This window comes from Hymenobacter sp. ISL-91 (assembly GCF_018613725.1).
In the GTDB taxonomy this organism is placed as follows: Bacteria; Bacteroidota; Bacteroidia; order Cytophagales; family Hymenobacteraceae; genus Hymenobacter.
This window is the reverse complement of the sequence record NZ_JAGGPS010000005.1, coordinates 78,509-125,714: the sequence shown is the minus strand read 5'-3', so window position 1 is coordinate 125,714 and position 47,206 is coordinate 78,509. Positions and strand designations below refer to the sequence as shown.

Here is a 47,206-nt window from a genome sequence, read left to right as displayed (position 1 = left end):
CCCAAAGATACGCCCATACGTACCACCCGTTTACTTATGCAACACTACTTAAACTGCCACACCTTCGTTGATGAGCTGGCTATGGTGCGTGGGCGACAGGCTGTGCTGCACCAGCACATGGGCCAGTTCGTGGCCGCGGGTCTGGTTCTGGCGGGCATTCACCAGCAGGTATTCGGGCACGGCAAACCCCAGGTTGCGCTGCACAACCGGCCTCGAATCGGCCGTGTTGTTCCAGACGTAAAAGTCGATTTTCTTGGCTGCGGGCACCGGAAAGGTAGCTTCAATACTCTGGTAGGCCCGCTCGCGGTCGGCTGCATACTGGGCCAGGGCCGGCACCTGTTCCGGCGACTGGAAATGAAGCCGCAGGTGAGCTGTTTCCACCACTTTCCATTCGGCGAAAAAAGGAGTTAGCTGGTAGGCCTGCAACCGCCGTTGCGCGTACCGGGTAGCGTTTGGGGTGCTGTTGAGGGCTACGCACGCTGCCAGGGCGGTGCGGGCCTGATCGGGGTGGTCGGTATAGTAGTAGGCCAAGCCCAGGTAGCCCAGGCTCCAGGCGCGCACGCCATCGGGGCCGGGCGGCACCTGACTGCTTTTCTCCAGATGCGGAACCGCCTTATTAAACCGGTGTTGGTCGGCATAAGCGCGGCCGACCAACAGGTGCAGAATCGGCTGCTCGTCGTTTTGCCGCAGCGAGGTTTCGCCCTGCGCAATGAGTTGGTCGAGTTGGCCGCTCAGGTACAGGGCGCTGGCTTCCTCAGTCGTCTGGGCCCGAGCCCAGCCAGCCACTGCCACCAGAGCGGCCACCAGTATCCTTCGGGCTAAAGAGAGTGTACGCGAAGTTCGATGGCGCATTTTCTGGATGGCTGAAGACCTGGGCAAAAGCCGCCCGACGGCTAAAATATGATATCTGTGGCATTGGCAAAATAGGCGCTCAAAATCATTCGCAAACACCCAGGTAACCGGAGGCCGTTGTTTTGCGGTTCAAAACGTCCGGAGGGTCAGGCAGAGTGCTGGCCCGGCGCTACTGCTCTGGCTATTAATATTAAGCTAGCTCGATGCGCTTAGGGGCCATTTCTTCGGCGTAATCCTGGATAACTTGCCGTAGTAGCTGCATGTCACGGGGGCACTGTTGGGCGAAATCCTGCCAGTTGGTGAGCGTGAGCACCGGTGGCATCTCCACGATGGCGATGATAGAATCCCAGAAGGCGTCCCAGCTCGGGCCGTACCAGTCTTCAAAGCCCAACTGCTCCTTGAACAGCTGGTGAATTGCGGTTTTGCTGGTAATACCTGTGAGGTCGAGGGTCATGGGGACTTATAAAGCGGTAGTAGCGCGAACTTTGTAGTTCGCGACCCGGAACGACTCGGCAGCAGGTAGCAGGAATTCGATTTTGCCCGGTGCCGGTCGTTCGGGGCCGCGAACTACAAAGTTCGCGCTACTATCGCTCTATTAGCCCGGTGTCGGTTGTTCGTCGGCGCTTACAAAGTTCACGCTGCTGTCCTATCTTAACCGTATGAGACAGCTGCTGTATTATGAGCGCAACCTGCCGCACCGTCTGCCACCGGGCTCTGATCTGTTCTTGACGTTCCGCCTGGCTGGCTCTCTGCCCAGCAGCGTAGTAGCCCGATTGCAGAATCAGTTTCGGAGCAGCGAAGCAGATAGCGCCGAGCTGACTTACGCCCAGCAGCGCCGCTATTTCGGCCGCTTCGATACGCTATTGGACGGCGCAGCCCAGGGGCCGGTGTGGCTACGCGAGCCAGCCGTAGCCGAAGTAGTAGCTGCTTCGCTACGCCATTTTCATGGGAAAGCATACCACCTGGTCTGCTACTGCATTATGCCTAACCACGTGCATGCTGTCGTTTCCTTGGCAGAAGATGCGCCTTTGCTGGCTGATACGCTGCAACGCCTCAAGGGCTACACGGCGCTGCAAGCCAATAAGCTGCTGAATCGAACCGGGCAGTTCTGGCAGCGCGAAACCTACGACCATATCGTGCGCAGCGGTGAAGAGATGCAACGCGTGGTTGCCTACGTGGTGAATAACCCGGTGAAAGCCGGCCTGGCCGAAAGCTGGGAACAATGGCCCTACACATACTGGCCGGATACGTTAGGGTAGTAACGCGAACTTTGTAGTTCGCGGCTATGAACAACCCGATAGCATGAATCCATTTTTCGCGCCGCTCGCTTATTGTTGCCGTTCCGGGTCGCGAACTACAAAGTTCGCGTTACTGCCCGGCTACCCCGCAGTGTCGCCCAGCTCGTCGCCGTCGTCGACCAGCACGCGGGCCAGCTTTTCGATGTTGAGGCTGCGGGCGGAAGCGTCGAAGATCTCGCGGTAGGTGCCGCGCTGGTCGTAGAGCTGCTCGTGGGTGCCGCTTTCCACCATGCGGCCCTGCTTCATTACGTAGATGCAGTCGGCATCCACAATCTGGGCCAGGCTGTGGGAGATGATGACCACCGTGCGGCCCTGCTTGATGGCGTCGAGCGAGTTCTTGATTTGCTCGGTGGCAATAGCGTCGAGCGAGGCGGTGGGTTCGTCGAGAAAGATGATGGGCGGGTCTTTCAGGAACAGCCGGGCAATGGCGATACGCTGCTGCTGCCCGCCCGAGAGCTGCTGGGCGTCACTCTGGTAGCCTTTGGGCAGCTCCATAATCTGCTCGTGCAGGTAGGCCTGGCGGGCGGCGTGCTCCACCTGGGCCAGTGTAGCATCCATCACGCCGTAGCGGATATTCTCCTCGATGGTGCCCTTGAAAATGTGGTTCTTCTGCAGCACCAGCCCAATTTGTCGGCGCAGCGCGTGGGTGTCGTAGTCGGCCAGCGGGCGGCCGTCGAGCAGCATCCGGCCGCGGTCGGGGGCGTAGAACTTGCAGAGCAGGTTGATGATGGTACTCTTGCCGGCCCCACTCAGGCCCACCAGGGCGGTGGTTTTGCCGGCCTCAATCGTCAGGCAGACGTCGTGCAGGGCTTGGGTGCCGCTGGGGTAGGTGAAATCGACGTGGCAGATGTCGAAGGTGCCGTGCAGGTGCGGCGGTTGCAGGCGGCCGGTGGGCTCCACGGCGTTCTGGGCATCCAGAATATCGAAGAAGCCCTCGGAGTAAGTGAGGGCGTCGTTCATCTCGTCGTAGATGCGGTGCAGCTGCCGGATGGGCGCCGACACGTTGTTGAACAGCAGAATGTGGAACATGATGGCCCCGATGCTTATTTGCCCGTCGAGCACGAGGTAGGCCGTGAGCACGATGATGAGCACCACGCCAATCTGCTCGGTGAAGGTTTTCAGGCCGTCGTAGCGGAAGCTGATGCGGCGCGTCTGGAGCTGGGCGGCCTGGAGCTCGTCCTGCAGCTGGTTCTGCTTGGTGGCCTCGTAGTCTTCGCGCACGAAACTCTTGATGACGATGGCCGAATCAATCAGGTTGACCAGGCCCTGACTGCGGGCCTCGCGCAGGCCGCGCAACGCCCGGCGGGTGCCATTGAGGCGGTCGGCCTGCCGGAAGCTCAGCCAGAAGTACACCGGCAGCACCGCCACCGCCACCAGCCCCACGTACAGGTTGGCCGCAAACATCACCACCAGCGCCACCACCGAGTTGGCAAACAGCGGCAGAATGTCGATAAAGAAGTTCTGTACCAGCTTCATCAAACTCTCCACGCCCCGGTCGATGCGGGTCTGGAGCTTGCCGGTCTGGTTGCCGGTGTCGGCATAGAAGCCCAGCTGGTAGCCCACCACGCGCTGCACCGCCTCGTGCATCAGGCGGCCCGACACGCTGATGCGGATTTTTTCGCCGAAATACCGCTGCCCGAACTGGATGAAGGTGTAGATGATTTCCTTGCCCAGCAGCAGCCCGCTCACCAGCAGCAGCAAGTCCATGCCCTGCGCCAAGCCCTTGTTCTGGTTGAGTAGCCCCTGCACCGTATCCACGGTGTAGCGCAGCACGAACGGGTTGACCTGCGCCGCCAGCGAGCCAACCAGCGTGAGCAGCAGCGTGCCCAGCACCAGCCCGCGGTAGGGCCGCACGTACGGGAACAGGCGTTGAATAATCTGCCAGAGGCTCATTTAGTCGGGCTTAAGTGTGGAACCGGTTAGAAGACGGATAGGGCGGGGGGAGGTTTGTAGTATGGGCCCGAAACGACGGTGGCAAGTATAGGCCAAATCCTGGCCCGCTCATCAGGTTCGATGCAACCGCCGGTTTGTTTCCGGGTTTTTGGACTTCTCCCTCACTTATATTCCTGCGTATGCTGCACACTTTCCGCTTCCTCGTGCTGGCCGGCTCGCTGGCCGCCGCCACCCCTGCACTGGCCCAGTCGGGCGGCACCAAGGCCGACCCGGCCATGCTCGCCAAGATTAAAGATGAAGGCCTGAACCGCTCCAAAGTGATGGAAACAGCCTTTTACCTGACCGACGTGAGCGGCCCGCGCCTGGCCGGCTCCGAGGGCCTGGCCCGCGCCAACGAGTGGAGCCGCAAGCAACTCGCCGACTGGGGCCTGACCAAGGCCAACATCGAGCCCTGGGGCACGTTCGGCCGCGGCTGGAATATTGACAAGTCGTACCTGGCCATGACGGCGCCCTACTACCACGCCCTCATCGGAGCCCCCAAAGCTTGGACGCCCGGCACCAACGGCGCGCTCAAAAAGCGGGTAATGGTGGTAAAAGCCGTTTCCGAAGCCGACCTCGACAAGTACAAGGGCCAGCTGCGCGACAAAATTGTGCTGCTCGATGTGGCCAACCCGCCCAAGCCGTCCTTCGAGCCCGATGCCCGCCGCCACACCGACGAGGCGCTGCAGAAAATGGCCGAATACAAGCCGGAAGCCCCCACCGCCACGCCCAAGCCCGCCGACCCTAAAGCCGATGAGCAGCTGAAAAACCGTCGCGCTATGTTCGCTCTGCGCGGCAAGCTGCTCGACATGGTGCAGGCCGAGGGCGCCGCTGCCATCCTGAGTTCGCGCGGTGGTTCCGACGGCACGTTCTTCACCTCCAACGGCGCGCCCTACGCCGCCGATGCCAAGCCCGTGCTGCCCGAAATAGAAATGGCCCCCGAAGATCTGCTGCGCCTGATTCGCCTTTCGGAAGCCGGCCTGCCGGTGGAAGTGGAAATGGAAACCCGCACCCGCTTTCAGGACCAGGACCTGAAGGGCTACAACGTGGTAGCCGAAATTGCCGGCACCGACCGCAAGCTTAAGAGCGAAGTAGTGATGCTGGGTGCCCACATCGACTCGTGGCACGCCGCCACCGGGGCTACCGATAATGCCGCCGGCGTGGCCGTGATGATGGAGGCCGTGCGCCTGCTGAAGGCCGCCGGCGTGCAGCCGCGCCGCACCATTCGCATCGCGCTCTGGGGAGAAGAGGAGCAGGGCCTGTTCGGCTCGCGGGGCTACGTGAAAAACCACTTCGCCGACCCCGCTACCATGAAGCTGCTACCCGCCCACGAGAAGCTGGCTGCCTATTTCAACCTCGACAACGGCGCCGGTAAAATCCGGGGCATCTACGCCCAGGGCAACGAGGCCGCCGCCCCCATTTTCCGCGAGTGGATTGCCCCAATGGCCGACATGGGCGCTACCACCGTTACGCTGCGCAACACCGGTGGCACCGACCACCTGGCCTTCGACGCCGTGGGCCTGCCGGGCTTCCAGTTCATCCAGGACCCGCTCGATTACGGCACCCGCACCCACCACACCAACATGGATACCTACGAGCGCCTGCCCGCCGACGACCTCAAGCAGGCCGCCGTGGTGGTAGCCTCGTTTGTGTACCAGGCCGCCATGCGCGACCAGAAACTGCCCCGCAAGCCGCTGCCGGTAGCCAAAGCCGATAACCGCTAAGTTGCCTGGCGTACTGTAGCTTTCAGCCAGACAGAAAGCCGGCCCATCAGGGTCGGCTTTTTCGTTGGTGGTACTTCCTACTTTACAGGCGCACTACTGCTGTGCTCCTCACGAAGTGAAATGCAAAAACGCAGTAGATAGCAGGGAAAGGCCCCGTACCCCATTGCGAGAAGAGCATATCGACGAATTCAGGTGAAGGGCTCCTTATACCTCCCGTAAAACTCGTTTAGCAGAGCACCGTTTCTGTTCCCAGAATCGAGTTGACCTAACGGCGCGGGGCTAGCCAGTCCACCACATACAGGCCCGCCAGCAAGCTGCTTAGGGAGTTGAAGGGAAAGCCGCCGTGCGCCAACCTGTACAGATACGAGTAGTTGCAATTGCCAGGTAATGCCGGCTTGTGCTACGCCGCCAAGAAGGGCTCCAGGGCATTCAGCGTTTCAATCGGGGCGCTCAGGTGCGGGCAGTGCCCACTTACAGGCAGGGTGATGAGCCGGGCCGTGGGGAAGCGGGCCAACAGAAAAGCGCCGACTTCCGGAGGCGCTATCAGGTCGTGGGCGCACTGCACCAGCAGGCAGGGCGTGTGGCAGTGGCCAACGTCGGGGCGGTTGTCGGCCAAAAAAGTAACCCGGGCAAAGCGCTTGGCAATAACCGGGTCGCTTTGGCAAAAGCTGTGCAGCAATTCCGCCGAGAGCAGGGGCCGGTCGGGGTTGCCCATGATAAAAGGTGCAAATTCATCGGCCCAGCCCACAAAGTCCTGGTCCATGAATGCGAGCATATCGTAAATGTCCTGCCGCTCGAAACCGCCATGGTAGCTGTTTTCGTTGAGATAATGGGGAGAAGGACAAAGCAGTAGCAACTTCTCAAACCACGCGGGCTCCCGGATGGCCGCCAGCATCCCAATCATGGCGCCCACCGAATGGCCCACCAGCGTTACAGCGCGCAGCTCCAGCTCCCGGCAGATGTCGAGCACGTCCTCCGCATAGCCTTCCAGCGAGTTGTACTTGACCGGGTCATAGGCCGTCAGGTCGGAGAGGCCCGCGCCCACGTGGTCGAACATAACCAGCCGGTACTGGCCCGACAGAGCAGGCGTGATGAAGCGCCAGATAGTCTGGTCGCAGCCGAAGCCGTTAACAAACAGCAGGATCTTTTCCCCGCCGCCCAGAATGCGCACATTATTGCGCTTGAGAATAGCAGACATACGCGAACTAGCTAAATGATAAGTAAGCTGCGAAACTGTTTGCAAATATCCGAAACCGCTAAAAACGTCCTGCTTCCTGTAGGGTCGGCTTAGATGTATAGTCCCAGCGTGAGGTGGGTCGGGTCCTGCGTAAAGTTAACGGGGTTTTTCTGCCACTCGGCACAGACAAATTCATGTGGCGTGAGGCCGCGTAAAGTCTTGAGCCGCTTGGCGTGGTTATAGGCCAGCAAAAAGGCTTGCAGGTGCTCGTTGAGCTCTTGCGTCGTCTGATAGTGAAAGCGCTGGACGGTGGCCTCTTTCAGCGTGCGATTCATCCGTTCGACCTGGCCATTGGTCCAAGGGTGAGCGGGCTTGGTCAGGCGATGCTCCACGCCGTATTCGCGGCAAACGCGGTCAAAACTGTGCCCGCCTGGTAGTACTTGATGCGGCTGCGCCGTGAACTGGACGCCGTTATCGGTCAATACCTTGTGTACTTTGTAAGGCAGTTTGTCGAGCACGCGCCGTAGGAATTCTGCTGCTACCACCCGCTTCGCGCGCGGATGAAGTTCGGCAAAGGCGACCTTGCTGGTGCGGTCAATGGCCACAAACAGGTACTGCTTGCCTTCCTCGGTGTGCACTTCGGCAAAATCGACGTGCAGAAAGCCGATAGGGTAGTCCTTGAATTTCTTTTTCGGCGGGCTTTGGCCCTCTTCGCTTAGCGGCAAGCGGCTGATGCCGTGCCGTTGCAGACAGCGGTGCAGCGCCGAGCGTGAGAGGTGGGGGATGGTGGCCTGCAAAGCATACAGGCAATCATCGAGCGGCAGCAAGGTGTGCTTTCTAAAGGCCACGATAATGGCCTCCTGCGCGACGGTCAGCACCGTGGAAACCGGTGTCGGTCCCATCGCGGCATCCGTTGTCGTCGTGCGTTTGCGCCACTTAGCCACCGTTTTGGGGTTGATGCCGTGGCGGGCAGCTAGCGTTTGTAGGCTTTCCTGACTACGTTGGATAGCGGCCCGTATTGCCGAAGTTGTGCGGGCGCTGCCGTGGAGTATTTGTCCCATAGGTGTGTGCGAAATTCCAGGCCGAAAAATACACCATCTCTCTCTGGGACTATACATCTAGGGAAGCAGGGGATTACCGGAGGTTTAAATTAACTTCTCGTACAGGTTCGGAATTCAACTACCGTAAGGCAGCTACCTTGATTAAAAAGAAAGATATGCATGAATAGAAATACGTTGGAAATCCGCTTCGGTAGAAGCTCCAATGCTAAATTCGATTGGTCCGAAGCAACCGTTCGGTAGAAAAAGGGGAAAATACGCTGTTCATTTCTCCTGGATATTCCCCTGTGGAAGGCGTTTGGGGAGGAGCTGAGCTGCTTTCCACTGACTGCAACTACTCCTGTTCGCTTCGGCTCGGCGGCGCATAAGCTCCGGTTGGCAGATGCGTGTCACCACAACCCGCACGACCATAGCGCGCTCCGCGTATGGGTTGCGCGGCAAGAACCAGACCCCAGCCGAAGCAGATGCGCGTTTTCAATTCCGGCCGAAGTCGTTTCCTTCAACCAACTTGGGCACCTGTTAGCCAACTGGCTTCTCCCAAATATGTCTCTACGCCAATGGCAGGCCCAACTCAGCTAACGAAACCCCGCCTGCACGCCCTGTGCCTGGCCTACGTGCACGACCGAATGGCCGCCATCCAGGCGGCCGTAGCGGCGGCCCAGGAATCGGCCAACTCCGAAACCAAGAGCAGCGCCGGCGACAAGTACGAAACCGGCCGCGCCATGGCCCAGAATGAGCGCGACCGAAACCTGGTACAGCTCCAGCAGGCCCGCCAGCTTCTGGCCGAGCTCCAGCGCATCAACCCCGACCTGCCCTGCGACGCGGTGCGTCCCGGCGCGCTGGTGCACACGTCGTTGGGCTGGTTCTACCTCGGCATCAGCGCCGGCAAGCTCGTGCTGGAGGGCACCGACTACTTCGCCGTATCGGCGGCCGCACCGGTGGCCGCTGCCCTGGCCGGCAAGCGCCCGGGCGAAGCGGTGAGCTTCAACGGAAAATCAGTACAGGTTTTAGCGGTTAGCTGAATGACGTTCAGAGCAAAGTGTAGAATCTCGCGTGCTATTGTTGGGACTACTAACTCAACGTCAGCACGCGAGATTCTTCGCTTCGCTCTGAATGACGTTCACTAAATTCCCTTCAGCAGCCCCGCTACGCCTCTGATGTTCAGGCGGATGAAGTTGCGGACCCGTTCAAAGCGGCCCCGGGCTTCGTCCAGCTCCTCATCGGGTTCCAGCTGGCTGGGGCGGTGGGTGTCGAGCAGGGAGAAAACGGTTTCGGCCAGATCGAAGTAGCCCAGCAGCATGAGCAGCAGCAGCTTCTTATCGTCTTCGGCGTAGCCTTTAGTCCGGATGGCCTTTACCAGCGTGTCGAGCTGGGAAGTTTCATCTACAAACAGGTCACGGAGTACGGCCCGCTGGTGCTGGTAGTCGAGCAGCTGTTGGGACGTGGCAGCCGAGGCCGGAAACGGGAACGTGTCGGTGAAGCGCGTGGCGGCGCGGTAGTCGGTTTCGGCGGCGTAGATGGTGGCCAGGTGTTTTTGCAGGCTGGCCCAAAGGCCGGTGCGGGCTTTATCGAAGGCGGCAGAATCGGGAGGGGCGGGAGTGCTCACGGCGGAAGAAAGGGAGGCTGGTGGAGGCCCAAAGTACGCGGTTTTGGGCCGGTGGGGTTGGCAAGACGGTTGGTAAACGGTGGAAACCGTAGTTTTGCTGAGCCCGCCTGTCATTCTGAGCTTGCGAAGGACCTTATCACGTTACGATAAGTCGTTCGGACGTAATAAGGTCCTTCGCAAGCTCAGAATGACAGGCGGGCCAATCGAACCCAACCCCGCCCCATGCCCCCCAAAACTCCCAAGCGCGTTGCCTTACTCGGCTCTACCGGCTCCATTGGTACCCAGGCCCTCGACGTACTACGCGCTCAGCCCGGCCGGTTCACGCTCACAGCCCTCTCGGCCCAGTCCAATGCCGATTTGCTGGTGGCTCAGGCCCGCGAGTTTCGGCCCGCTGCTGTAGTTATCGGCGACGAAAGCAAGTACGCTCAGGTGCGTGAGGCGCTGGCCAGCCAGCCCGAAACCGAGGTGCTGGCCGGCGCCGATGCCTTAGTTGAGGTAGCTGGCCGGCCCGACACCGACGTGGTGCTGACGGCCATGGTGGGCTACGCCGGCTTGCTGCCCACGGTGGCGGCCATTAAAGCCGGCCACGATATTGCTTTGGCCAACAAGGAAACCCTGGTAGTGGCCGGCCAGCTGATAACCGAGCTGGTGCGCGAGCACGGCGTTAAGCTGCTGCCCGTCGATTCGGAGCACTCGGCCATTTTTCAGTGCCTGGTGGGGGAGGAGCAAAACCCCATCGAGAAAATCATCCTCACGGCTTCGGGCGGGCCGTTCAGGGGCCGTAGCCGGGCAGATCTGGCCCAGGTTACCCGCGCTCAGGCCCTCAAACATCCCAACTGGGACATGGGCGCCAAAATCACCATCGACTCGGCCTCGCTCATGAACAAGGGCCTCGAAGTAATCGAGGCCAAGTGGCTGTTTGGCCTCCGCAACGAGCAAGTGGAAGTTATTGTGCATCCGCAGAGCATTATCCACTCGCTGGTGCAGTTTGAAGACGGTTCGTTGAAGGCTCAGCTGGGCCTGCCCGACATGAAGCTGCCCATTCAGTACGCGCTGGGCTACCCGCAGCGGCTGGCCAACCAATTCCCGCGCTTCAGCTTCCTCGATTACCCGCAGCTAACGTTTGAGCCGGCCGATACCGCCGCTTTCCGCAACCTGGGGCTGGCTTTTGAAGCCATGCGCCGCGGCGGCAACGCACCCTGCATCCTCAATGCGGCCAACGAAATAGCCGTGGCCGCCTTCCTGCGCGACGAAATTGGGTTTCTGGAGATGTCAGACGTGGTAGAAACCAGCCTCGCACGGGTTTCGTACCTTGCCGCACCAACACTCGACGATTACGTGGCCACCGACCAGGAAGCGCGCCGCGTGGCTGCCGACCTGATCGGCGCCCGCGCCTGACACGCTGTCTGGAACCTGGCGAACCACGGGCCGCGGCGCGTTGTTTGTTGGGTTGTAAGAAGAGTAAAGAAAGCTCGTCATGCTTCGACTGCGCCTTCGCTCAGCATGACAGTCGGCTTCTTCACCCTCCCGCCCCATCACCTTTCCCCTTATCACCTCATTACCCTGCTCTTTTGGAAGGATTAATCATGGCCGGCAACCTGCTGCTGGGCCTTTCGCTGCTAGTTGGCCTGCACGAGTTCGGACACTTCGCGGCCGCCAAATACTTTAAAATCCGGGTCGATAAGTTTTACATCTTCTTCGACTTCCTGTTTCCGTTGCCCGGGGTGATGAATTTCGCCCTGTTCAAAAAGAAAATTGGCGAGACGGAGTACGGCCTCGGCTGGTTCCCGTTGGGCGGCTATGTGGCCATCCACGGCATGATCGACGAGACGCAGGATGCTGAGAGTCTCGCCGCCGAGCCGGCGCCCGACGAGTTCCGCTCGAAGCCGGCCTGGCAGCGCCTGATTGTGATGCTGGGCGGTATTATCATGAACGTGATTACCGGTATCGTTATCTTCACGCTGCTCACGTTCAGCTATGGCCAGAGTTATCTGCCGGCCTCGGAGGTGCGCTACGGCATTGTGCCAAGCGAGTTGGGCCAGGAAATGGGCTTCCGCGAGGGCGACAAAATCGTGAAAATCAACGGCCGGCCCTTCAATGATTTCAGCGACGTGTACAGTCCCGATGTCATTCTGGGCTCCAGTGCCTATTATACCGTCGACCGCGCCGGCCAGTTGGTAGATGTACCGGTGCCTCTCAACTTCATGGACCGCCTCGCCGACGAGGGCGAGCAGCGTTTCGTGCAGCCCCTCGACCCGTTTGTGGTAGACCAGGTGGTGCCCGGCAGCCCGGCCGCCAAAGCCGGCCTGCTGCCCCAGGACCGCATCCTGACCGTTGGCAGCGCCTCCATCCGGTTCTTCCCCGAGCTGCAAAAGGCGCTCAAGGACCAAGCCGGCAAGCCGGTGGCCGTGCGCGTAGAGCGTGCCGGCCAACCCGTAGCCCTGAATGTAAAAGTGGACGAGGACGGCAAAATTGGCTTCCTGCCGAAGTCGCTGCTCAAATTTGAAACCCGCGAGTATGGGCTGATCGAGGCCATTCCGGTAGGTACCAAGCAGGCCTTCGGCGTCGTGACCACCCAAATGAAGGCGTTTGGTAAGATTTTCCGGGGCGAAGCTTCCTTCCGCAAATCGGTGGGTGGCCCAATTGAAATTGCCCAGCAGTACGGTGGTACCTGGGACTGGCTGCGGTTCTGGACACTGACGGGCCTGCTCTCTATGGTACTGGCCTTTATGAACCTGCTGCCCATCCCGGCCCTCGACGGCGGCCATGTGGTGTTCCTGCTCTACGAAATGGTGGCCGGCCGCAAGCCTTCCGATGCCTTCATGGAAAACGCCCAGAAGGTAGGCATGATGATTATTCTGGGCCTGATGGCCTTTACGCTCATTATTAATCCGCTCATTAAGACCTTCGGAGAATAAGATTGCCTCATTGAATGGAAAAGCCGTGTTGCTCGTTGGGGTGGCACGGCTTTTTCTTGCGCTGTATCTTTCCCGCGCTTCTTTGTGGGAAATCCCTCTAGAAAAAATGCCCAAGCTCCTCCGAATTCTACCGTTGCTCCTGTTGCTCAGCCTCGCGGCCTGGGCGCACACCTACCACGCCAGTCTGATGGAGCTGCGCGTCAACCCCGACAAGCAGCGGCTCGAAATTGCCCTCAAAGTCTTCACCGACGACCTGGAAAACGCGCTTTCGCAGGGCCAGCCAAACCCCTACACCATCGACCGGCTTTCCCGTGCCCAACTCGACCCGCTGCTGCTGAATCTGCTGCGGCGGGAGGTGCAGCTTAGCGCCCAGCCCGGCCGGCTGCTGCCGCTCACGCTGGTAGGGCTCCAAAAGGAAACCGACTCGCACTGGCTTTTCTTTACTGCTCCGCTGCCGGCCACGGCCACCAGCGTTACGCTTCGTCAAAGCCTGTTGCTCACCATCTTCCCAGACCAGATGAACCTCGTCAACCTCACCGCGGGCAAGCAGAAGGAGAGTTTCCTGTTCCGCAGCGGCAACGAGGAGCAGGAGCTGAAGTGGTGAATCTACCCGTCATTGCGAGAAGGCACGACGAAGCAATCCGTGGGAGCAAGGCGCAAAACCCTTTAAGCACAAAGCCTCTGACTTGAGCATGTCGGAGGCTTTGTGCTTATAGAGGTGAACTGCTGTGTACGAGCGGATTGCTTCGCGTTGCCCGCAATGACAGAACATTCATCTACCGCTACCACCCATCATCCCCACCGGCTGGTTTGGGTGCGGGCTGGCCGGTTGGGGTGGGGTCGGCTTTAAACTGCTCGTCGCCGGCTGGCTTAATGACGCGGAACTCCACGCGGCGGTTGGTACGGGCATCTTCGCGCGTTCTTTCCTCTTTTAAAGGCTTTTCGCTGCCGTAACCCATGCTTTCCACGCGGTTGGGGGGCAGCTTACCTTTCTGCTCGATATAGCGGCGGATGGCCTCGGCACGGTCCTGCGACAGTTTCAGGTTGAAGTCAATGTCGCCGCGGCTGTCGGTGTGGCCCGCAATGTTGAGTCGGAACGTGGGGTGGTCGACGAGGAAAGTGGCAATCCGGTCGAGGGTGGGGTACATGGTCGGCCGGATGTTGGCCTTGTCCTGGTCGAACTCGATGTTTTGAAACACCATGGGCAGCTGATAGTCGATGGCGTTGGTCATCAGCTGAAACACCGTGTCGTTCTTCAGCGCAAAGCTCTTCTCAACACTGAAAAAGTCGGGACTCTGAATGAGCATCACGTAGTGCGAGCCTTCCATGAGGTCGAAATCGAAGGAACCGTCGTCGCGCAGATACTTGCTAGCCACTTCAATCCCGTTGTCGGTATCGATAATGCTGACCAGGCCGTTGAGCGGCTTGCGGCTTACCGAATCGATGAGCGAGCCCTCGATGTGCGTGGTGGCGGTGGGCTGGGCCTCCATCGGCAGTGGGAAGGAGTAAAGGTCCAGGTTCTTCATATCGGCCTGCTCGGAACGGGCGTAATAGAGGTCTTTCGAGTCGGCGTCGATGGTGAAGTAATACTCCGAGCCCTTGCCGTTCACCAGCGGCCCAATGTTGATGGGTTCCTGCCAGCGCCCCCGGGTGCGGTAGGTTTTATAGATATCGAAGTCGCCGAAATTGAGCAGCTGCCCCCGCGAGCTGAAGTAGAGTACGTGGTAGAGCGGGTGGTAAAACGGGCTCACCTCACTCTCGCGGGTGTTGACTACCGGCCCCATATTCTGGGCCGGCGTCCACTGCCCGGCCTTGTTCTTCACGGTAAACCAGATGTCCGATAGGCCGAAGCCGCCGAGCCGGTCGGAGGCAAAGTACAGCGTGTCCTCACCCGGCGACAGGGTCGGCTGCGAGTCCCAGGCTGGCGAGTTTACGTTGGCCCCCAGGCTTTTGGGCATGCTCCATTTGCCATCCTGGAAAGTAGCCTCGTACAGGTCGCAGTTGCCCTGGCAGGTAGGGCACTCGCAACGGGCAAAGTACAGCGTTTTGCCGTCTTTGCTGATGCAGGCCGAACCCTCGTTATAGGCCGAATTAATGGGTTTGGGCAATGGTTCGGCTTCGGTCCAGAGGCCGTTTTCGCGGCGCGACTGGTAAATGTCTTCATCGGAAACCTCCTGCAGCCGGCCGCGGGTTTTGCGCTTCGAAGTGAAATACAGCAGGTTGGCATCGGTGTTGAGCGTGGGGCCATAATCCTCCTTTTTTGAGTTGATGGCCTCGCCCATGCTGGTGTACACGCCTTTGGGCGGCCGGAACGTGGCAATGCTCTTGCGGTACTCTACCAGCTCGTAGTACTTTTGGAGGGGCACGTACAGCTCAGTTTCCTTCTGTTCGAGCGAATCGTAGTACTGTTGCACCTTCGTCAGGCTGTGGCGGCGGTGCTTGAGGGCGAGCCGGAAATAGGCGCGGGCCCGCTGCTCGTCGCCGGCCTTGTCCCAGAGCTGGCCCAGCCGCCACAGCAGTTGCGTGTCGCGGTAAAAGTTTTCGGTGCCAAACTGGCCCACGTAGGTTTCGAGCAGGTTGCGGGCTGCCGGCCAGTTCTTGCGCTTTTCGGCCTGCTGAATGGCGCGCAGGGCTTTTTTGTCGCGGAAGTACGCCAGCCGATTCACGTTCGGAAACAGCGGCGTGGCGTCGGGCCGGGCCCGCAGCTGGCGGATAACTTTGGCCGACAACGGCCGCTGGGCATAGGTCGGGGCTTTCTGCTGACCAACTGCCGGCACTGCCGCTCCGAAGCCCAGCAGCATCCCGCCGACAAATAGTAAAATGACGAATCGAAGCATAAACAGCGCGGCACCGGCAGTAAGCAGCGGGCCGGCGTCAAAAATAGGAAAATTTCGATGTGGTTGGTGGCGCCGCGCGGGATTATAAGGACAGTCATGCTGAGCGAAGGTGGAGCCGAAGTCGAAGCATCTCTACCGCAATGGTAAATTTTGGTAGCAGAAGTACTTTGGCGGTAGAGATGCTTCGACTTCGGCTTTGGCTCCGCCTTCGCTCGGCATGACGGTCTCCTCATTCATGCACCCGCCTGCCTGCCGATGTGGCAAAGCCTGGCCGTGGCACGGCGCTTGCCGAGCCTGTACCTGCAGTGTTGCTCCGCCGTAAAGGAGCACTCGTCTGGGGGGCTGACCTGCCATTGTGGCACCCCACCCCCTTCTTTGCCCGTCTTTTCGCCTCGTATGAGCTATTCCTTCCCGCCTAACGCTTCGCTATCCTCGTTACTGCTGATGACCGACGACTCCACCGAGATGGTGTCCATTGTGGCCGCCGACCCCGACCAGCCCATGACCCCCGGCGAGCAGCCCGAGGTGCTGCCGCTGCTGCCGGTACGCAATACGGTGCTGTTTCCGGGCGTGGTGCTGCCGGTTACCGTAACGCGCAAAAAGAGCATTCGGCTGGTGCGTAAGGCCTACAAGGGCAACAAGCTGATTGGCGTGGTGGCCCAGAAAAACGGCGAGTCCGATGACCCCGCGCTGGCCGATATGTACCAGGTGGGCACGCTGGCCCGCATCCTGAAGATGCTGGTGCTGCCTGATGGCAATACCACCATTATCATCCAGGGCCAGTCGCGCTTCCGCATTGAGGAACAGGTGCAGGAAACGCCTTATATAACGGCCCGCGTCAGCTACGCGCCGGAGGCTTTCCCAGGCAAAAGCTCCCGCAGCCTCAAGGCGCTGGTGTCGTCGCTCAAGGAGGCGGCTTCCCGCATGCTTAAGCTCAACCCTGAAATCCCGCAGGAAGCCCAGGTGGCCCTCGATAACATCGAGTCGCCGGCCTTCCTGACGCATTTTCTGTCGTCCAACCTCAATGTGGAGGTGAGTGTGAAACAGCAGCTGCTCGAAACCAACGACGGCGTGGAGCGCGGCACCAAGCTGCTGGAGCTGATGCTCAAGGAGATTCAACACCTGGAAATCAAGCGCGAAATCCACACCAAGGTCCACACCGACATCGACCAGCAGCAGCGCGACTACTTCCTGCGCCAGCAGATAAAAGTGCTCCAGGACGAGCTGGGCTTCGATGGACCCGAGCAGGATGCCGACAAACTGCGCCAGCGGGCCAAGGGCAAAAAGTGGCCCGAAGCCGTGGCCAAGCACTTCGAGAAGGAGCTCGACAAGCTCACGCGCCTCAACCCCCAGGCCGCCGAGTACCCCATCAGCGTGAATTACGTGGAGTACCTGCTCGATTTGCCCTGGGGCGAGTACACCAAGGACAATTTCAACCTCAAGCGCACACAGCGTATCCTCGACCAAGACCACTACGGCATGGAAAAGGTGAAGGCGCGCATTATAGAGTACCTGGCGGTGCTCAAGCTGAAAAACGACCTGAAAGCGCCGATTCTGTGCCTTTACGGCCCCCCTGGCGTGGGTAAAACTAGTTTGGGCCGCTCCATTGCCAAGGCGCTGGGCCGCAAGTACGCCCGGCTGAGCCTGGGCGGCGTGCGCGACGAGGCCGAAATCAGGGGACACCGCAAAACCTACGTGGGCGCCATGCCCGGCCGCATTATCGCCCAGATCAAGAAGGCCGGCGCCGCCAACCCGGTTATCGTGCTCGATGAAATCGACAAGCTGGCCTCCGACTTCCGCGGCGACCCCAGCTCGGCGCTGCTCGAAGTGCTCGACCCCGAGCAGAATTCGACCTTCACCGACAATTACCTGGAGGTGGAGTACGACTTGAGCCGGGTGCTGTTCATTGCCACCGCCAACTCGCTCGACACCATTCAGCCCGCCCTGCGCGACCGGATGGAAATAATTGACCTGACCGGCTACACGCTGGAGGAGAAAAGCCAGATTGCCAAAAAGCACCTCTGGCCCAAGCTGCTCGAAGAGCACGGCCTCGGCCCCAAAGATGCCGCCGTGAGCACGGCGGCCCTGCAACGCGTGATTGATGACTACACCCGCGAAAGCGGCGTGCGGAGCCTGGAGCGCAAGCTCGGCGGCCTGGTGCGCAATGTGGCCAAAAGCAAGGCCCTCGACGAAAGTTACCCCGCCACGCTGCAGCCCGCCGATGTGAAGCGCATCCTCGGCGCGCCCATTTTCGACCGCGACCAGTACCAGGACAACGAAACGGCCGGCGTGGTAACGGGCCTGGCCTGGACCAGCGTCGGCGGTGATATTCTGTTCATTGAAAGCCTGCTGAGCCGGGGCCGGGGCAAGCTCACGCTCTCGGGCCAGCTCGGCGATGTGATGAAGGAATCGGCCGTGACGGCGCTGAGCTACCTGCGCAGCCGCGCCGACGAGCTGGGCATCGACTACCGCCTCTTCGACCAGTACGACCTGCACATTCACTTCCCCGAGGGCGCGGTACCCAAGGACGGGCCCAGCGCCGGCATTGCCATCTTCACCAGCATTGCCTCGGTGTTCACCCAGCGCAAAATCCGCAGCCATCTGGCCATGACGGGCGAAATAACCCTGCGCGGCAAGGTGCTGCCGGTGGGCGGCATCAAGGAGAAAATCCTGGCCGCCCGCCGCGCCGGCATCAAGGACATCATCCTCTGCCCCAAAAACCGCAAAGACATCGAGGAAATAGCGCCGCATTACCTGCAGGGCCTCAGCATCCATTACGCCGACCGCGTGGACGATGTGTTGCGCGTGGCTCTGCTGGATGAGCAGGTAGCGCACCCCATGAAGCTGGTGGTGCGCGACGAGACGCCCGCGCCGCTGGGGCCGAGCGTGGAAGTGCAGTAGGGGAGTAGTAGGCCCAAAAGAACGGTTATGCTTCGGCAAACTCAGCATGGCCATTCTTCCAGTACCGAGTTACGCACACCGCACAATAAATACGGCCGCCGCAACGTCCTGTCCGGGAACTGCTTTATCTTACCGTTGATGAACCAACTCCTACGCCGCACCGCCGTTGCTTTTGCCGTTTCGGGCCTTACGCTGGGCGCCGCACAAGCCCAGATTGGGGGGCAGCGGGCCTTCTCGTTTCTGAACCTGCCCACCAGCGCTAAACTGGCCGGTCTGGGCGGCGTCAATACCTCGTCGCGCGATGCCGATGGCACCATGCTCTACGCCAACCCGGCCCTGCTTAACGCCGATATGGACGGTCGGCTGGCCTTGGGGTTCGTCGATTACTTGGCCGACATCAAGCAGAGCACGGCCGTATATGTGTTCAATACGGCTAAAGCTGGCCGGATAGGCGTGGGGCTGACCTACCTTAACTACGGCGAGTTCGAGCAGTTCGACCCGGCCCGCAACTCGCTGGGCAAGTTTTCGGTGAACGAGTACGCGCTGAGCTTGTCCGATTCCTACACGTCGGGCGTGTTCACGCTGGGCGGTACGCTCAAGCTGGCCGGCTCGGGCATTGCCGGCAACCACTCGTATGCCGTGCTGGCCGATGTAGGTGGCCTGTTCAAGCACCCCACGGCCGATTTTACGGTGGGCCTGGTGGTGCGCAACGCCGGGGTGCAGCTTAAGGCCTACGATGGGGCCGAGCGCGAGCCAATGCCATTCGATGTGCAGCTGGGTGCGTCTATCAAGCCCGAGCACCTCCCGTTCCGGTTTTCCCTCACGGCCCATCACCTCCAGCAGCTCGACATTGTATACCTCGACCCCAGCCAGCGCGGCCAGATTGACGAGAACGGCAACGAAGTGAAGCCCCAAAAGAGCCTGGGCGACAAGATTGCGCGCCACTTCGCCGTGGGTGGCGAACTACTGCTAAGCAAAAACCTGAACGTCCGCGTCGGCTACAACCACCTCCAGCGCCGCGAGTTGCGCCTCGATAATACTGCGGGTGGGGCCGGCTTTTCGTTTGGGGTAATGTTGCGCATCAGCCAGTTTCAGCTCGATTACACGCACGCTGGCTACCATGCCTCGGGCGGCGCCAATTACTTTACCGTAGCCCGCAACCTCGACTCGCTGTTCAAAAAACAACCTTGACTTGCATGTGCTAAATGTGAAGAATGTGTGAAATGTGGCTGTTCAAAGGTTATGGTCATTACAGTTTGCAAACTTATTCGGCTCCCGCGCCTTCTCACATTTTACACATTCCGCACATTACCCACATTCTCCTTATGCTTGAATCAGCAGATTTTCTGACCCCGGCCCAGATTGTGGCCGAACTCGATAAATACATCATCGGTCAGCACGAGGCCAAGCGCCACGTAGCCATTGCCCTGCGCAACCGCTGGCGCCGCCTGCGGGCTGCCCCCGAAATGCGCGAAGAAATAGTGCCCAACAACATCCTCATGATTGGCTCGACCGGCGTGGGAAAAACCGAAATTGCTCGTCGGCTGGCGGGTATTTCCGGCTCACCCTTCGTGAAGGTGGAAGCCTCCAAGTTCACGGAAGTCGGCTACGTAGGGCGCGACGTGGAGAGCATGGTGCGCGACCTAGTGGAGCAGTCGGTGAACATGGTCAAAACCCGCCGCAAGGAGGAAGTAAAGGGGAAGGCCGCCGAGCTGGTGGAAGAGGCCATCCTCGACATTTTGATTCCGCCTGTAACCGGCGCGCCCGGCGCAATGCCCAAGCCAGCCCTAGGCTGCCCTACTTCCGCCGGCGAGGTGCCCGACTCCGACCAGGAGCTGAATGAGCGTACCCGGGAGCGTTTTCGCGAGAAAATCCGCAATGGCGAACTGGACGACCGCAAAATTGAGATTCAGGTGCAGCAGGGCGGCGGCGGCATTAGTGTGCTGGGCGGCGCCCCCGGTGGCATGGACGAGGCCAGCATGGCCGGCATCCAGGATATGCTGGGTTCGATGATGCCCAAGAAAACCCGCAAGCGCAAGGTAACCGTGGCCGAAGCCCGCAAGCTGCTCTTCGACGAGGAAGCCGCCAAGCTCATCGACATGGATGAGGTGAAGGATGAGGCTGTGCGGCACGCCGAAAACTCAGGCATCATCTTCATTGACGAAATAGATAAGGTAGCCAGTAAGAGCAGCAAGGGCGGTGGTGGCGGCCCCGATGTAAGCCGCGAAGGCGTGCAGCGCGACTTGCTGCCCATCGTCGAGGGGTCGGCCGTGAGTACCAAGTATGGCATTGTCCACACCGACCACATCTTGTTCATTGCTGCCGGGGCCTTCCATGTAGCCAAGCCCTCCGACCTCATCCCCGAGCTGCAGGGCCGCTTCCCCATTCGCGTTGAGTTGCAGAGCCTGACCAAGGACGACTTCTACCAGATTCTAAAAGACCCTAAGAATGCCCTCACCAAGCAATACGAGGCGCTTTTGAAGGCGGAGGACGTAGAACTGACATTTGAGGATTCCGCCCTGGAGCGCTTGGCCGAAATTGCCTTCGAAGTAAACAGCGAAGTCGAAAATATCGGCGCCCGCCGCCTGCACACCGTTATGAGCCGCTTGCTCAACGACATTCTCTTCGACGTGCCCGACAAAATCGGAGCCCACGCCCGTATCCTCATCGACCGCGCCTTGGTGGAGGAGCGCCTGACCGATATGGTTCGCAACCGCGACCTGAGCCAGTACATTCTGTAAGTCAAAGAGAATAAGTCAAAGAGAATAAGTCAAAGAGAATAAGTCAAAAAGTCAAAGCCCGCTTTATTCGAAGCAGGCGGGGAGAAGTAGTATAGCGGAACGATTCGTGAGTACGGTCGTACCAGTTGTACAGTCTTCCTGCAATACTCCGAGTAAGGCGGGCTTTGACTTTTTGAATTTTTCTCTTTGACTTCAACGCAAATGCACTATTACCTCATTACTGGGGCCAGCCGGGGCCTGGGCCGCGCACTGGCCGAAGCCGCTCTGGCCCGACCCAATACCACCGTTATCGGCATCAGTCGCCACGCCACCATTCAGCACGAGCGGTACCAGCATCAGCCCCTCGACCTCTCCGATCTGGCGGCCGTGCAGCACAACCTGCACAAAGTATTCGCCCGTTTTCCCGATGCCAGCAGCCTCACGCTTATCAACAATGCCGCTGTGTTGGGTGAAATCGGATACGTGGGCGAGCAACCCAACGAGCACTTCGAATTTGTGTTTGATATAAATCTGCTGGCCCCGGCCATGCTGATGAACACCTTTCTGAGTGCCTACCAAGGCCGTGAGTTGCCGCGCACCATCCTCAACATCAGCAGCGGTGCTGCCCAGCGTCCCGTCGATGGTTGGGGCGCTTATTCAGCTTCCAAGGCCGCTCTCGATGCCCTCTCGCGCACGGCCCAGCACGAGCAGGAGCTACGCAGCAGCGGCATCCGTATCCGTAGCCTCTCGCCCGGTATCCTCGATACACCTATGCAGGAGCACATTCGCTCGGCCGATGCCCGCCATTTTAGCGAAGCCGCCAAATTCGCCGATTTTCATCAACAGGGCCAGTTGCGCCCGCCCGCCGAAGTAGCCGGCCGCATTATGACATGGCTGCAACAGCCTGATCTGGGGCCGGAGGTAGTGCTGCGGGTGGATGAGTTGTAGATTATACTTGTCGCGAAGTAGTTTGCGAAACTTGTCAGTCAAAAGTACTACTCTTACGGCATGAACGTGCAGTTGACCGACGCCCAACGCCAGCACTTGCGGCAGCTGTAACGCCAGCGGCGCAACGACGAGGGCTACGTACAGGTGACCGTGCTGCTGCTGCTCGACAAGGGCCGCTCGCCGGCCAGCGTGGCCGAAGACCTAGGTCTGGATCAAGTCACGGTCTACCGCTACGCCGCCGCCTTCGCTGCGCTGGGCCTAGACAAGTACCTGCTACATGAGCAGCCCGGCTACTGGGGCCTGCTCACCAGCGCGCAGTTGGCCCACCTCTGCCACCAAGTCAATTCAACCCTTTATAGGACTGCGCCGCGCTGCTGAGGTGGGTGCAAGCGACTTTCCAGGTCAGTTTCTCCCGCTCCGGGCTGACGGACCTGTTGCACCGGCTGGGCTTTACAAACTGACCACGCCCGTGCCCTGTGCGGCCAATGCGGCCGCGCAACAGGCCTTTTTGACCGACCTGGCCGTGCTGGAGGCCCAGGTCGAGGCCGGTGGGGCCGTACTTTACTACGCCGACGCGGCCCACCCTACCCACAACACGCGCTCTACCCGAGCCTGGTGCCAGGTCGGAGAAGAGCGGCCGCTGCTCACCGTCAGCGGCAGCGAGCGGGTGAACCTGAACGCAGCCGTCAATGCCTACCAGCCCACGCAGTTGCTGCTGGATGAAACCAGCCGGGTCGATGCGCAGAGTACACGCCGCCTCTACGAGCGGCTATTAGCGGCCCACCCCACAGCGGGCACGATCTACGTCATCTGCGACAAAGCGCGCTACTACAAAAACAAAGAGCTGACGCAGTGGCTGCAAGGCAAGCCGATCGTGCAGGTGTTCTTGCCGCCCTACTCGCCCAACCTGGACCTGATCGAGCGGTTGTGGAAGTATCTGCGCCAGAAGATTATCAACACCACCTTCTACCGCACCAAGGGCCAGTTTCGGCAGGCCGTGCTCAACTTCTTCACTCGACTCCCGGAGTTCGAGCACGACCTCGTGTCCTTGCTAACTCGAAAATATCATATCCTCGATTCGCAACTCACTTCCTGACGAGTATAACTATCTCGTGTAGATGGTATTTCTTTACCAGATCGAGCATTAAGGGTTATTTTCTAGGTGAGTAAAATAATAATCCATAAAAAATGCCCCGATATAAATCGGGGCATTTTTTATATTCAATACTAAATATTTGACCTTGATTCCGGTTTTTAATAACCAGGGTTCTGAACCAGCTTGGGGTTCAACAGAACATCACGGTTGGGAATTGGGAAGATCAACTTATCATCACCGTAAGCAATAGCTGGGATACCGTCGTGAGCAGGTACGCCATTTTTGTAGCGCAACAGATCATATAAGCGGAAGCCCTCGAATGCCAATTCTAAACGGCGCTCGGTCAAAATGGCATCAATTAATGCCTGCTTATTGGCAAAGTTTGCAATAGTGTATGACACCTGAGTAGCTCCTTTCGACCGGTCACGGACTTGGTTAAGCAAGCTTACTGCCTCTGTCGTTACGCCTGCAGTTTGGGCTAGTGCTTCAGCACGAGTCAGCAATACTTCGGGGTAGCGAACAATTGGAGTCCAGTTTTCGACTGCGTTGAACTTGTTAGTGAAAGGTGTACCTGTTGCGTTTCTAACAATCAATGACCGACGCTTGTCATCAGCCGGGAAAATAGTGGCTGAAATATCAGCGAAAGGCTTGATAGCAATATCACCCCGACGCGAGACGCCATAATGTTGGCCAATAGCGTTGTTGGTGTTCGGGTTATCCTGAAGGTTATGCGCCACCGAGAAGATGGACTCGGCAGTGGTGTAGTTGGAGAAAGCCGTACCTGGATCAGCATTGAGCCTGAAATTACCGGAGTCAATGATCTGCTTAGACACGAGAGCCGCGTTGGCATAGTCGCCTTTATAGAGGTATACCCGGGCTAACAAACCCTGAGCAGCACCTTTGGTAGCACGACCTACGCGCGAAAACGCATCTGGGTACGTGCTGGGCAAAGCAGGAATAATTTCGGTCAGGTCTTGAATAAGCTGATCGTATACCTCCTTAACTGAGGAACGCGGCAATAAAGCAGCTGCGTCAAAGGCTTCAGCGCCGCTCTTGGGGGCCGTTAGCTGGATAACTACACCCGGATGCGAAGCATCTGGCGTGAAGTTGTAGGGCTGCGCAAACAGATTTACCAAGTGAAAGAGCGTCAACGAGCGCACAAACTTGGCTTCGGCAGTGTACTGGGCAGCTACCTCGGCCGAAACCTTGCTTTGATTAGCCGTCAGGTTCTGCATGAAGGAGTTAGCCGAGAAAATAGTCCGGTAGCCTCCAGCCCAAGCATTGGTCGCATAGACATCAGTGGAAAGCTGCTGGAACAGCGGCACGTTGCCGAAATAAGTGGTGTTCTGGCTGGTCTCACCCGAGCGAATGTCGGAATAGATCAGTGCCCGGCCTCCCAGAAACTCAGCATCCTGCAGACCATCATAGACACCAAACAGCGACTGTTCGATGCGGGTAGGGTTTGCAAACGTCTCATCAATAGTGAAAGCGGTTGGCGGATCCTGTGTGAGAACATCGCAACTCGAAGCCATTGCCGTGAAGACAAGACCTAAAGCGAACTTGTTGAAAGTTGAACGAAACATGTTAAACTAAATTAAGGCTAGAAGCTGAGGTTTAGGCCAAGCGTGTAAGCTCGGGTCTGGGGTACCGAACGGTTGTCAATACCGTAAGCGATGTTAGTGTTGTTACGGTTGGAGTTTACCTCCGGGTCACCAACACTATACTTGGTAAATACAAAGGCATTCTGTACCTGCGCATAAATCCGGGCCCGGCCAATGCCATAGCGTTCCGTCATAGTCTCGGGAAGATTGTAGCCCAAGTTAATCTGGCGAACACGCAGGAAGTCGCCATCCTCCAGCCAACGGGTCGAAGCTTGGGTCGACACCGCATCCTGTAGCACCAGCTTTGGGATATCCGTGTTCTGGCCGGCAGTCGTCCAGCGGTCCTTGATTTCATCCAAGTTGTTAGCGAACGAGGTGGTCAGCAAGCTAGCGCGAGTACCGTTGTAGATTTTGTTGCCACCACTGAACTGCAGGAAGATGCCAAGCTCGATGCCTTTGTAAGAGATAGTGTTGTCAAAACCACCATAGTAGGTGGGGTATCCCGTGCGGTCAGTGTAAACGGCGTCAGCCTGCGTGATGGCTGAGGTAGCATCACCGCTCTCAGTGAGCCACTTACGAGCAACAGCATCATACTGCTTAACAGTTCCTGCGGCGTCTAAAAATTGAGCATTACCATTAGCGGGGTTTACTCCGGCCCAACGGATGAGCTGATATACTCCCAATGGCCGGCCTATACTGGCACGGTTTACGCCCGAGTTGATATCGGTTGGTGAGCTAAGCTCCTTCACTTCGTTCTTCAGTGTTGTGAAGTTGATGTTCGACGACCAGCGGAAGCCGCCCTCAGTATTTACGTTTACTGTTCCCAGATTGGCTTCGAAACCCTTATTGACCATCCGGCCAATATTACGAGCCACCGAGCTACCGGGTACGCCCAACGTAAAGGCTGTAGGCGCATTCAGCAACAGTCCATCAATGTCGTTGTTGAAGTAATCGAGAGTAACCGTAATCCGGTCTGAAAGCAGTGTGGCGTCCAGACCAATGTCCAGTTTCTTCGAAGACTCCCAGCGCAGATCGTCGTTGCCGAGCTGGGTGATGCCGAATCCGTTTAGGTCGACGTAACGACCACCACCGGCCAATGTACGGGAAGCGTACGAGCCAATACCGTTGGAGTTACCTACTTTACCGTAGCTGGCGCGTAGCTTAAGGTCACTCAAAACAGGCTTAAGACCCTGCATGAATGATTCTTCTGAAATGCGCCAGCCGATCGAACCGCCAGGGAAGAAGCCTGACTGGTTGTTGGCACCAAACTGCGAACTAGCGTCAGACCGGGCAGTGAAGGTGAGATAATAGCGGTTGTCAAACGAATAGGCTACGTTGCCGTAATACGAGCGGAAGCCACGGCCGAACTCCGTACCACCATTGAAGGGGTCACCTGAAGAAAGGCCATCGTAAATTTTATTGAACTTTGGGTCAGCTAGTTGGCTTGCACCCACATACAGCTGAGTTTCGTTGAAATTCTGGAATTCAACACCTACAGTGCCGCTTACCTCATGCTTGCCAGCCAGTAGCGTGTTGTAGTTAATAAAGTTCTGCCAGTTGTACTGGTAGCTGTCCAGGCGGTTGTTCTGAATCAAGCCACCGAAGGAACGACCCAAGCCCGACAAACGCACGTCGCTATATTGGTCCTCAAAGTTGTCTAGGTAGTCAAGGCCATACTTGGTTGTCAAGTTCAGCCCTTTGATGGGCGTTACCGTCAGATAACCGTTGCCCAGCAGACGACGCGACGTGTTTTCGTTACGCTGCAGATCGAGAACGGCACGTGGGTTTGAGAAGGCAAAGAGATAGTTGGTGCCGGCATTTCTACCATCACCCAGGTTGCCCAGCGAGTTCAGGTAATACGTGCCATCAGGGTTGTACACTGGTACGTTGGGCGGCGCGCTGTAGCCCGAAACTGTGGCACCAGCCAAATAACGGTCGGTCAGCACACCTTTGTTGAGAGCCTGCGAGTAACCCAAGCTAACGCCACCTTTCAACCACGTTTTAGGAGTTACATCGAGGTTCATGCGAGCCGAAGCCCGACGAAGACGATTCTGAGAAACAACGCCTTTCTGGTCGCTATAGTCAACAGAACCATAATAAGTGGCTTTATCGTTGCCACCGGAAAGAGCCAGCTGGTAGTTCTGCGAGAAGCCATTGCGGAATACTTCCTTCAGCCAGTCGGTACGATCAGGTTGACCGTCGCCGTCGACATCTATATCATTGGCTAATGGCGTGGTGCGGCCGGCGTTGGTACCTTTCTCATTCTGAATGGCAGCGAATTCATCACCGTTTAGTAGATCTGGCAGACGAGTAGCCTGGAAGATACCTACGTAAGAGTTAATCGACAGCTGGTTTTTGCCGTTTTTGCCTCGCTTGGTGGTAATCAGGATTACACCGTTAGCAGCCCGCGAACCGTAGATAGCAGCGGCTGAGGCATCCTTCAACACCTGTACCGATTCAATGTCATTAGGGTTAATATCAGCCAGCGGATTGTAGCGTGTGCCGTCACCGCCATTGAATACGTTGGCATTCTCACGCCCGCTAATGGGCACACCGTCAATAACGTACAGAGGCTGTGAGCTGCCCGAAATCGAGTTAGCGCCACGGATACGAACCGACGTTGCGTCACCCAATGCACCACCCGTGTTCGTTACCTGTACCCCCGATAAGCGGCCAGTCAGCGACTGCTCAAAGCTTTGCACTGGCTGCGTCAGTAAAGCCTTTTCTTGTACTTGAGCTACCGAACCGGTCAGGTCCTTTACTTCCTGGCGAATACCGTAACCGGTTACCACCACTTCGCTTAGTTGCTTGCTATCTGCCGACAGACCAATGTTAATCTGGTTGTCAGTGCCAATGGTCTTCTCAGTTGAAACGAAGCCAATAGAGCTGAATGTTAGCACTCCTCCCGTAGCAGGTACGGTAAGTGTATAACTACCATCCGAGTTGGTAGAGACTCCGTTGTTGCTGCCTTTCAACAGCACAGTTACACCGGGCATTCCTTCACCAGTTGAGCGGTCAGTTACCCGACCCGAAACAGTGCGAGTCTGAGCCATTACTTGCGTAGCCGACAGGGCTACAAGCGGTAATGCAGTGAGAAAAATTTTTTTCATGAAAAGTGTTATTAGAAAAGAAACCGTGGGTGTATCCCTCATACTTTACTGCTAAAGTAGGTACAAGTATGGGCATATTTATGCAGTAATGCTAAAAAGGCATCAAAATCTGTCAATTTTTTCCGCTAGGCATGTATTGAATTTTCAAGTACGCTAGTTCAAGCTATGCCCTTGAGGGCAAGACTACTCTGCCCTAATAAACTTTGAGGGCTAAAACGGGGCGGTCGACCCTTGGGGTTCCTACACCTTCATCCAGCCGTTCCGCCCCGTGAAGCAACGCCTCAAGGCCAAACTTACGATCCTTTTGCAACAGGTGCCGATTGTGCGCCATCTGTCCCGCCAAAAGTTTATTGCCCAGTTCGTTATCGGACTCATTAAGAGCCGCAACGTGCAGTTTGGCGAAGTCGCCCAGCACCTCACGACCAGATTAAAGTGGCCTCCAACGAGACCCGCATTCAGGACTTTTTCCGCGAGGTGCCGCTCGATTATGGCCTGCTAGCGCACTTGCTACTGAGCCTGTTGCCCGCCACCGGCAAGCTGCGCCTACGGCGGCTGGACCGCATGGAGTGGGCCTTTGGGCAGTATCAGGTCAATATCCTGCTCATTACCGTCGGCCAGGGCGCGTTTCAGGTGCCTTTGTACTGGGAGTTGCTCGACAATCGCATCGGTAATTCCAGTGCAGCCGACCGCATTGCCTTGCTGCAAACCTGCGTGCACGTGCTGGGTAAGCACCGCATTGGGCTCGTGCTGAGCGACCGGGAGTTTGTGGGCCACGTGTGGCTAAAATGGCTCAAAGACAACGGGTTGAATTTTGTCATGCGCCTGCCCTACATGGACCAGCTCTATGCTAGGCGGTGGACGATTGAGCAATGCTTCCAAAACCTGAAAGGGCAGGGCTTTATCCTGGAGGTCAGTCATTTGTGTTGTCGCCACAAGTTGTGCAAGCTCGTCGCCCTGGTCAGCTTAGCCTATGCCTTGTGCCTAAGTGTGGGCACAGTGGCCCACGTCAAATGCGCCCCGATTGCCCGCAAAAACCATGGCTACTATGCCACCAGCCTAAGCCGCCACGGCCTCAATATCTTGCGCCAAATCACCCGCCCCGCCACCAGCCCGCACGAACCCATGGCCCAGATGGTAGACGCCCTGCTGCGGTGGATCAGCTGTAAAATCGCTCGCTATCAGCCCACTAAAATAGTAGGGTAGAGTAGTTCTCGCGTTTCTAATTGTTAATCAAAATTTAAGAAGCAAAATACTTGCAGCCAATCGGTTACCCGCGGAGCTGCTTCTGGAACAGTGCCAAGGTTCGGCCCCAAGCTTGGGCTGCCGCTTGGGCATTGTAGCGGGCGGGTGAGGTATCGTTGTTGAAAGCGTGGTTTACGCCCTCGTATACAAATTGCTCGTACTTGGTGCCCGCCGCCTGCAATGCGGCCTGCCAGGCATCTTTGCCAGCATTAACCCGTTCGTCGAGGCCGGCGTAGTGTAGCAGCAGGTGTCCTTTTATAGCAGCGGCTTCTGCGGCGGGCGGTTGCGTGCCGTAGTAAGCCACGGCCGCATTTAGCTGAGTGTCGTGCACGGCGAGGCGGTTAGCTAGGGCTCCGCCCCAGCAGAAACCCACGCAGCCAGTGCGGCCGTTACCGTTGGGGTGCTGGCGTAGGTAGGCCAGGGCGGCCAGGTAGTTAGCCAGTGTCTGCTCTTTATCGAGCTTGCCAATGAGGGTGCGGCCTTCATCCTCGTTGGCCGGGGTGCCGCCGAATTCCGAAAGTCCATCGACGCCCAGTGCCAGATAGCCTGCCTCAGCTACGCGCCGGGTTATATCCTTGATGTGCGGCGTAAGGCCCCGGTTTTCGTGGATGATGACTACAGCGCCGCGCTTTTTCCGGCCTTTGGGGTGAACTAGGTACCCCTTCATGGTAACGCCAGCAGCACCTGGCCAGCTTACGGTTTCTTCGCGCAGGCCGGCGGCCGCGGCCGATGCCGTGGCGGCGCTGGCGTAGCCTGGTTCCAGCACGGCCAGCGCAGCGGCCGCCAGAGCCGTGCTACCGGCAAGCTTGTGAAGCCGGTCCAGGAAGTCGCGGCGACCGAGCGGGGCGTGGGTGTACTCGTTGAAGAGCGTGATGATACGTTGATCCATGAGTTGGGGTGGGGATAGATGGGAAAGGAAAAGTAACGAATTCGAGGGCAGCTTTCAACTATTCACGGTCGGCTTTCCGGCACTCGCCCGATTTTTCCGGCACTCACGCGAAAAGGCCTGCTTCCGACCCTGCCGGCCTGCACCTTTGGCTCATCATCAACCCAAAGCCCTACTACCATGGACACTCAGAAACTAGCCCGCGACGTGAAATTCCTGAAAGCCTACGCCCTGGGCGCTACCCTGCTGCCGGCGGTAGCGCTGCTATGCGCCTTTGGCAAACCCGACAAGCCCGTGCGCTTCGGCGAAATCAATGTGGAACGCATTAATCTGGTGGAGCGCGACGGTACCGTGAAGATGATTATGAGTAACAAGGAGCGGTTTCCGCAGGGCGTTACTATTGATGGGCAGCATATCGACTACGCTCGTACCAACCCCGGCATGCTCTTCTATAATGAGAAGGGCGAGGAGTGCGGCGGCCTCATCTTCGGCGGCAAGAAAGACAAGGACGGAAAAGTATCGGCCGGTGGCCACCTATCGTTCGACCGGTTCGGGCAGGATCAGGTAATTGCCCTCAATTACCAGCAGCAGGGCAGCAACTACCAGGCGGGCCTCACCTTTAGTGATGCCCCTGAGGAGTCGATGGCGGTGACGGAGGCAAAGTACAAGGATGCCACGCCCGAGGAGAAAAAGCAGGCGCAACGCGAAGGCAAACTGGGCCTGCAGCGCCGTATGTTTGTGGGCACCACCATGGGCCGCTCGTCGGCGCTGGTAATGGCCGACCAGCGCGGCGAAACCCGCCTGATGCTGGTGGCCAACACCGACCAGTCGCTGCTCGACTTCAAGGACAGCCAGGGTCGCACCCGCCTTAGTATTGGGGTTGATAAAAACAACCAGCCGGTGCTACGCTTTCTCGATGAGCAGGGCCAGGAAGTAAAGCAGCAGGTGGCGGGTAAGTAGCGGCGCGGGGTGTATCTTTTCGGCTGGTTATGCGCAAGTCCATCTGGTTTTACGGGTTTCTGCTGGGGCTGGCTACGCTGCTGGCGCTGTTCACGCGCCTAACGCTGGCCACCGAGGCCGCCGACTTTCACCTGTACCCCGACGCGCCCTTCTGGCTGTTTCTGCAAACGCTGCTTATTGTATATCTGCTCGATAAGCTCGACCAGCGGGCCCGGCAGCGCCAGCAGGCGGTAGTGGAAGGTGGCGGGTACTATGTGCGGCTGCTGCTGGGCGGCGGGTTGCTATATGCGCTGCTGATTCAGGTCCTGACCCTGGCAATCAGTTTCGGCTTTAGCTGGATGCCGACGGGCCGGCCCTTTGGGTGGGACTGGTACCGGCTGGGACGGGGGCTGTTTCTGGATCTGTTTTTTTACCTGCTGGTAGGTGGCATCTACCTGCCGTTTCTATACCAGCAGCACGCGGCCCGGCTGCGGCTGGAGCTGGAGCAGCTGGAAAAAGAGGCCACCCAGGCCCGGCTGCGGGCCCTGCAGCAGCACGTCGATCCACACTTCCTGTTCAACAACCTCAACATTCTGGCTGCCCTCATCGAGCCGGCCAATACAGCTGCCCACGACTACGTGACGCACCTGGCCAGCCTCTACCGCTACCTGGTGCGCACCCGCCAGCTCGATGCTGTGCCCCTGACTGAAGAACTGGCCTTTCTTCGCGACTACCAGTTTTTGCTGCAGCGCCGGTTTGGGGCCGCGTATGTATTCGAGGAAGATATACAGGTGTCTGCTGCCGAGCTGGAAAACCTGCTGATTCCGCCCGGAGTGGGGCAGGAGCTGCTCACCAATGCCCTTAAGCACAACCTGGGTAGCCGCGCCCGGCCCCTACGCGTGCAGCTAATTATAAAGGCTACCAGCCTGGAAGTGCGCAACGCCCGCCAGCCCCGGCCGGTGCCCGCGCCGGGCGAAGGCAGCGGCTTGGCTGGGCTGCGCGCCCGCCTAGCGCTATTGCACGATGTACCGGTGCGGGTGGCGGAGTCGGTGGAATGGTTTAGCGTAGAACTTCCGCTGAGCCAGCTGGCCCCGGCTCCGGCGTAAAGGCCACTTTTCAACCTGAAACCTTGCCACTTCCTATGCTCCGTCTGCTACTCATCGAAGACGAGGAACCCGCCCTCGACCAGCTCCGTCGCTTTGCCCTGCGCTATAACCCGGCGGCTACCATCGTGGGCGAGTGCCAGCAGGTGAGCGAGGTCGCCGACTTCCTGCGGCAGCACCCGGCCCCCGACCTTATTCTGTCGGATATTGAGCTGCTTGACGGCAATGTGTTTCAGCTGTTTGGGCAGGTGGCCGTCAGCAGCCCGATCATCTTCATCACGGCCTACGACTCGTTTCTGGTGCAGGCTTTCGAGCAAAACGGCATTGCCTACGTGCTCAAGCCAGTGCAGTACGCCCAGTTTGCGGCCGCCATGCAGAAGTTCGAACGGCTGCGCCAGTCGTTTCAGGGGGCGGCGCTGCAGCAACTGGCTGCTACGCTAGGCGGGGCGGCCTCGGTGGCAGCCCCGGCTTATAAGCAGCGGCTCGTGAGCAAAACCCGCCAGGGACTGTACTTATTGGATGTGGCCGGGCTGCACTACTTCCAGCTGCGCAACGGCGTAACGCACGCCTTCGATGCGCAGGGCAAAAGCTTTGTGCTAAACGAAAGCCTGAGCCAGCTCGAAGCCCAGCTCGACCCGGCGCAGTTTTTCCGGCTCAACCGCACCGAAATGGTGCAGCTCGGTGCCATCGAGCGGCTCGAACCTTATTTCAACGATACGCTGGTAGTGCATCTGAAAAGCGCCGGGGTGGCCCTCACGGCCAGCACCCACCGCACGCCCGAGCTGCGCCGCTGGGTGGGCCTCAAGTAACGGCAGCCGGTTTTATTCCTCCTCGCGGTTAACTGTAGCCGGGCTGAAAGCGGGCACGCAGATAGACCAGTATTCGCACTCGGCATCGAAGGGGTTGGAATAGCGCACCCGCGCACCCGCTTTGATCAGCAACGACTCGCCGGCACCGAGCTCTACCACGTCCCCGTCAATCTCGAACCGCTTGCGGCCACGCACGACAATCGTTACCTCGTCGAATTCGGGACGTTGGTGCGGCTCGCTCCACTGGGGCGGGGCCACCATGTGGGCCACGCTGTACTGGCCAGTGCCGGTACTAGCCTGGCCAATGTGCTCCTCGATGAGCTTGCCATCGGTGGTGGGAACTATAAAGGGATTCTGCTGGCGGAAATAGCGTTTTTCAGACATCAAATAAAGCAAAGAGTGGTTAGTTGGCCCGATCGGGGCACTGGCCAGGGGTGGAGCTGGTTACACCGGCGTTGGTGGCCTGGCAGGCGTTGCCGTAGGTTTTGCCGTCGCAGCCGCACACCGGGTCGTACTGCATGGTACACGCTGCGTCGGGACGGATTTTGGCCGGGTCGATGCAGAGCGGATCGGCGGTGGTGGATGTGGAGTTGCGCTGGCAGGCCACAAGGGCCGGTAGCAACAGCAGGCAGTAAAATAATCGACTAAGCATGGCGCGAAGATAAGGGGAGAGTTTGGAGACAGTAATTGAGCTACTACGATAATATAGCTACTTTGGTATCTTGTCAATCGATTTTTCGGCCTACGTATAACCCCGCCCGCCCAGCTTCGTATAGGGAGCCATAACCGGAAGCCAGGGCAGCAGTTATGCGCCTCGTTTCCTTTCCTTCTGCATCTCTATTTCCAACCTTTCTCTCCACAATATGTCGTACCACGAAGAAGACAACTCGGGCAAAATTCTCCTCGCTGCTATTGCCGGTGCTGGCGCCGGTATCATTGCGGGCCTGCTGATGGCTCCTGATAAAGGCAAAGCTACCCGCGACAAGCTCGGCAGTGCTGCTACCAAATACAGCGGCCAGCTCGGCGACCAGCTCTCCAAGTACGGCGAAGACCTCGACATCAAGTTCAAAGGCTATATCGAGAAACTCGAAGACATGGGCCTGACCGGGGCCGGTGGCAGCCTGAAGCTGAAAGGCAACTGGGACGACCTGAAGGGCAAGCTGAAGCAGCAGTATGCACAGCTAACCGACGAGGACCTGACCTACGCCGAAGGAAAAGGCGACGAACTGGTGGGCCGCTTGCAGACCAAGCTCGGCAAAGCCAAAAACGAAGTAGTAAAGATGCTCAACGACTTGTAAGTCGAGCTTCATAACAATAAAAGCCTCTGTCTTTTTGTAAGGCAGAGGCTTTTTGCGTAAACCCACCTGCCATTGCTACGTTTACAAAAGCAGGTAGGCCATGCTGGCCACCACCAAGTGCCATTATATCTCTCTACCCATGCAAGACACAAAAGGCAAAGTACTACTCTCGCTGCTGGCGGGTGCTACCGCCGGCGTTGTGGCCGGCCTGTTGCTGGCCCCTGAAACCGGCGACGAAGCCCGCGCCGATATTAAGGAGTCGGCCGGGAAGCTTAATCAAGACCTAGCGAAGCTGTTCAAAGAAGGCAAGGCCCGCATGGATTCGTTCATCGCGAAGGCTCCCGCCAATTCCGGACAACAAGCGGCCGACCGTACGGCTGCCGACGACCTGCTCAATTCCATGAATCAGCCCAGCGGACTTGGTGCGGGTATATAAATTATTTTTGCGCTGGCTGTAACCTTGCGCGCCCCCTTGCCGTAAACTACTGTACAAGCTGCCTGAAAGAGAGGTAGAGAAGCCGTTACAGTAAAATTGCCGGCCGTTAAGCTTCTGTCAGAACCTGGTTAAATAGCCTGACAGTAAAATTAATCGTTGCCCATCGCACACTTCTGTTGCGGCCCTGCCTTAAATGGTAGACGGCTTGTACATAAAGAAAGCCTCTCGTCCTTATTGACGGGAGGCTTTCTGCTTTTATAGGCATGGCATAGAACGAGCGAATAGGGCAGGCTATACAGCTTGCCCTACTCGCTCGTTTACCACTTACTGCTCGGGGTGCGGGGCGTTTTCCGACTTTGTGTACTCTGGCTTCATCTGTGGGAAGAAGAGCACATCCTGAATGGAGTTCGAGTTGGTCATGATCATACTCAGGCGGTCGATGCCGATACCCAGGCCGGCCGTGGGCGGCATGCCATATTCCAAGGCCCGCAGGAAGTCCTCGTCGAGCACCATGGCCTCCGTGTCGCCGCGCTTGCCCAGCTCCAGCTGCTCCTCGAAACGGGCGCGCTGGTCGATGGGGTCGTTGAGCTCGGAGAAGGCGTTGCAGATTTCCTTGCCGTTGCAGATGGCCTCGAACCGCTCTACCAGTCCCGGCTTGCTCCGGTGCTTCTTGGCCAGCGGCGACATTTCCACCGGGTAATCGGTGATAAACGTGGGCTGAATCAGCTTGGGCTCAACGTGCTCACCGAAAATCTCGTCGATGATTTTGGCCTTGCCCATGCTCGGGTCGAGGCCTACTTTCAGGTCTTTGGCGGCAGCGCGCAACTCGTCTTCGCTTTTGCCTTCGATGTTGAAGCCGGTGAAGTGCTCGATGGATTCGGCCATGGTGTAGCGCTTCCAGGGGCGCTGGAAGTTGATGAGGTTGTTGCCCACCTGCACCTCGGTTTTGCCGTGCAGCGCCATGGCCACGCGCTCCACCATTTCCTCCACCAGGTCCATCATCCAGTAGTAGTCTTTGTAGGCTACGTACAGCTCCATCTGGGTGAACTCGGGGTTGTGGAATCGGCTCATGCCCTCGTTGCGGAAGTCCTTGCTGAACTCGTACACACCATCAAAGCCGCCCACAATCAGGCGCTTCAGGTACAACTCGTTGGCAATGCGCAGATACAGCGTCATATCCAGCGTGTTGTGGTGCGTTTTGAACGGCCGGGCCGCCGCGCCACCGTACAGGGGCTGCAGAATCGGGGTTTCTACCTCCAGATACCCCTTGTCGTTGAGGTAGTTGCGCATGGCCTGCACCAGCTGGGTGCGCTTGATAAAGGCCTCGCGCACATGCGGATTCACCACCAAGTCCACGTAGCGCTGGCGGTAGCGCTGCTCGGGGTCGGTGAAAGCGTCGTAGGTGATTTTCTCGCCTGTGACCTCATCAACACGCTCCTTTACAACGGGTAGCGGGCGCAGAGCCTTGCTGAGCACCGTCAGGCCGGTTACGTGAATGGACGTTGCGCCCACCATCGTTTTGAACACCCGACCGGTTACGCCGATAAAGTCGCCCAAATCGAGCAGCTTTTTGAACACCGTATTATACAGCTCCTTGTCTTCACCGGGGCAGATTTCGTCGCGGTTGATGTAGAGCTGAATCCGACCCGAAGCGTCCTGTAGCTCGGCAAACGAAGCTTTACCCTTCACCCGCACCGACATGAGGCGGCCCGCCAGGCGCACTTCCTGAAAGTTGTTGAGTTCGACGTGGTAGTTATCGAGAATTTCCTGGGCGTAGAAGTTCACATCGAACAGCTCCGAAGGGTAGGGCTCGATGCCGAGCTGCTGGAGCTCCGTTAGTTTATTGCGCCGGATAATCTCCTGTTCGCTGAGGTGCTGCATAGGGCAAGGGGAGTAGCGGCCCCGCGAAGGGCGGAGCGAAGTCAAGCAGCAAAAATAGCGCAGCCTGTTCGCCTAACCTAACTGCTGGTTTAGGCTATTAGCTAATAGCTAATAGCTGTTAGCTTTTGGGCTAATTAAGCAGGTAGTAAACGCAAAAAGCGCCGACCCAAGGGGCCGGCGCTTTGGTATATATGGAGTAGGGCAAGGACGATGTAATGATGAGCGCTAAGCCGGAGGAAAAGCGAACAGCTGTCAGCTATAAGTTAATAGCTCAGGAATCTATGCGGCCATGCGCAGTACCGGCGTCTCGTCGTCGGTGAGCTGCGGAGCTACGCGGGTGCGCAGGCGTTCCTCCACAAATGAGTTCTGCAGGTGCCGGGGCAGCTCGGCCACCAGCTGCTCGTAGCGCTCCAGGCCCAGGGCCTTCGCTACGTAGGTTTCGTGCAGGCCATTGAGGTAGCTCACAATGTCGAGCAGCGACTGATGGAAGAGGCTGAAATCGATGTCGGCCTCCACGAAACGCTCAATCTCGCGGCTGGTCTGCGAAATGCGCAGGCGGCCCAGCAGGTCGAAGAGGGTGGTGTAGCCCAGCCGCCAGGTAATTTGCTGCCAGTGCGAAGGCGTCCACTTGTCGAGCACCTTGCCGGTTTTCTGGCTGCGCAACGCCGTGTTGGGGTTGGCCTGCACCTGCTGGCGGGTAGCCTTGGCCTTGATGGTGCGGGTAGTACGCAGGAACTGGCCAATCTGGGCCTGCGCATCGATTTCCTTGCCCGCAATCTGCAGGCCCGCCTTGTAGCCGGCCAGCGGCAACCGGTGGATGCTGAAGTCGCCGTAGGCGCCGGCGGCATAAAACGAGATAGGGCGCGGGTAAGCATTGCGTACCACCAACCGACCCACCTCGCGGCGCACCAGTGCAGGGTTGTTGCCGCGCACGCCGGTTGTATACAGGAAGGCCTGCAGACCAGCCATAATGGTATGATAAGCCTGCGGGAAGGTCCAGTGAAGGGCGTTGCGCAGATAGTCTTCGTCGCCCAGCTCAGCAGTGGCCCGCAAAGCGTACTCGGTGCTCCAGCAGGCGTGCAGCATCTTGGTTACGGTCTGCACGTCGTCCTCGCTCAGCTCGGCCTGGTGCGCCCGGAAGTAGGGGAGGTGACGCAGGCCACTCTGGGCGTTGTCGGCCTCCTGAATGTGGTAGTTGATGGCGAAGAAGTAATTGAGAAACACCTGGGCCGGAATCGATTTGCGCCAGGTTTCCTCGGCTTGCTTCTGGTCCTCGGTTACGAGGGGGATAATCGGAGTTTCCATGTCTGTCGTCGTCATGATTAGTAAACCATCAGACGCAAATATAAGTTCTTATTTGCTAAAAATATTGACAATCAATTTATGTTAGTAAAATTCTGTTAGTCAGTGAATTGTGTAGGTATGATCTATGTATAGGGCAGTATTTTATTCAAGTACGTTTACTAAGGAAAGTGGGCGTATTGCTTGGTCGATAAAAAAGCCTCCCGAACCATAGTCCGGGAGGCTTACTTATTGGGTAACGTGGGGTCTGGTAGCTTAAATCTCGTCGTGAAGCACAGCTACGGCTTCGCGTAGGGTAATGTCCTTGGTAAGCGGCTTCACAAAACGCGAGGCGCGGTTCACCTTCACCGTGTCGGCACCAATCTGGCGCAGGTCGAATGCCAAGGGAGCAATCGTCATGGGCTGAGCTGCATTCTGGATTGCCTCATACTTGTCAGCCTCCACTTTGGCCAGCTGCTGCTCGCTCCGGTAGCTGGCCAGCTGCAACGATACTTTGGTGTCATCCTTACGCTTCACCATGCGCTGCACCATTTCGGAGAGCTGCTTGAAACTGGCGTTGTTGTTCACACGGGCCAAGCTGGCCTGCCGTAGCTTTTCGATAGGCGGATTGCCGGCCCAGGCGCGGTAGCGGGCAGGCGAAATTTCGTCCCATTTCAGCGCGTACTCCTGGCTCTTCTCACCCTGGTCGAGGTAGCTATACGCATCGGGGAGGATGATATCGGGCACTACGCCTTTGAACTGTGTCGAGCCACCGTTGATGCGGTAAAACTTCTGAATGGTAAGCTTAAGTGAGCCAAAAGGCTTGATGCTGTTGAATTCGGCAGGCAGGGCATCATCCAGATCAATAATGCGCTGTACTGTGCCTTTGCCATACGTGCTGGCCGAGCCCATCACCACGCCACGCTTGTAGTCCTGGATGGCGGCTGCCAGAATCTCGGAAGCCGAGGCGCTGTACTTGTTCACCAGCACAATCAGCGGGCCACTATACTGCACCCGTGGGTCGCGGTCGTTGAGTACGGTAGCCGCGCCCTGGGTGCCGCGCACCTGCACCACCGGGCCACTATCAATGAACAGGCCAGCCATTTCCACGGCGTCCTGAAGGGAGCCACCACCGTTGAAACGCAGATCGAGCACGATACCTTTTACGTTTTCAGCCTTCAGCTTTTCCAATTCTTTCTTCACATCGGCAGCCGAGCTACGGCCGCCATTATCGTTGAAGTCGGCGTAAAAGTTAGGCAGTTTGATGTAGCCCAACTTGTTGCCACTATCGTTGATGGTGGCCGACTGCGCGTACGTTTCCTCAATTACTACCACATCGCGCACGATGGGAATGATTTTGGTGCTGTTGTCGGGCTTGCGCACCGTCAGGCGCACTTCGGTGTTCTTGCGGCCCCGGATAAGGGTAATGGCCTTGTCCAGACGCCAGCCTTCCACCGATACGGGTTCGTCGGCACCCTGCGCCACGCGCAGAATCACGTCGCCCGCTTTCAGCTCGCCCTGCCGGTACGAGGCCGAGCCGGGCACGATGTCGTTTACCCGAATATTGCCGTCCTTCTCCTGCAGCGTGGCCCCAATACCCTCGAAACGGCCGGTCATGGCAATGTCAAAGTCGTCTTTCTGGCGTGGGGCGAAGTATTCGGTGTGAGGGTCGTAGGTGTTGGCAATTACGTTGGCATACATAGCCAGCCGGTCGGCGGCTTCGGTTTGCTCCAAGTCGTGGAAGTAGTCGTTGAAGTACTTAAGTACGCGCTTCCGGGCTTCGGCCTCCATCTGTTCGGCGTTGAGCACCGGGCTCGATACCGTAGCCTCCGAAGGCTTGGCGTTGGCAGAAGCCAGTGGCTTATCCTTCTTTTTAGCCTGCTCATCCATTATTTCGGATAGGCGCACCATGGTCTGATACTTCAAAAACTTGCGCCACTCCTCGCGCTGGGCAACCGGAGTTGCTGCAAAAGTCGTTTTATCGGCCTCCGTTTCAAACGTCTCAGCTACCGTAAAATCGAAGGGCTTGGCCAGAATATCACGATAAATCCCCTGAACATCCTTCACACGCTGGGCCATGAGCTTGGTGCTCAGGTCGAGGTACTCGTGCGTGCCGCGGATAATCTGGTTGTCGATGTCGTTCTGGTACTGCCGAAGCTGCTGCACGTCGGTAGCCAGCAGAAACTTCTTGCTACCATCAACGCGCTTGAGGTATAAATCAAACACGCGTTTTGAAAAAGCATCATCGAGGCGCTCGGGCTGGTAGTGAGCCTGTGAGAGCCCCTGTACCATTGCTTTGATCAGCACCTCATCTTTTTGAAGCGGCTGCGTGTCGTTGCGCCGGTAGAGCTTGTAGGAAGCCAGTACGAAGACGGCAAGCAGGACCGAAACGTAAAGACCTATTTTAATACGGGGAGCAGGCATGGAGCAGAAGTAGGGGAAATGAAAAACAGGCAGCTTGAGCCATCGGTGGCTGCGGGCCCGAACGCGGATTCGAGAAGGTAACGTGTCGGGCAGTGAAATAAGTGCCTAAAGCTATACATCAACTAACTGTTGGAAGACTGTATATGCTCGGAACGCTTACGTAGGCGCTTGCCGGCTGTGAATATAACAGCTCTGCAAATAGAAGCCCAAAACAGATTTAAAGTTATTTTTTTAGCGGCCAGCTCACAAAAAAAAGGTTCTTCCCTACTAGGGAAGAACCTTTTTACTTACTCAATTATGCCAAAGGCATATGTGCTTAGTAGCGACGTACTTTGTCGCCGTTGTGACGACGGAACTCCTCTTCGAAGTAGCGGGCATCTTCTTCGTTGCGGGGACGTACGCCCATCACGATGTTGCCGTTCTTCACGTCAGTTTCGTACTCAGCAGCATGCTCTTCTGGAATGCCCGAGCCTACTAGGGCACCTACTAGGCCACCCGTCAGGCCACCAGCACCGGCACCAGCCAGAGCAGCGGCAATTGGGCCGGCAATTACAAGGCCCAGGCCGGGCAATGCTACCGAAGTGCCAATGGCGGCAATAGCACCGATAATTGCACCGGCAGTACCACCAATGGCCGAACCTACGCCAGCACCTTCCATAGCCTTGTCGCCAAGCTCGGTGTCAACAGTATCGTCGCCGAAGTGCTGCTTACGCGCATCCTCCGACATTACGAGGTTCACGTCATCTTTGTGGTAGCCACGCGAAGCGAGTGACTGGTAAGCACGCTCAGCGCTGTCACGGTCGCGGAACGAACCGGCCGTATAAGCGTTGCCCGAGCCATAGGTTTCGTTGTTGCCAGTTACAGCACGAGCAGCGTCGCCGGCAGCATTCTGGGTAGCATCGATGCCCGCACCTACAGTGGCGCCTACCGAGCCAGCAGCAGCCGCACCTTTCTGGGTAGCGCTGTAATCATGATGCGGGTTGTTGTCGCCCATGTTTCCGCTAGAGCTTGTATTGTTGCCCGTGCCGTAGCCCGTGCCAGTGTTGCCAGTACCATAGTTGGCACCCGAACCGGTACCTGAATTAGTGGGGTTGATCGAATCGTTGTTCATGGAATGGGAGATTTAAGATGAAGGAAATAAATGATTTCCGTTCTCCAGTGGAAAGGAAGAGAGTAACGGAGGTTTCGAGGGTTTTAACGCAGCCCTCAAAACGAAGTTGCGCCAAAATGATATACGCAACCTTTTTACTCTCAACAAATCCGGTTTAAATCTCCTATAAGCCAATTTTTAGCCTAGCTTTTCGCCTTCGCAAATTTTTCAAAATTGGCATCATCCTGCCAAAATGCACGGCATTGCTGGCGCAGATCCTTCAGGAAGTTTTCATCCTGCTTGAGTGTACGCCATTCGCCTAACCCCAGTCGCTCACACATCTTGAAAAAGTTGTCACCTTGGCCTTTCGAACCCTTCACCTTTACCAAGCAGCTCAGCATCGGGCGGCCTGCTTGGAACTCCTGCTCCGAAATGTCCGTCAGGATTTCGTTAAGGCGGGCTTTCTCGTGCGTGATTTCCATATTAAGACCTAACTCAGCTTCCTGAATCAGGTTCAGGTAGCTGGTGGTGCCAATTTGGTTGCGGGAGAAGCGGATGAGGTGAGAGCGTACTCGGCCAATCATGGGCGGGAGAAGAGGGAGAGTGAATAAATACGAGGCCCTATAAGGGAAAAAGGCCTACCGGAGCCAAAACTATGCCGTTTGGCTTCGGTAGGCCCAACCGTGTGGTGCGACTACAGCTTGCGACGCTGCATTTCTTTCTGAATCAGGCGAAACTCGCGACTGGTCTGGCCCGCAATGGCGGTGTTTTCGTCGGCGCGGCGCAGCAGGTAGGGCATAACTGCTTCTACAGGGCCGTAGGGTACATACTTAGCTGTGTTGAAGCCCGCGTTGGCCAAATTGTAGCTTAGGTTGTCGCTCATGCCATACAACTGGGCAAACCACACCCGTGGATCGTTGGGCCGCAGGTTATGCTGCTGCATGAGTTGGGTAAGTAGCAGCGAACTGGCCTCATTGTGCGTGCCAGCGCACACGCTTATGTGGTCGATGTGGCTGATGCAGAAAGCCAAGGCTTCATCGTAGAGTGCGTCGGTGGCTTGCTTGCTGGGGTTGATGGGCGTAGGGCGGCTCTGAGCCGTGGCCACGCGGGTTTCCTTTTCCATGTAGGCACCGCGCACCAGCTTAGCCCCAATCTGGTAATGGCCGGCCTTGGCCTCAGCAGTGGCTTCCTCGAGCGCATCCAGCCGGTCGTGGCGGTAAAGCTGGTAGGTGTTCCAAACAATGGCAGACTCGTGGTTGTAGCGCCGCATCATCTGGTAAGCCAACTGGTCGATTGTATCCTGAAACCAGCTTTCCTCGGCATCAATAAACACGCGTACGCCATACTGATGGGCGCGGGCGCAGATGGCATTTACCCGTAGAGCTGTTCTGTCGTAGCTGGCCTGTTCGGCCATGCTCAGTTTCTGACCGGCCTGTATTTTCTCCAGAATGGCCACTTCGCCCACCCCGGTTACTTTGAATACTGAGAAGGGAATGTGCTTGGAACGATGCGCCAGATCGAGCGTGGCCAGAATTTCGGTGGTCGTGGCATCAAAGCTCTGGTCGTTGCCTTCGCCTTCTACCGAGTAATCGAGGATGGTGCCAATGTCGTAGCGGCCCAACTCGTCAATCACGGGCAAGCATTCCTGAATGGTTTCGCCGCCGCAGAAGTGCTCGAAAATAGACTTTTTAATAAGAAACTTGGTGCCCGGCAGATGCCACTTAAGCGCCATTTTCATCATCCCGCCACCCGTTTTCACCAGTGTGGGGTTGTTCATGGCTGCAAACAGCGCGTACATTTTACGCAGTTCGCTGTTGGAGCGGGACGCAAATGCGACGGCCGTATCCTCGAAGGAGATGGGGGGAGCCTGTAGTTGAGACATAGAAAGCAGCGGGTGGCAGCGGGTGGTAGCGGCCGCGAAACGGCCACGTAGCAATAAGAATAAGTAAAGATAAGCTGCCAACCTAGTTTCTTCGCATCAGGTCGCTACGGAGTTGCACCCCCGTGGGCCGGGCAGCTATGGGCGCATATGCAGAAAAGGCTCTACCAGCTACGGTGGAGCCTTCTGCAGAAAATTTGCCCGCCCAGGTGCCTGCTGGCACGGCGCCAAAAGTAGTGGAGTTGCGTTGGCTTGGCTTTACCGAATCAGGTGCACCGCCGACCTCGTCACAGCCCCATCGATTCGTTGAAACAGGTGGGTGGACGGCTGACTGATGACGTCCTGTAAGTGCAGCTGATTGCCGGTTAACGAGTACGTCTGCCGGCGCTGATACCCGTGGTAGGTAATGATATAGCGCGTTGGCCCCCACCAACGCAGCCCGTCGCGACGTACGGTAAAGTTGGCCGCACTCACCAACACATCATCCTGGTAGAAGCGCGCCCGACCCCGCCGGTCGAAGCGAATGCTCATATGATGACCAGTATTGGCCGGCGTGAGGGCCGTACGACTTCCATTATTGGTCTGCTGCCACTCCCAGTTTCCTACCAGGCCAGCTTCAGTGGCCGGAAGCAGCGCCTGCCGGCTGCAGGAGGCTAGCAGGCCGCTGCCGACTACTACCAACAGCCAGCAAGCAGGGCGTACCAGTGCGCGTATGATAAAATGGGATGTAAGTTGCGGACGCATATTGTCGCACGTAAAATATTTGCATCGAAATAAGCATTAATTGTTTGTATTATCATCATAATTTTGAACAAACACCGAAAAGTTATATAAAAATGATTCAGACCATAGAAATAGGCCCTGTAGCACTGCCAAAGCTGGCTGAGTTGCTGCATGCTCCGGCCGTAAGCCAGGTGGTAGTCTTGGCCGATGAGAATACCGTTCGGGAGTGCCTGCCACTATTGGAACCACATCTGCCGGCCAGCTACCGGCTGGTAGAAATGCCTGCCGGTGAGGAGTATAAAACGCTTGACACCTGCCAGCTGCTGTGGGCCGAGCTGACGGAACTACGAGCCGACCGTTATACCGTAGTTGTGAACCTGGGTGGGGGCGTGGTGACGGATTTGGGGGGCTTCGCGGCGGCGGTTTACAAGCGCGGGGTCCGCTTCATGCAAGTGCCTACAACGCTGCTGGCGCAGGTAGATGCCAGTGTGGGCGGCAAAACCGGCGTCGATTTCATGGGCTTCAAAAATCAGCTGGGCGTGTTTCAGGCAGCAGCGGCCGTATTCATCGAGCCGCGGTTTTTGCGCACCCTCGACCCGCGCCAGCTCAAGTCGGGTTATGCCGAGGTGGTAAAGCACTGGCTGATTGCCGACGCCGAGGCCTTCGCCCGCAACCGCAATGTGGGGATAATGGTCGATGACTGGACGCCGGTGGTCGAAGAATCGGTGGCGCTTAAGCAGCGCATCGTCGAGCAGGACCCGCTGGAAACCGGATTGCGCAAGCTTCTCAACTTCGGCCACACTGTGGGGCATGCGCTGGAAAGCTACCTGTTGCAGCAGCCGGGCCGCGAGATTCTGCACGGCGAGGCCGTGGCGGCCGGGATGGTGTGCGAAACCTGGCTAAGCTACCATAAGGGGATGCTAAGCGCGGCCGAGCTCGACAAAATCGAGACTTTCCTGTTCTCCATCTTCGAGAAGGTGCAGTTTGTGCTCCTCGAAACCGAAGCCATTGCCGAGTACGCGCTGCAGGACAAGAAAAACTCCGGTTCCACCATCAACTGTACGCTGCTCGAAAGCATCGGCCGCGGCGTGTACGACCAGCCGGTAACGCTGGCCGAAGTGGCTGAAGCATTGCGCTATTACCACCGGCTGCCGGGCTAGCGGCCCCGCCGGGTATTTTTTTACCAGGGACGAAGCATTGTTTCGTTCTGCATTCTACTATCCTCATCAACTCATTTCTCACGCTTACCTGGCCGGGTGGCCCGCTGCGGGGCACGGCGCAGGTGCCGGCTTCTAAAAGCGAAAGCAACCGAGCCCTCATCATCCGGGCGCTGGCCGGCGGCGGGCAACTGCTCAACCTCTCCGACGCCAACGACACCCAGCTAATGCAGTGGCTGTTACAGGACCCGGCGGCCCCGATATTCGACGCCGAAGATGCCGGCACCGTCATGCGCTTCCTGACGGCCTACCTGGCCATGACGGGCCGCCAGACGGAGCTAACCGGCACGGCCCGCATGCAGGAGCGCCCCATTGCGGTGCTAGTGGATGCGTTGCGCGAACTGGGTGCCCGAATCGAATACGCGGGCCAGGAGGGCTACCCGCCGCTGCGGCTGCTGGGCCGCACGCCCCAGCCCGCCACGGCCGAAGAAACGGAACCCATCGAGCTGACGGTGCGCGGCGACATCAGCAGCCAGTACATTTCGGCCTTGCTGATGATTGCGCCCACGCTGCCGGCCGGGCTACGTATCTGGCTGACCGGCAAAGTCGGCTCGCGCCCCTATATCCGGATGACGCAGGCGCTGATGCAGCATTTCGGGGCCGTGTGCCGGGATTTGGGCGAGGTACTGGAGGTCAGGCCCCAGGCGTATCAGCCCACCGACTACACCGTGGAAGGCGACTGGTCGGCGGCCAGTTACTGGTACGCGTTGGTGGCGCTGGCCCCCGAGGGCTCGTACCTGACGCTGCCCACCCTGCGCCGCTACTCCTGGCAGGGCGACCAAGCCATTGCCGGCATCATGGCCCAACTGGGCGTGCACACTGAGTTTCTGGCCGATGAAACCCTGCGCCTGACCAAGACCAAGCCCGCTGCCCAGCTCACTCAGGATTTCGCCCACTGCCCCGACCTGGCCCAAACCGTAGCCGTAGTGGTGGCGGCCCTGGGCATCCCGGCCATCTTTACCGGCCTCGAAAGCCTGCGCATCAAGGAAACCGACCGCATTGCGGCCCTGCAAACCGAGCTGGCGAAATTCGGCGGCGCGCTTACGGATGCGGGGGAAGGCCGGTTCGAGGTTTCTTCGGAGAACTTCAAAGTAACGGGCCAGACAGTAGCCACCTACCACGACCACCGCATGGCCATGGCGTTTGCGCCGCTGGCCTTGCTGGGCGAAATCCGCAGCGAGGCTCCGCAGGTGGTGCGCAAGTCCTATCCGCAATTCTGGCAGGAACTGGAGAAAGTGGGTTTCAATGTTTCAACCCTGGCCAACTGACCTCCGTTGCCACCAACAGGCGGCACTAATGCATTATGATTGACCAGCAGTAATCAATGATTTGAGATAGGCGGCCGATAACCGCAACCGGCTGCCGTACCAGCTGAACAACTCCCCATCGACGATGCGGATATGGGCAGCGGGGCAAAGCCGTTGGAACTCGGCCACATGCTTGTCGGCGAAGGGGTAGGGCTCCGAAGAAAGCAGAATCTGGCTGGGAGCGGCGGCTTGCAACTGCTCGGGTATGATTTCGGGGTAGCGGCCCAGGTGGCCAAATACGTTGCGGAAACCGGCGCGGGCCAACATCTCATCTATAAATGTGCCACCGGCCGCTACCATATAGGGCTTACGCCAGATGAAGTAGGCGGCCGGTATCGGCTCAGCAGCGGGCGGGGCCAGCGTGGCAAACGAAGTGGCAATGTCGGTGGCCAGCGCGTCGCCGGCTTCCTTGCGGCCGGTTATCAGCCCCACCCGCCGAATCATGTCGAGCGCCTCTTCGAGCGTCGAAATGTCGCTCATCCACACCGGGTAGCGTGCCGCCAGCTGCTCGATGCCGTCCTGGTAGTTCTCTTCTTTGTTGCCGATGATGAGGTCGGATTGCAACTCGTCAATCTTCTCGAAATCGAAGTTCTTGGTACCCCCAATTGTGGTGGCCGCCTGCCGGGCGCCGGCTGGATGCACGCAGAACTTCGTCAGGCCCACCACTCGTTCGCCCAAGCCCAAATCAAACAGCAGCTCGGTTTGCGAAGGTACCAGCGACACAATGCGCCGCGGCGGAAACGGCACGGCTACTTGCCGGCCCATCTGGTCGGTTACGGTTAGCGGCGGAAAAACAGGCGGCAAGTTCATAAGACGGATATAGGGAATAGAAGAGCCAGGCGTTCGGTCTAACCAAAAGGAGCCGCCCTCATCGGACGGCTCCTTGTACTGTACCGGTGTAGGGGCGGGGCTT

Annotated in this window: 42 protein-coding genes; 21 read left to right on the top strand and 21 right to left on the bottom strand. The window is 58.1% G+C overall.

Features of this window, described 5'->3' with window-relative positions; genetic code table 11:
• Positions 1-48: 48 nt before the first annotated feature.
• Positions 49-852 (bottom strand): hypothetical protein, encoded by an 804-nt coding sequence (locus tag J7E24_RS02605; RefSeq protein WP_215134825.1) that lies wholly within the window; start codon positions 850-852, stop codon positions 49-51.
• A gap of 190 nt (positions 853-1,042) precedes the next feature.
• A complete protein-coding gene (locus tag J7E24_RS02600; RefSeq protein WP_215134823.1) occupies positions 1,043-1,306 on the bottom strand; it encodes a barstar family protein in 264 nt (87 codons plus the stop codon).
• Between the two features lie 205 nt (positions 1,307-1,511).
• Between J7E24_RS02600 and J7E24_RS02595 the strand changes: the two genes are divergently transcribed.
• Positions 1,512-2,111, top strand: a complete 600-nt coding sequence (locus J7E24_RS02595) for an REP-associated tyrosine transposase (RefSeq protein ID WP_215134822.1) — start codon at positions 1,512-1,514, stop codon at positions 2,109-2,111.
• A gap of 120 nt (positions 2,112-2,231) precedes the next feature.
• On the opposite strand, the gene J7E24_RS02590 is transcribed toward J7E24_RS02595, so the two are convergent.
• Positions 2,232-4,043 carry an ABC transporter ATP-binding protein gene (locus J7E24_RS02590; RefSeq protein WP_215134820.1) on the bottom strand — a complete coding sequence of 604 codons (1,812 nt, stop codon included), beginning with the start codon at positions 4,041-4,043 and terminating at the stop codon, positions 2,232-2,234.
• A gap of 179 nt (positions 4,044-4,222) precedes the next feature.
• Here J7E24_RS02590 and J7E24_RS02585 point away from each other — a divergent pair, with 179 nt between their 5' ends.
• On the top strand, positions 4,223-5,806 hold the full coding sequence (locus J7E24_RS02585; RefSeq protein ID WP_215134818.1) for a M28 family metallopeptidase: 1,584 nt from the start codon (positions 4,223-4,225) through the stop codon (positions 5,804-5,806).
• A 400-nt stretch (positions 5,807-6,206) separates the two neighbouring features.
• Here the strand turns inward: J7E24_RS02585 and J7E24_RS02580 are convergent, their stop codons facing one another.
• A complete protein-coding gene (locus J7E24_RS02580; RefSeq protein WP_215134816.1) occupies positions 6,207-7,004 on the bottom strand; it encodes an alpha/beta fold hydrolase in 798 nt (265 codons plus the stop codon).
• A gap of 89 nt (positions 7,005-7,093) precedes the next feature.
• A complete protein-coding gene (locus J7E24_RS02575; protein ID WP_215134814.1) occupies positions 7,094-8,044 on the bottom strand; it encodes an IS481 family transposase in 951 nt (316 codons plus the stop codon).
• A gap of 554 nt (positions 8,045-8,598) precedes the next feature.
• Here J7E24_RS02575 and J7E24_RS02570 point away from each other — a divergent pair.
• Positions 8,599-9,063, top strand: coding sequence for a 3-oxoacyl-ACP synthase (locus tag J7E24_RS02570; protein ID WP_215134806.1), 465 nt, complete (start codon positions 8,599-8,601; stop codon positions 9,061-9,063).
• A gap of 101 nt (positions 9,064-9,164) precedes the next feature.
• Here the strand turns inward: J7E24_RS02570 and J7E24_RS02565 are convergent, their stop codons facing one another.
• Positions 9,165-9,647: a hypothetical protein gene (locus tag J7E24_RS02565; protein ID WP_215134804.1), complete on the bottom strand. Its 483-nt coding sequence runs from the start codon at positions 9,645-9,647 to the stop codon at positions 9,165-9,167.
• A 222-nt stretch (positions 9,648-9,869) separates the two neighbouring features.
• On the opposite strand from J7E24_RS02565, the gene J7E24_RS02560 reads away from it, so the two are divergent.
• From J7E24_RS02560 to J7E24_RS02550, 3 genes are all read left to right on the top strand, one after another.
• Positions 9,870-11,045: a 1-deoxy-D-xylulose-5-phosphate reductoisomerase gene (locus tag J7E24_RS02560; RefSeq protein ID WP_215134802.1), complete on the top strand. Its 1,176-nt coding sequence runs from the start codon at positions 9,870-9,872 to the stop codon at positions 11,043-11,045.
• Between the two features lie 173 nt (positions 11,046-11,218).
• Positions 11,219-12,565 carry an RIP metalloprotease RseP gene (gene rseP / locus J7E24_RS02555; protein WP_251046983.1) on the top strand — a complete coding sequence of 449 codons (1,347 nt, stop codon included), beginning with the start codon at positions 11,219-11,221 and terminating at the stop codon, positions 12,563-12,565.
• Between the two features lie 106 nt (positions 12,566-12,671).
• Entirely contained in the window at positions 12,672-13,169 is a 498-nt protein-coding gene (locus J7E24_RS02550; protein WP_215134800.1) for a DUF6702 family protein, read from the top strand.
• Between the two features lie 178 nt (positions 13,170-13,347).
• Here J7E24_RS02550 and J7E24_RS02545 read toward each other — a convergent pair whose 3' ends face one another.
• Positions 13,348-15,402, bottom strand: coding sequence for an OmpA family protein (locus tag J7E24_RS02545; RefSeq protein WP_251046982.1), 2,055 nt, complete (start codon positions 15,400-15,402; stop codon positions 13,348-13,350).
• A 444-nt stretch (positions 15,403-15,846) separates the two neighbouring features.
• Between J7E24_RS02545 and lon the strand changes: the two genes are divergently transcribed.
• From lon to J7E24_RS02515, 7 genes are all read left to right on the top strand, one after another.
• Positions 15,847-18,303 (top strand): endopeptidase La, encoded by a 2,457-nt coding sequence (lon, locus tag J7E24_RS02540; protein ID WP_215134798.1) that lies wholly within the window; start codon positions 15,847-15,849, stop codon positions 18,301-18,303.
• Positions 18,304-18,441: 138 nt separating this feature from the next.
• Positions 18,442-19,494 carry a type IX secretion system protein PorQ gene (gene porQ, locus J7E24_RS02535; RefSeq protein WP_215134796.1) on the top strand — a complete coding sequence of 351 codons (1,053 nt, stop codon included), beginning with the start codon at positions 18,442-18,444 and terminating at the stop codon, positions 19,492-19,494.
• A 134-nt stretch (positions 19,495-19,628) separates the two neighbouring features.
• Positions 19,629-21,044, top strand: a complete 1,416-nt coding sequence (gene hslU / locus J7E24_RS02530) for an ATP-dependent protease ATPase subunit HslU (protein WP_215134794.1) — start codon at positions 19,629-19,631, stop codon at positions 21,042-21,044.
• 186 nt (positions 21,045-21,230) lie between these two features.
• Complete coding sequence (locus tag J7E24_RS02525; RefSeq protein ID WP_251046981.1) at positions 21,231-21,971, top strand: SDR family NAD(P)-dependent oxidoreductase; 741 nt, start codon at positions 21,231-21,233, stop codon at positions 21,969-21,971.
• 150 nt (positions 21,972-22,121) lie between these two features.
• Positions 22,122-22,349, top strand: a complete 228-nt coding sequence (locus tag J7E24_RS02520; protein WP_215134792.1) for a helix-turn-helix domain-containing protein — start codon at positions 22,122-22,124, stop codon at positions 22,347-22,349.
• Between the two features lie 5 nt (positions 22,350-22,354).
• The gene (locus tag J7E24_RS17955) at positions 22,355-22,432 is read left to right on the top strand and encodes a winged helix-turn-helix domain-containing protein (RefSeq protein ID WP_410779716.1); all 78 of its coding nucleotides are present in this window, start codon (positions 22,355-22,357) and stop codon (positions 22,430-22,432) included.
• On the top strand, positions 22,429-23,067 hold the full coding sequence (locus tag J7E24_RS02515) for an IS630 family transposase (RefSeq protein WP_410779715.1): 639 nt from the start codon (positions 22,429-22,431) through the stop codon (positions 23,065-23,067). Before J7E24_RS17955 ends, J7E24_RS02515 begins: the two co-directional genes overlap by 4 nt.
• Before the next feature lie 158 nt (positions 23,068-23,225).
• Here the strand turns inward: J7E24_RS02515 and J7E24_RS02510 are convergent, their stop codons facing one another.
• The 3 genes from J7E24_RS02510 to J7E24_RS02500 all read right to left on the bottom strand — a co-directional run bounded on the left by J7E24_RS02510 (position 23,226) and on the right by J7E24_RS02500 (position 28,193).
• Positions 23,226-24,650, bottom strand: a complete 1,425-nt coding sequence (locus J7E24_RS02510) for a RagB/SusD family nutrient uptake outer membrane protein (protein ID WP_215134788.1) — start codon at positions 24,648-24,650, stop codon at positions 23,226-23,228.
• A gap of 17 nt (positions 24,651-24,667) precedes the next feature.
• Entirely contained in the window at positions 24,668-27,778 is a 3,111-nt protein-coding gene (locus tag J7E24_RS02505; protein WP_215134786.1) for a SusC/RagA family TonB-linked outer membrane protein, read from the bottom strand.
• Positions 27,779-27,971: 193 nt separating this feature from the next.
• Positions 27,972-28,193 (bottom strand): hypothetical protein, encoded by a 222-nt coding sequence (locus tag J7E24_RS02500; protein ID WP_215134784.1) that lies wholly within the window; start codon positions 28,191-28,193, stop codon positions 27,972-27,974.
• Positions 28,194-28,210: 17 nt separating this feature from the next.
• On the opposite strand from J7E24_RS02500, the gene J7E24_RS02495 reads away from it, so the two are divergent.
• Complete coding sequence (locus tag J7E24_RS02495) at positions 28,211-28,981, top strand: hypothetical protein (RefSeq protein WP_215134782.1); 771 nt, start codon at positions 28,211-28,213, stop codon at positions 28,979-28,981.
• 64 nt (positions 28,982-29,045) lie between these two features.
• On the opposite strand, the gene J7E24_RS02490 is transcribed toward J7E24_RS02495, so the two are convergent.
• On the bottom strand, positions 29,046-29,909 hold the full coding sequence (locus tag J7E24_RS02490) for a dienelactone hydrolase family protein (protein ID WP_215134780.1): 864 nt from the start codon (positions 29,907-29,909) through the stop codon (positions 29,046-29,048).
• A gap of 177 nt (positions 29,910-30,086) precedes the next feature.
• Between J7E24_RS02490 and J7E24_RS02485 the strand changes: the two genes are divergently transcribed.
• The 3 genes from J7E24_RS02485 to J7E24_RS02475 are packed head-to-tail and all read left to right on the top strand — an operon-like array spanning position 30,087 to position 32,757.
• Positions 30,087-30,866, top strand: coding sequence for a hypothetical protein (locus J7E24_RS02485; protein WP_215134778.1), 780 nt, complete (start codon positions 30,087-30,089; stop codon positions 30,864-30,866).
• 29 nt (positions 30,867-30,895) lie between these two features.
• Positions 30,896-31,951 (top strand): sensor histidine kinase, encoded by a 1,056-nt coding sequence (locus J7E24_RS02480; protein WP_215134776.1) that lies wholly within the window; start codon positions 30,896-30,898, stop codon positions 31,949-31,951.
• A 35-nt stretch (positions 31,952-31,986) separates the two neighbouring features.
• On the top strand, positions 31,987-32,757 hold the full coding sequence (locus tag J7E24_RS02475) for a LytR/AlgR family response regulator transcription factor (protein ID WP_215134774.1): 771 nt from the start codon (positions 31,987-31,989) through the stop codon (positions 32,755-32,757).
• 12 nt (positions 32,758-32,769) lie between these two features.
• Here the strand turns inward: J7E24_RS02475 and J7E24_RS02470 are convergent, their stop codons facing one another.
• On the bottom strand, positions 32,770-33,141 hold the full coding sequence (locus J7E24_RS02470) for a cupin domain-containing protein (RefSeq protein ID WP_215134772.1): 372 nt from the start codon (positions 33,139-33,141) through the stop codon (positions 32,770-32,772).
• Positions 33,142-33,160: 19 nt separating this feature from the next.
• A complete protein-coding gene (locus J7E24_RS02465) occupies positions 33,161-33,409 on the bottom strand; it encodes a Kazal-type serine protease inhibitor domain-containing protein (protein WP_215134770.1) in 249 nt (82 codons plus the stop codon).
• Between the two features lie 211 nt (positions 33,410-33,620).
• Between J7E24_RS02465 and J7E24_RS02460 the strand changes: the two genes are divergently transcribed.
• Together J7E24_RS02460 and J7E24_RS02455 are read left to right on the top strand one after the other, a co-directional pair.
• Positions 33,621-34,055, top strand: coding sequence for a CsbD family protein (locus tag J7E24_RS02460; protein WP_215134768.1), 435 nt, complete (start codon positions 33,621-33,623; stop codon positions 34,053-34,055).
• Between the two features lie 139 nt (positions 34,056-34,194).
• Positions 34,195-34,491: a YtxH domain-containing protein gene (locus J7E24_RS02455; RefSeq protein ID WP_215134766.1), complete on the top strand. Its 297-nt coding sequence runs from the start codon at positions 34,195-34,197 to the stop codon at positions 34,489-34,491.
• A 324-nt stretch (positions 34,492-34,815) separates the two neighbouring features.
• Here J7E24_RS02455 and lysS read toward each other — a convergent pair whose 3' ends face one another.
• The 7 genes from lysS to J7E24_RS02420 all read right to left on the bottom strand — a co-directional run bounded on the left by lysS (position 34,816) and on the right by J7E24_RS02420 (position 43,577).
• A complete protein-coding gene (gene lysS / locus J7E24_RS02450; RefSeq protein ID WP_215134764.1) occupies positions 34,816-36,372 on the bottom strand; it encodes a lysine--tRNA ligase in 1,557 nt (518 codons plus the stop codon).
• Between the two features lie 279 nt (positions 36,373-36,651).
• Positions 36,652-37,692 carry a hypothetical protein gene (locus J7E24_RS02445; RefSeq protein ID WP_251046979.1) on the bottom strand — a complete coding sequence of 347 codons (1,041 nt, stop codon included), beginning with the start codon at positions 37,690-37,692 and terminating at the stop codon, positions 36,652-36,654.
• Between the two features lie 237 nt (positions 37,693-37,929).
• Complete coding sequence (locus tag J7E24_RS02440; RefSeq protein ID WP_215134762.1) at positions 37,930-40,077, bottom strand: carboxy terminal-processing peptidase; 2,148 nt, start codon at positions 40,075-40,077, stop codon at positions 37,930-37,932.
• A 316-nt stretch (positions 40,078-40,393) separates the two neighbouring features.
• Positions 40,394-41,188, bottom strand: coding sequence for a hypothetical protein (locus tag J7E24_RS17815; RefSeq protein ID WP_317195610.1), 795 nt, complete (start codon positions 41,186-41,188; stop codon positions 40,394-40,396).
• Positions 41,189-41,370: 182 nt separating this feature from the next.
• On the bottom strand, positions 41,371-41,751 hold the full coding sequence (locus J7E24_RS02430; protein ID WP_215134760.1) for a hypothetical protein: 381 nt from the start codon (positions 41,749-41,751) through the stop codon (positions 41,371-41,373).
• A 110-nt stretch (positions 41,752-41,861) separates the two neighbouring features.
• Positions 41,862-43,049: a proline dehydrogenase family protein gene (locus J7E24_RS02425; RefSeq protein WP_215134757.1), complete on the bottom strand. Its 1,188-nt coding sequence runs from the start codon at positions 43,047-43,049 to the stop codon at positions 41,862-41,864.
• Between the two features lie 255 nt (positions 43,050-43,304).
• Positions 43,305-43,577: a hypothetical protein gene (locus J7E24_RS02420; RefSeq protein WP_215134755.1), complete on the bottom strand. Its 273-nt coding sequence runs from the start codon at positions 43,575-43,577 to the stop codon at positions 43,305-43,307.
• Between the two features lie 305 nt (positions 43,578-43,882).
• On the opposite strand from J7E24_RS02420, the gene aroB reads away from it, so the two are divergent.
• Both aroB and J7E24_RS02410 read left to right on the top strand, forming a co-directional pair.
• On the top strand, positions 43,883-44,929 hold the full coding sequence (aroB, locus tag J7E24_RS02415; RefSeq protein WP_215134753.1) for a 3-dehydroquinate synthase: 1,047 nt from the start codon (positions 43,883-43,885) through the stop codon (positions 44,927-44,929).
• A 122-nt stretch (positions 44,930-45,051) separates the two neighbouring features.
• Positions 45,052-46,254 (top strand): 3-phosphoshikimate 1-carboxyvinyltransferase, encoded by a 1,203-nt coding sequence (locus tag J7E24_RS02410; RefSeq protein ID WP_317195609.1) that lies wholly within the window; start codon positions 45,052-45,054, stop codon positions 46,252-46,254.
• A gap of 33 nt (positions 46,255-46,287) precedes the next feature.
• Here the strand turns inward: J7E24_RS02410 and J7E24_RS02405 are convergent, their stop codons facing one another.
• Positions 46,288-47,103, bottom strand: coding sequence for an ABC transporter substrate-binding protein (locus J7E24_RS02405; protein ID WP_215134751.1), 816 nt, complete (start codon positions 47,101-47,103; stop codon positions 46,288-46,290).
• Positions 47,104-47,206: the final 103 nt, after the last annotated feature.

Bases quoted from the DNA above. Each gene is read 5' to 3' on its own strand.
- J7E24_RS02605 (WP_215134825.1), bottom strand. From the start codon at position 852: ATGCGCCATCGAACTTCGCGTACACTCTCTTTAGCCCGAAGGATACTG.
- J7E24_RS02600 (WP_215134823.1), bottom strand. From the start codon at position 1,306: ATGACCCTCGACCTCACAGGTATTACCAGCAAAACCGCAATTCACCAG.
- J7E24_RS02595 (WP_215134822.1), top strand. From the start codon at position 1,512: ATGAGACAGCTGCTGTATTATGAGCGCAACCTGCCGCACCGTCTGCCA.
- J7E24_RS02590 (WP_215134820.1), bottom strand. From the start codon at position 4,043: ATGAGCCTCTGGCAGATTATTCAACGCCTGTTCCCGTACGTGCGGCCC.
- J7E24_RS02585 (WP_215134818.1), top strand. From the start codon at position 4,223: ATGCTGCACACTTTCCGCTTCCTCGTGCTGGCCGGCTCGCTGGCCGCC.
- J7E24_RS02580 (WP_215134816.1), bottom strand. From the start codon at position 7,004: ATGTCTGCTATTCTCAAGCGCAATAATGTGCGCATTCTGGGCGGCGGG.
- J7E24_RS02575 (WP_215134814.1), bottom strand. From the start codon at position 8,044: ATGGGACAAATACTCCACGGCAGCGCCCGCACAACTTCGGCAATACGG.
- J7E24_RS02570 (WP_215134806.1), top strand. From the start codon at position 8,599: ATGGCAGGCCCAACTCAGCTAACGAAACCCCGCCTGCACGCCCTGTGC.
- J7E24_RS02560 (WP_215134802.1), top strand. From the start codon at position 9,870: ATGCCCCCCAAAACTCCCAAGCGCGTTGCCTTACTCGGCTCTACCGGC.
- J7E24_RS02550 (WP_215134800.1), top strand. From the start codon at position 12,672: ATGCCCAAGCTCCTCCGAATTCTACCGTTGCTCCTGTTGCTCAGCCTC.
- J7E24_RS02545 (WP_251046982.1), bottom strand. From the start codon at position 15,402: ATGCTTCGATTCGTCATTTTACTATTTGTCGGCGGGATGCTGCTGGGC.
- lon (WP_215134798.1), top strand. From the start codon at position 15,847: ATGACCGACGACTCCACCGAGATGGTGTCCATTGTGGCCGCCGACCCC.
- porQ (WP_215134796.1), top strand. From the start codon at position 18,442: ATGAACCAACTCCTACGCCGCACCGCCGTTGCTTTTGCCGTTTCGGGC.
- hslU (WP_215134794.1), top strand. From the start codon at position 19,629: ATGCTTGAATCAGCAGATTTTCTGACCCCGGCCCAGATTGTGGCCGAA.
- J7E24_RS02510 (WP_215134788.1), bottom strand. From the start codon at position 24,650: ATGTTTCGTTCAACTTTCAACAAGTTCGCTTTAGGTCTTGTCTTCACG.
- J7E24_RS02505 (WP_215134786.1), bottom strand. From the start codon at position 27,778: ATGAAAAAAATTTTTCTCACTGCATTACCGCTTGTAGCCCTGTCGGCT.
- J7E24_RS02490 (WP_215134780.1), bottom strand. From the start codon at position 29,909: ATGGATCAACGTATCATCACGCTCTTCAACGAGTACACCCACGCCCCG.
- J7E24_RS02485 (WP_215134778.1), top strand. From the start codon at position 30,087: ATGGACACTCAGAAACTAGCCCGCGACGTGAAATTCCTGAAAGCCTAC.
- J7E24_RS02480 (WP_215134776.1), top strand. From the start codon at position 30,896: ATGCGCAAGTCCATCTGGTTTTACGGGTTTCTGCTGGGGCTGGCTACG.
- J7E24_RS02475 (WP_215134774.1), top strand. From the start codon at position 31,987: ATGCTCCGTCTGCTACTCATCGAAGACGAGGAACCCGCCCTCGACCAG.
- J7E24_RS02470 (WP_215134772.1), bottom strand. From the start codon at position 33,141: ATGTCTGAAAAACGCTATTTCCGCCAGCAGAATCCCTTTATAGTTCCC.
- J7E24_RS02465 (WP_215134770.1), bottom strand. From the start codon at position 33,409: ATGCTTAGTCGATTATTTTACTGCCTGCTGTTGCTACCGGCCCTTGTG.
- J7E24_RS02460 (WP_215134768.1), top strand. From the start codon at position 33,621: ATGTCGTACCACGAAGAAGACAACTCGGGCAAAATTCTCCTCGCTGCT.
- J7E24_RS02455 (WP_215134766.1), top strand. From the start codon at position 34,195: ATGCAAGACACAAAAGGCAAAGTACTACTCTCGCTGCTGGCGGGTGCT.
- lysS (WP_215134764.1), bottom strand. From the start codon at position 36,372: ATGCAGCACCTCAGCGAACAGGAGATTATCCGGCGCAATAAACTAACG.
- J7E24_RS02445 (WP_251046979.1), bottom strand. From the start codon at position 37,692: ATGACGACGACAGACATGGAAACTCCGATTATCCCCCTCGTAACCGAG.
- J7E24_RS02440 (WP_215134762.1), bottom strand. From the start codon at position 40,077: ATGCCTGCTCCCCGTATTAAAATAGGTCTTTACGTTTCGGTCCTGCTT.
- J7E24_RS17815 (WP_317195610.1), bottom strand. From the start codon at position 41,188: ATGAACAACGATTCGATCAACCCCACTAATTCAGGTACCGGTTCGGGT.
- J7E24_RS02430 (WP_215134760.1), bottom strand. From the start codon at position 41,751: ATGATTGGCCGAGTACGCTCTCACCTCATCCGCTTCTCCCGCAACCAA.
- J7E24_RS02425 (WP_215134757.1), bottom strand. From the start codon at position 43,049: ATGTCTCAACTACAGGCTCCCCCCATCTCCTTCGAGGATACGGCCGTC.
- J7E24_RS02420 (WP_215134755.1), bottom strand. From the start codon at position 43,577: ATGAGCATTCGCTTCGACCGGCGGGGTCGGGCGCGCTTCTACCAGGAT.
- aroB (WP_215134753.1), top strand. From the start codon at position 43,883: ATGATTCAGACCATAGAAATAGGCCCTGTAGCACTGCCAAAGCTGGCT.
- J7E24_RS02405 (WP_215134751.1), bottom strand. From the start codon at position 47,103: ATGAACTTGCCGCCTGTTTTTCCGCCGCTAACCGTAACCGACCAGATG.